This window comes from Bizionia sp., from assembly GCF_048259285.1.
In the GTDB taxonomy this organism is placed as follows: Bacteria; Bacteroidota; Bacteroidia; order Flavobacteriales; family Flavobacteriaceae; genus Algorimicrobium; species Algorimicrobium hallyeonense.
Window position 1 is genome coordinate 57672 of sequence record NZ_JBLXHU010000002.1, and the last position, 57671, is coordinate 115342.

Here is a 57671-nt window from a genome sequence, read left to right on the forward strand (position 1 = left end):
CATAGCTATTTACAGGTAAACCAGCAGCAAGTCTAACAAATACATCTGTACTCGCTATTGCTCCTGTACCATCAGGTGTAATAGAAACTGAAGAAGCAAAACCACTACCAGAAGTTAACGAAACTTCAAAGCTTGTTGGCGCAGTAACTACAATATCGTTTGTTAAAAACAAACCTTCAACTGAAAAGGAATCTTCGTTAGAAGGACCAGAACCTACTGAATAATTAAGTGCATTTACAAAGGCCGTTACCGTTACTAAAGGATTAGCAGCTGAAACAGTTCCTGATAAAGCTACAACACCGTCTGAAGCTCCTACTGCAGAAGCTGTAGCGTTTCCTGTATACGTAGCAGGGGTTAAACCACTAGCTAAACGTACATAAACAATTGTACTCGCAGCAACGCCAGTACCATCAGTTGGAACAGTTACAAACGTTGTAAAACCACTACCAGACGTTAATGACACTTCAAAGTTAGAAGGCGCAGTTACGGTAATATCCGTTGATAAGTTAACACCACCAACACTAAAAGAATCTTCAGCAGAAGGACCATTTCCTTCAAAATAGTCTAATCCAGCTACATCAGCACCTACAGTAATTAAAGGGCCTGTTGCAGTACCAATCCAGCTACCCGGATCGAAATTTACAGTATCTTGAGGTGTACCTACATGAGATGTACATCCAGAAACTGTACTATCAGCCCAAACATTCCATTCAGATTCATCCCAAGTTGGATTTCCTGAAGTTACAGATGCTTTTCTCTCTGCACGTCCATCTTCAAATTCGTGACATGTTCCAGTACCATCTTCACCAGGCACACCAAATTGGTCAACTAATGTTGCACCATCATATAATTCTAAATTATCATCACCATTACTTCCTGCAACATCGTTAGAGGCTGGGTCCCATTGGTTTGGGGCAAAGCCATATGTGTCTAGAAATACAGAGTCTTCCGGTCCTGTAGCAATAATGTAAAAACCACCAGCTGGAATTGTACCAGTTAAAGCTAATGTTTGAGATACCGTTGCACTAGCATTTGTATATTTGTCTATTCGCCAAGTGCTTAAATCAACAGCGGTTGCGCCCGCATTGTATAACTCAATATAGCGAGCATCCGCATTATCATTTGGATCTGCAAGTTCAGTAATAAAGACTTGACCAAAAGAAGTCATCGTCATTAAAACCGTTAATAATAAAAAGTAAATTTTTTTCATAATTGAATGTTTAATTGTTTTAAAAGAATTAAAAAACAAATATACGTAGAATTAGCCTTTTATCTAAAAATATTAATAGATAAGTTGCTTTTTTACAATAAGATAATATAGGTAATATTTATTTAACAATCAGCTTTCTAGTAGCGCTGATATTGTTTTCCGTAATCTTAATGATGTAGATACCTGGCTTTATTTTGGAGATGTTTAATTCTTTGCCAGAAAGTGTTTCGGATAGAATTTTTTTACCAAGAACATTATAAATTTCAACTTGTTTTGTTAAGTTGTTTTTAGTAACTACATATAATTTACCGTGACTAACAGGATTTGGATAAACGGATAAGTTCTCCATGTTTTCTTCCTGAATCATATCATTTTTATCTGATGATTGTGCAAAGCCAATACGGCTGAAAAGCATAAAAAAAAGAAAAAGTAAATAGGTAATCGTTTTCATAAGCAACAATACATGACATTAGTAAAGATACAAAAATAATATATCAAATAGTTTGCCAAAAAATGAAAACTAGCTCATGTTATTATTATCAACTTGTAAGCTTAAGGTTACCTTAATGTTATTTATAGTTGTTAGAGGTTTTTAGCAGCTTATAAATTTTATCTTTGCAAGAGTCAATGTTTAGAGCTTTATGAAAAAACGCAATATCAAAATTTTATTAGTAGATGACGAACCAGATATTTTAGAAATAGTTGGGTATAATTTATCTTCTGAAGGCTATGAAATTTTTACAGCAAAAAATGGATTGAAAGCCGTAAAACTTGCAAAAAAAGTAAGGCCGCATCTGATTATAATGGATGTTATGATGCCTGAAATGGACGGTATTGAAGCCTGTGAGCTTCTGCGCAAAGAACCCGATTTAAAAGAAACTATTATAACCTTTTTAACTGCTCGTGGTGAAGATTATTCGCAAGTTGCGGGATTTGACGCAGGAGCTGATGATTATATTACGAAACCTATAAAACCTAAAGTTTTAATCAGTAAAGTGAAATCGTTATTGCGTCGTTTCAAAGAAGATACACCAACGGAAGCCATTGTTGAAATTGGTAATTTGGTGATTAATAGGGAAGAGTATAAAATTGTTCTAAATGATGAGGAACTAATTTTGCCTAGAAAAGAATTTGAATTATTATCTTTATTGGCATCAAAACCAGGCAAAGTTTTTAAAAGAGAAGATATCCTTGATAAAGTCTGGGGAAATGAAGTGGTTGTTGGTGGTCGTACTATAGATGTTCATATTAGAAAATTACGTGAAAAAATTGGAGACGATTCATTTAAAACCGTTAAAGGTGTTGGTTATAAGTTTGTGGATTAATGCAAAAACTAAAAAAAACGTATAAGTTCGCGATTAAAACATCGCTATTTATTACCATATTGTTAACACTCCTTTTGAGTGTTTTTTTGTTTGCCCTTCAAGCATTTACATGGCTAATTATACCATTTGTTTTACTGTTTGGAGCAGTTTCCTTTGTTATTATTCAATATCGCGTAGAGCGCTTTATATATAGACGTGTAAAAAAAATATACGACGATTTAACCCTTCTAGAATCAGCTTCTTTAACCAAACAACCCATAACTACTGATATGGCAACGCTTACCAAGGAAATTGATAAGTATGCAAAAGACAAGAAATTGGAAATTGAAACGCTTAAAGTTCGTGAGGAATACCGAAAAGAATTTTTAGGAAACGTATCTCATGAATTAAAAACACCATTATTCACTGTTCAGGGCTATATTTTAACCTTATTAGATGGTGCTATTGATGATAAACGTATTCGAAAACGCTATTTACAGCGGGCTAGTAAAGGTGTAGAACGCCTTATTTATATTGTGAAAGATTTGGATATGATTACCAAATTAGAAGTGGGTGATTTAAGTTTAAAGAAAGAAGTTTTTGATGTGGTTGAACTCATTAAAAATGTTTTCGAATTGCTTGAAATGAAAGCCGCCAAAAAGAAAATCACTTTGACTTTTGATAGAGTTTACCCGGAAGCAATTCTAGTTTATGCAGATAAGGAACGGATTGAGCAAGTTATTACTAACCTTGTTGTAAACTCCATTAAATATGGAAGAGAAAAAGGCACCACAGAAATTGGCATTGAAAACTTAATTAAAAATAAAGTCATTGTTCGCGTTACTGATAATGGCGAAGGAATTACCGAAGAGAATTTATCACGAATTTTTGAACGCTTTTTCCGCGTTGATAAAAGTGGTTCGCGAAAAGAAGGTGGATCAGGTTTAGGCTTATCCATTGTAAAGCATATTATTGAAGCGCATAACGAGCGCATTTACATGGAAAGCGAATTGGAAGTGGGTAGCGAGTTTTCATTCAGTATGGAAAAGGCTAAATAAGTCGGTATAATCTATCTTATAATTATAAGCACTCAAACCTTTGTAATCGCATACAGACTTCAGTTTGTCCATGGTAAATTCATCCTGTTTGCAATAGGGAGCCAAATTGGTTTCTTGCAACCGTTCAGCTAAATAGTTTTGCTCAAATTGTCCTGGAGTGGGAATAAAGAAGGCTTTCTTCTCTAATTTTGCTAAATCCATGATGGTTGTGTAACCTGATCTTGAAACAATTAATTGACTTTGGTTGATAGCATCTTCCAACAAACTACTAGTTAAATAATTGTAAATCGTGATATTACCAACAACATTTTTTAGTATTTCGCTTTCTACAATGCCTTTTACCAAAATTACGTGGCCATTAAATGTAGCAAATTCATGCAAGAGCTTTGTTTCTAAATATTGACGTTGCGGCTCGGGGCCAGAAAGAATAACAAGAACGTCGTGTTTTATTGGACGCTTTTTTTTAACAAATCGGCTTAATGGACCTATATATTTTACTTTAGAATTGGGCTTTTTAGTATGTCCTAGTTTGCCGCTTAAATTAGTGCTTTCAGCAACGTCGGGAACCCAACATTGGGTGAATTTATTTATAATATGACTATGCATTTTAGTACTAAACCATGTGGTGCTTCCGCTTAAAACTCGCAGTTGATGCGTGATAAATACCGAAGGGATGTCACGTGAATACACACCAAAACGATTATCTGAAATAAGGCCTTTAATTTGATATTCGGCAATAATTTTATCGGTTGCTAATTTTTCTGCCTTTATATTTTTTAAAATTTTTGGAGAATCTTTAAGTAGTTTGTATTTAAAGTTTTTCCCATTTTTTGCATAGGTAATATTGTAAGCGGGTAACTCTAAACAAGTAAGTTCAGGGAATTCATACTTCAGTAAAGTCAATGCAGCACCATCACTAGCCAATATGGGTATAAAATTTTGCTGAAGGAGTGCCTTAATAATTGGAATGCATCTAGTAGCATGACCAAGTCCCCAATTTATAGGCGCAACCAAAATGTGTTTTTTTTCTTCCATGAAAAACAAAGGTAAGCATATATGCACTTCCACATATTTACGTAATTTTGTCAAAACTTTTTTAAACAATACAATAAAATTGGGTAGTAAAAATAAATTAAGACGTTTTAACGAAAACGAGACCTTTAAAAATGTTGTTCAACCAACACGTGAGGAGCTTGTGAATAAAGAATTTGCCTTAAAAGGACATTGGAATCGCGATTTTTTTAAAAATGAGCATCCTATCGTTTTAGAATTAGGTTGTGGTAAAGGTGAATATACCACGGCGATGGCAGAAAAATATCCCCATAAGAATTTTATTGGTGTGGATATAAAAGGTGCACGTTTTTGGCGAGGAGCTAAAACAGCACTTGAAAATAATATGCCTAATGTTGGTTTTTTGCGTACGCAGATTGAATTAATAGATCATGCTTTTGCCGCGCACGAGGTGGATGAAATTTGGATTACTTTTCCGGATCCACAAATAAAATATAAACGGACCAAGCACCGAATGACGAATGCTGAATTTCTAGCACGTTATAAAACCATTTTAAAACCAGATGGTGTCATGAATTTAAAAACCGATAGCGAATTTATGCATGGCTATACATTAGGTTTACTGCATGGAGCAGGTCATGAGGTGTTATACGCCAATCATAATGTTTATAAACAAGAAGGAAGTCCCGAGGAAGTAACGAGTATACAAACTTTTTACGAAAATCAATATTTAGAACAAAACAAACCAATTACGTATATTCGGTTTAAAATTAAAGGTTAGTGAATATATCGCTTGTTTTCTTTATTAGTTTTCTGACAACTTTCTTGGCAACATTGCCACCAGGATTGTTGAACATGACAGCTGCTAAAATCAGCTTAAAAGAAAACCTGACTCGAGGGATTATGTTCTCTTTAGGCGCTTGTTTAATCATTATATTTCAGGCGCTAATAGCAACTGTTTTTGCACGCTATTTAAGTAATCATCCAGACGTTATTGAAATTTTACGTATCGTGGCTTTAATTATTTTCGCCATAATAAGTGTGTACTTTCTGTTTATAGCCAAGAGTACTGAAAAAGAGAAAAAAGATGTTGATGTTCGGAGTAAAACAAGCCGATTTTTTCATGGTATGTTTTTGTCGTCTATAAATGTCTTTCCTATTCCATTCCAAGCTTATGTAGCTATTAGTTTAGCGTCATTTGGAGTATTAGAATTTCATAACATTGGAATTGCTTCGTATGTGTTAGGTGCCTCTTCTGGGGCTTTTGTGGCTTTGTATATTTACATGATCTTTTTTGATAAAATTAAAGATCGGAAAATAGCCTCTCAAAAAAGCATGAATTATCTTATTGGTATTATTACTGGACTGGTGGCAATTGTAACGCTCTTCAATATTTTAAAGGATTTATAATGAAATTAGAAACGCTTAATTTTTATGAGAAGGTTTATGAGGTGGCAAGGCTAATTCCTTATGGTCGTGTAACTAGTTACGGTGCTATTGCCAAATATTTGGGAGCAGCACGCAGCGCACGAATGGTTGGTTATGCTATGAATGGTTCGCACACCAAGGATGTTCCGGCACATCGCGTAGTAAATAGAAAAGGTTTGTTAACTGGTAAGCATCATTTTCATGGTACCAACCTCATGCAACAACTTTTAGAAAATGAAGGTGTTAAGGTGATTGAAAATCAAATTCAGGATTTTGATAGGCTTTTTTGGGAACCTATGAGGGAGCTATAAGCTTTCCCTGCTTTTTAATGAAGGTAAAAAATATATGTAAAGACCTCGATAACCAAACTAAATCCAAGCATCAATCATTTCAATTAAAGCATTTCAAATTCTAAACAATTCACTGTATATTTGTAGTTTAGAATTATTCTCAATAAACTATTAAGCAACTATTGTTACAAACACAAACAATAGCTGTTTTATCTTTACAAAATAGTATGGCTATGAAATTAGAAAAACAAGATATATTAAAGGCACTCGAAACCATAACAGTTCCTGGCGAAGGGCAAAATATGGTGGCAAGTGGTGCTGTAAAAAATGTGATGACCTTTGGTGATGAGGTTATTGTAGATATTACCATTACCAATCCAACCTTACAAGCCAAAAAGAAAACTGAAGTTGAAATACTAAAAGCTATTCATGAGCATGTTTATGAAAAAGCTAAAATCACTATTAATGTGAAGGTAGATGTGCCAGCTGCAAAACCTAAAAATGAAATTAAAGGAAAAGCCATTCCTGGTATTAAAAATATAATAGCTGTAGCTTCCGGAAAAGGAGGTGTAGGAAAATCTACTGTTACGGCAAATTTAGCCGTAACCTTATCTAAAATGGGTTTTAAAGTTGGGGTTTTGGATGCCGATATTTACGGACCATCCATGCCAATTATGTTCGATGTTGAAAATGAAAGACCTTTAGCAACCACAATTGATGGAAAATCTAAAATGAAACCCGTTGAAAATTACGGTGTTAAAATTTTATCCATTGGCTTTTTTACACAACCAAATCAAGCGGTTGTTTGGCGTGGTCCTATGGCAGCAAAAGCATTAAATCAAATGATTTTTGATGCTCATTGGGGCGAACTCGATTTCATGTTAATTGATTTACCACCTGGAACAGGAGATATTCACTTAAGCATTATGCAATCGCTTCCTATTACAGGAGCAGTAGTTGTTAGTACACCACAAAATGTGGCACTCGCCGATGCTAAAAAAGGTGTCGCCATGTTTCAACAAGAAAGCATTAATGTACCCGTTTTAGGGATTATAGAAAATATGGCTTATTTCACACCAGAGGAATTACCAAATAATAAATATTATATATTTGGTCAAGAAGGTGCTAAAAATTTAGCTTCGGATTTAAATGTGCGTTTTCTTGGTGAAATTCCATTAGTGCAAAGTATCCGTGAAGCAGGGGATTTAGGTCGTCCAGCAGCCATGCAAACAGCAACACCACTTGAAAAAGCTTTTGAAAAGTTGACCCAAAATGTTGTTGAAGAAGTAGTAAAGCGTAATGATGATTTACCACCAACTGAAGCAATTAAAATTACCACCATGGCTGGATGTTCAGCCGTTAAAAAATAGGTTATGACCACAGAAGAACTACGATTAAACATTGAAAAGGCACTGGATGAAATCCGTCCATTTTTACAAAGTGATGGAGGCGATATTTCGTTGTTATCTATTGAAGATGATAAACTTGTTAAGGTGCAATTGCAAGGTGCATGTGTAGGTTGTAGCGTAAACCAAATGACCTTAAAGTCAGGTGTAGAAATGACAATTAAAAAGTATGCACCACAAATACAAGAGGTTATAAATGTTGAAGCTTAAATGATCACTGCCGTTTAGGAGTTGGTCAGGCTTTTACTACGCGCACTCGTTTAAAAGCGCAAACAAATTACGCAATCGGTTAGGCAACCTGATAAATATCATACTATGTAGCATATATTTATTAGAAATTTGTATCCGAAATTAAAGTTGAATAAAAAGAATTTCCCAGGGAATTGGGTAAGACTATGATCAAAACAGATATACTTATTATTGGCGCTGGGCCAACCGGATTATTTACCGTTTTTGAAGCTGGATTATTAAAGTTAAAATGTCATCTTATTGATGCATTACCACAAGCAGGTGGGCAATGTACCGAACTATATCCTAAAAAACCCATTTATGATATTCCCGCTTACCCAGAAATTTTGGCAGGCGATTTAACACTTAAACTCTTGGAGCAATGCAAGCAATTTGAACCAGGATTTACACTGGGTGAACGAGCCGAAACCATAGAAAAACAAGAAGATGGCAGTTTTATTGTAACGACCAATAAAGGAACACAGCATCAAGCACCTGTTGTTGCTATTGCTGGTGGTTTGGGTAGTTTTGAACCACGAAAACCGTTAATTGATAATCTGGCACATTTTGAAGATAAAGGTGTGGAATACATGATTAAAGATCCTGAAATTTATCGTGATAAAAAAGTGGTAATTGCGGGAGGTGGCGATTCGGCATTGGACTGGAGTATATTTTTAAGCAATATAGCAAGCGAGGTAACCCTTATTCACCGTAGAAATGAATTCCGTGGCCATTTGGATTCTGTTGAAAAAGTTCAAGAACTAAAAAATCAAGGAAAAATAAATCTGATTACACCTGCTGAAGTCATTGGTCTGGTTGGGCATAATAAACTTCAAGCTGTGGTGGTGTCACAACCCACCCAAATTGAAACAGAATATGAAATCGAGTGCGACCATTTTATTCCGCTTTTCGGGCTATCGCCTAAATTGGGTCCTATTGCCGATTGGGGATTAGAAATTGAAAAAAATGCCATTAAAGTAGATAATTGCTTGGATTATCAAACTAATATTCCCGGAATTTTTGCCATTGGAGATGTTAACACATATCCAGGTAAATTAAAACTAATTTTATGTGGTTTCCATGAGGCAACACTTATGTGTCAATCAGCTTATAAAATTATAAATCCAGGAAAACGCTATGTGCTAAAGTATACAACCGTAGCTGGTGTAGATGGTTTTGATGGTAGTAGAAAAGAAGCGCCAAAGGCTGTAGTTAAAGCCTTCGATTAATATTACGTCCTTTAGATTGTCAAAAAAAAATACTTAAGATGGAACAAGATATTAATATAACAATTATAGACCGTGATGGGGTTTCTCATTCTATTGAAGCACCTACAGACATGGCTATGAATCTCATGGAAGTTGTTCGTAGTTATGAGCTAGCTCCAGAAGGAACTATAGGTATTTGTGGCGGTATGGCTATGTGTGCTAGTTGTCAATGTTATGTTTTAAGTGATACACCATTACCGGAAAAGCAAGATGATGAAGAAGCCATGTTGTCTGAAGCATTTAATGTAAAAGATAATTCGCGTTTAGGCTGTCAAATCCAAATGACACCGGAAATGGAAGGGTTAAAAGTAGAATTAGCGCCAGAAGAATAGATTTAACACCAATTTTCTGTATCATTGTTTGTGCCTTATTGACATTTTTTGTATTCTATATTTCCGAAATACTAATCCTTTAAAAGTCATTTATGGCATTATTTAAAATATTTGTAGATAAGAAAGGACTTTACCACTTTTTATTAAAATCCGATTCCAAACATATCGTTTTTATAAGTGCAGGCTTTTCTTCTAAAGCAAATTGCATTAAGAAAATTCAAACGGTTAAACATAATTCGAAAAATGATCGTGCATTTTCCCGTTTAAAATCAAAATATGGCAATCCCTATTTTAAATTTAGAAAAATTAAAACGGACGAAACAATTGGCATTAGTGAGTTGTTTTTAAATAAATCATTAATGGAGCGTAAAATTGAAGCCATTAAGCAATCGGCAGTTCATGCTCCTATTGATAAGTTAACCTATACTATTTAGCTTGGTAATCTGTTAATTTTCGTGGTCCTTCTAGTAGCACACGTACAACTCGTAATGTGCCATCATCCGTTGTTGCAATTTGCCATTTTATTAACGCTATTTCGCCATTTTCAATTTCAATACCAGTAATACTTCTAGGGAAAACACAAGAACCATCATTAAAAAAAGCTATGTCCTTTGGTTCTGGAAATCGAGGTCTGTGGGTATGCCCAACAATGGTAATCAGATTGTTATTTTGTGTAATCCAGTTTTTTATAAGTCGTTCAATTCGCATCAATTCCAAACGGTTTTTTGCAGGACTTGTGGGGTTTGATATTCCCATCACATTTAAGGGTTTCCATAGAACACGAACCAAAAATCGGCTCCATTTCCAAAACGTATAATTCCACCAATCAGCTTGATGACCGTGGGTTAAAAAAAGTTCTTGTTGCGTTTCTTCATGCTTTAAAACAATAGCTTCATTAATTTGAATATCAGGAAATAAAGGTTCCGCCTTTCCGGTTATGGGTTCAAAATAAGTGGATAAATGCTTTTTAACATAATTAGGGTCTTTGTAAACCATGTCATGATTTCCATATAGTAGATGCAATCGGTTGTTTTTGTAGAATTCCTTGAGCAATAAATACACATGCTTATGCGCTTCAAAAATGGTTTTGAAGGTTCTGTGTTCCCAAAGCTCATCACCATCACCTAGTTCAATATAAGTGAACCCTTCAGCATAATAGTGTTTTAAGGCATGGAAATAGGCGTTTTGATTGTTGGCGAAATCGTCGGCAAAACTATTGTCGCCTCTGTGACAATCACTAAATAGTACAAATTTAGAACGATTATCAAACTTGATGATTTTTGCCTCATGTAAAGCTCTATCTAAACGTTTTTTGCTGGATATCATAACGTAAATGTAAACAAAAATGCATAAAAAATGCTTCCCAACTATGAGAAGCATTTTCTTGAAATTTTAAATATTAATCACGCCCGATTAACATTCAGGCAGCGCAATATTAAATTATTTAAAAGCATTTAATCCTGTAACATCCATTCCTGTAATGAGTAAATGAATGTCATGCGTGCCTTCATAAGTAATAACACTTTCAAGGTTCATGGAATGGCGCATAATAGAATATTCACCCGTAATTCCCATGCCACCTAACATTTGGCGTGCTTCACGTGCAATTTTAATGGCCATCTCCACATTATTACGTTTTGCCATAGATATTTGTGCAGATGTTGCGGTTCCGTTTTCACGCATAACACCAAGTCTCCAAGCTAATAATTGTGCTTTGGTGATTTCGGTAATCATTTCTGCTAATTTTTTTTGTTGCAATTGAAATTGTCCAATGGGTTTGCCAAATTGAATACGTTCTTTACTGTAACGTAAAGCGGTATCATAACAATCCATAGCTGCTCCAATAGCTCCCCAAGCAATACCAAAACGTGCAGAGTCTAGACAGCCAAGTGGAGCGCCTAATCCAGATTTGTTTGGTAATAGGTTCTCTTTAGGAATTTTTACATTATCAAAAATAAGTTCGCCAGTTGCAGAGGCACGAAGCGACCATTTATTATGGGTTTCAGGTGTTGTAAAACCTTCCATACCGCGTTCTACAATTAATCCGTGAATACGGCCTTCTTCATTTTTAGCCCAAACCACAGCTATTTGACAAAATGGTGCGTTGGAAATCCACATTTTTGCACCATTTAAAAGATAGTGGTCACCCATATCTTTAAAGTTTGTTGTCATGCCGCCAGGATTAGATCCATGATCAGGTTCCGTTAATCCAAAAGAACCAATCCATTCACCAGATGCTAATTTTGGTAAATATTTGTTGCGTTGTGCCTCATTACCATATTTCCAAATTGGGTACATAACTAAAGACGATTGAACCGAAGCTGTACTTCTAACCCCAGAATCACCACGTTCAATTTCCTGCATGATTAAGCCATAAGATATTTGATCCAATCCTGCGCCACCATATTCTTCTGGAATATACGGGCCAAAAGCACCAATCTCTGCTAGTCCTCCAATAATAGATTTAGGAAATTCTGCATTTTGTGCAGCTTCTTCAATAATTGGAGATACATCGCGCTTCACCCATTCTCTAGCAGCATCACGTACTAATTTATGTTCTTCTGTTAAAAGCTCATCCAAGTTATAATAATCAGGAGCTTCAAATAAATCTGGCTTCATATTAATTGTTTTGTTATAAATGTCTAGCAAAGATAATGAAAACGTTTTCAGTCAACAATTTAATAATCTTTTTTTCAGCGTTAAAAATGGGCGTATTTATCTCCTATTCCATTGCAATATAAAACTAGAAAAAATCATTTTTCTTTCTTCAATAAATAGGCATAGGGCTCCATGCCTTTGGTGTGGTCAAAAACAACTTTCAATACAGCAATTAAAGGCAAAGAAATTACGGCACCAACAACACCCCAAAGGGTTGAGAATAAAATAATTCCAAATATGGTTATAAAAGGATTTAAATTAATTTCGTCTCCTATAACCCAAGGTGTCAACACGTAATTTTCAATTAATTGCGCTGCTGAAACCACACCAATAACTATAAGTGCTGGTGTGGATCCTGCATATAAATAGGAAAGAATAACCGCAACACCACCACCAATTACATTTCCAACATAAGGTACAATGGAAAATAATGCGGCAAAAAGCGCTAAAAATAAAGCGTAAGGAACAGATCCTATTAGAAACCCAATATAGTAGATGCCGAAAAGGAATAACATAATTTTACCCTTTCCAACAAAATAGTTTTTTGTGATTTTTGCTGAATTCACTAAAAGGGAACTCATAGCTTTATCATTAGAAGATAGCTTTTTGAAAAAATTTATAAATTGTTTCTTTTGCATTAGAAACAGAATGATATAAACAAAAATTATAAGAGATTGGGAGAGTAAACTCATTAAGGATGATAGGAATGCACTAGCCAAGCCTTCAGCTTTTTGAACCAATTTTTTATTGTTATCTATATAATCTTTATAATTCCAATTTAATTGCTCATTTGTCCATTGTGAGAAAACATTCAGTTTTTCTGTGGCTTTTTCCTTCATAGTTGGCCAATCTTCAGCCATATTATTTATTTGAGAGCTTATAAGCCAAAAGAGTAATGAAAATACGGCAAGCATTAGCAAAATGGCTATCGTTATAGCCAACCAATTTGGTAACCTCCAGCTTTTAAATTTTTTTACTGGAATATCAAGTAAAATAGCAATGATAGCAGCCACTAATAAGGGCATAATTAGACTTTGTCCAAAATACAACAAGGTCAAAGTGCCACCAAATAGTAAAAGTGTCTTTATTTGATTTAATGCTGAAATTTCTATTTTAGGTGTGCTCAAAATTGGAAGGAATTATAGTGTTTAACTCCATAAAACTACGGTAAAAATTGGCAAACATGGCAAAATATCCAAAATTTACATTTTCAGATAAAAATCTTTAGTAAGTGTTACATAAGCATCTGTGTACTGATGTCTTCCGGTTTCAATGATAAGATTGGTTTTTTCTATCGGTACTTCTGTCCGTGTAAAACTAATTAAACTGCGTTTAATTTCGGCGTCGGGATTTCCTTGAACCCGTGTTAACCGGTTTGGAAATAATTGAAAAGTTGCCGCCAAACTAATAAAACTAGCTTCCGCTTGAAAAGGAATAATAACAGAAAACACACCTGCTGCTGAAAGTAACTTGGCAACACTAGCTAAAAGATGATTAAATGGCATGGCATCTTGAAATCTGGCTGTATCACGCTGATGGTTATCTGTTTTAAAATCTTCGGAATAGAAAGGCGGATTAGAAATGATGAGGTCATATTGGTCGTCAATTTCTTCAACAAATTCCTCTAGAGAAGCGTGGTAACAAAAGAGTCTGTCTGCCCATACAGAGTGTTCAAAATTATCTACACATTGCTCATAAGCGTTATCATCAATTTCAAGTGCATCTATAACTTCTGCGGCACTCCTTTGCGCTAGCATTAATGCTAACACACCTGTTCCTGCTCCAATATCTAGAATAGAGAACGGATGGTGTTTAATAGAAGTCCAAGCGCCCAGTAACACCGCATCCGTACCGATTTTCATGGCGCAACGGTCTTGGTTTATGGTGAACTCTTTAAATTTAAAATTGGACATAAGAATGAATTATAGTTTCATTTGCTAAAATATTCTTAATTGGGAAAATAAGCAGATTTTAATGCTGTAAATTTACCCTTGAATATATTTACTTATGATAGCCCCAACTTTCCCAGATAATGAAAAGCAAAGACAACGTGCTGTAGAGCAGTATAATTTATTAGATACGCTACCTGAAGCAAGTTATGATGAAATTACCGCTTTAGCATCGTTTATAACGGATGCACCTATTTCTTTAATTACACTATTAGACAACGATCGAAATTTTTTCAAATCTGCTCATGGCTTTCCACTTACGGAATCGCCTAGAGATATTTCATTTTGTGGTCATGCAATTATTTCTGACCATCCAATTACAATCATAGAAGATGCGCGCAAGGATATTCGGTTTAAAGATAATCCTTTAGTTACAAATCAAAATGCCGTTTTTTATGCGGGTGTTCCTTTAGTCAATCAAGAAGGTTATAGATTAGGAACCCTTTGTGTTTTTGATACAGAGCCTAAAACACTAAATGAAAAACAAATAATGACCTTAAAGGTTTTGGCTAGTCAGGTCATGCGCTTGTTTGAACAGCAGTTAGTGAATTTAAAATTAGAAAAACTGAAGGAAGAGTTGCTGTTACGTAATGAAAACCTTAAGAAATTTGCTAATGTTGTTAGTCATGATTTAAAGTCGCCCTTGGCAAATATGACCTCTTTAATCGATTTGGTGGAGTCCGATTTTGAAAAGTACGCCTCTCCGGAATCTCTTGAGTATTTGCAGTTGCTAAAGGATTCTTCAAGCTCATTAAGAGATTATATTGATGGTTTATTAATGTTTTATAGTTATTCTGAATTAGGAAGGAGTGGTTCAGAACAATTAAATTTTGAGGCGTTTATGAAGCATATAAAAAACCTTTGTCAAATAGATTCTGAAGAGATTGTATTTAATTACACGAAAAATATTGGGGATATTATTGTAAATAAATCTGCTTTATCACAAATATTAATAAATTTAATTTCCAATGCTGTTAAGTATAATGATAAGCAGCAGACACGGATAGATGTTTCTTTTTCAAAAAATGAAACGAATTATATGTTTGAGGTTAAAGATAACGGACCTGGTATTCCATTAGGCGAGGAAATAGCTGTTTTCGATTTATTTTCAGTTTATGGTGTGGATAAATACAAAAATAAAGGTACCGGGATTGGTTTGGCTACTGTAAAGAAGCTTGTTGAGGGTTTAGGTGGCAATATAAAAGTAACATCGCCAAAAGATGGTGGTTGTATTTTTAGCTTTAATTTAAAACGATTGGATATTTAATCTAAATACAAATCAATTAAACCTTCTGGCGTATCTAATATAATTTCTTTATTAGCTTTATCTACCTTTACAATAAAAGCATCATTCATAGGAATTAAAATTTCAGTACCATCTTTATCAATTTCAAAAAGTGCTTGTGCAGTTGTGTCATTTACAGATGTTACAATTCCAACGGTTCCAAAATTTACATCTCTTACTTGAAATCCAATGATTTCATGGTAGTAAAATTTATCGCCTTCTAATTTTGGTAATAGATCTAATGGTAAATAAATATCGCATTTTATGAGGGAGTCGGCATCGGCTTCTGTGTCCACATCCTCAAAACGCACGCGCAGTAAATCAGATTTATGGAGTTGGGAAGATTCAATAAAAAAGGGCACCAAATTATTACGTAAATCCACAAACATCGCGTCTAGATTTTCATATAAATCAGGTTCATCCGTATCTAATTTTATAAGTAGTTCACCTTTAAAACTATATTTCGATACTATTTTTCCTAAATAAAAACAATCTTCTTTTTTCATATTTATGGTGTTGCCCTTGGATTCCGATGGTTGTCGGGAGGTAGTCTCACAAAACTCTAATAAAATGGATGTAATAAAAAACCCAGACTTATAAAGTCTGGGTTCAAAAGTATAAAAAATTTTGTTTTTTATTCTTCTTCTTTTGAAGCATCTGCTTCAGCAACAGGCGCATCTTCAGTTGCTTCTTCAGCAACCTCTTCTACTACTGGTGTGTTGGCAGCAATACGCGCTTCATTAGTTGCTTTTTCAGCCTCTAATGCTTTTGCTTTTGCTTCAGCTTGAGCAGCAGTTAAACCTTGCGATTTAGCTTCTACCTTACTAGCTTTTTCTTCTAACCAAGCCGTAAATTTAGCTTCAGCTTGCTCTTCTGTTAATGCGCCTTTTCTAACACCACCTGCAAGGTGATTTTTCAACATAGCACCTTTGTAAGATAAAATACCTTTAGCAGTTTCAGTTGGTTGTGCACCATTCTGTAACCATGTAACGGCACCATCAATGTTTAATTCAATAGTTGCTGGGTTGGTGTTTGGATTATAAAAACCTAATTTCTCTAGGTATTTACCATCTCTTTTTGCTCGTGCATCGGCTGCTACGATCCAGTAATAAGGCTTTCCTTTTTTACCGTGTCTTTGTAATCTAATTTTAACTGACATAAAAATTAATTAGTGAGGTTCGCGACCTCGATTATTAATAAGGGTGCAAATATACTATATTTTTTTGAAATTTAAATAGTTATGTAAAATTCTATTTCTTATAATTTTTATTCTATTTTTGAGTTCTCATTTTAGTACAATAAACATAAAATCATGAAAAAATTATTTGTTTTAGCCCTAGCATTTATAACGGTTTTTAGCTGTGGTGATGAAATTGAATTTAATACACCGGCGTTACAAGGTAAAAAAGATGGTGAGCGTTGGAAGGCCTTGTTTTACAACGCTAGCTTTAATGATGCCGGAAAACTCGTTATTACTGGTGGTGATAATTTTGAATCCATTACCCTAAATGTTGCAGACTTGGCTATTGGAAATTATCCGCTTGGCGTTGGTAATTCAAGCTATGCCGAATTCGTAGATGTAGAAGATGTAGCGTATTCCACAAATAATGAACCGGATCCAGATTTTAGTGTGTATCCTCCTGATGGGTTAATTACTATTTCACGTTATGATGCAGCAAATAATACCGTGTCAGGTGAGTTTTATTTTAATGCCTATTCCAATTCTGGATTAAAAACAGTTAATTTTAGTGAAGGGGTATTTTTCGATTTGCCGCTTCCAATAGGATCTGGCACTAGTATCATGTCTTGTGATGATGCGATTGCACAATCTGCAATTGCTAAAGAATTATATGTAAATACACCAACCACTTCAGATGATTATTCAGCAAATTGTAATGCCTATAAGCAAGCCTTAATCAATCAGCAAAATGCCTGTATAGATGCTGACGGTTTAATACAAGCAGAAATAGATACCTTAATTTGTAATGATGACGATGGTGATGGCATTCTGTCTGTAAATGAGGATGAAAATGGTGATGGAGATCTAACAAATGATAATACAGATGGTGATGCGCTTCCTAACTATTTGGATGATGATGACGATGGCGACTCCCTGTTAACCGTGAATGAAGATGTTAATGATAATGGCGATTTGCGAGATGATGATACCGATGGTGATATGATTCCAAATTTCCTAGATAATGATGACGATGGCGATTCTTTAAACACCATTCTTGAGGATGTTAATGGAAATGGCGATGTAAGAGATGATGATACGGATGGTGATACTATTCCAAATTATTTAGATAACGATGATGATGGAGACGGGATTCTTACCATAAATGAAGACGCCAACGGTGATGGCGATGTAACCAATGATGACACGGATGGCGATACTATTCCAGACTATTTAGATGATATGTAAGGTGATTCTCATAAAAAAATTAACAAACGCGGCTATTTAGTCGCGTTTTTTGTTAAAAAGAGCCAATGTTTTAAAGGTTTATGGCTATATACTTGACTTCAGCCCTTATATCCCTTATATTAAAATAGATGTGAAACAATACGCATCTTTAAAAAACCTATTGAAATTTAAATGAAAGCGATATTATGATGAAGTTCACAGAAGAAATTTCAAACAAATTAAACGAATTATTAGTAAAAAATTATGATGCCGAAAAGGGGTACATTAACGCCATGAACAACGTGGATAACCCCGAGATAAAAATGTTTTTCAAGCGAAGAGCTACCGAGCGTAGCCAATTTGCTAAAGAACTTCGAACGGAAATCCTTCAATATGGAGAAATTCCAGAAGATTCAGGAAGTTTTAAAGGTACCATGCACAGAAATTGGATGTCCTTGAAATCAACGTTTACAACCAATGATGCGGAAGCCATTTTAGAAGAGGCTATTCGTGGTGAAAAAGCAAGTTTAGAAGAATATAAAGAGATTCTGAAAGACCGAACCTTACCACCAAGCATAGACTCCTTGTTAATCAAGCATAAAAATGCGATTCAAAGTGCCATAAACACGGAAAAAGTTCATGAAGAATTAGTATCCTAATCGAAATCATAATTATAAGTAATCAACTACAACTTAATTAAATGTAAATTGTAATTGATTCGGAAAGCGCAATTGGAAACGGTTGCGCTTTTTGTTTAGGTTGAAGTCAGTATTTAATGAGTATTGATGTGTTTTGGAGTTCAAATAGGCGAAATATTTACAATTAACCGCAAGTGCACTTCGTTTTTATAATATCTGCAGGTTATAAATTTCAACACAAAATTGTTTATAACTTCATTTTAAAAAAGCATTAATTCTACGTAATTTTATGGTCTCATTTTTTCCAACAAAGTCATAATTTTTTTAGGTGTTTTGAACTGGTTTTAGTTCAGCTTATCTACAAACCATAAACCTTCCACACGGCAGGCAGGCAATTTAACAACAAAGAATAGATGTACTTAATTTTTGATACAGAAACAACAGGTTTACCAAAACGTTGGGATGCACCAATTACCGATACCGATAATTGGCCAAGATGTATTCAAATTGCTTGGCAGTTACATGACGATATGGGAAACTGTATTGATCATCAGGATTATTTAATAAAACCAGATGGTTTCAATATTCCTTATGATGCTGAAAAAATTCACGGAATTTCAACCGAATTAGCGCAAGAACAAGGATTACCTTTGCAGGCTGTTCTAGAGAAGTTTAATGCCGCCTTAAACAAAACAAAATTTGTAGTTGGACAGAACGTGAAATTCGACCTTAATATTATGGGCGCTGAATTTGTTCGGGGTAATCTTGAAAATAAACTACAAGAATTACCCGTTTTAGATACCTGTACAGAACATACGGCTAGTTTATGTCAGTTGCCTGGAGGTCGTTATGGGAAATTTAAATTACCAACATTAACAGAATTACATCAATATTTATTTAATAAACCATTTGCGGAAGCGCACAATGCCACAGCCGATGTGGAAGCAACTACCCGCTGTTTTTTAGAATTAATTAGACGTGAAGAATACACCAAGGAGCAGTTAGATGTTCAACCGGATTATTTTGAAAAATTTTCCAAAGCGAATCCGCAAGAAATTAAACTGATTGGTTTAAAACACATCAATTTAAAACAAGCCAGTGCCAAGATTCGAGAGCAGATTTTAAAAACCCAAGATGATGGTTTATCGGCTCAAGAAATAAAAGAAAATATTTCGGAGTTAAAAGCTGTTGATTTTGTGCATTTACATAATCATTCGCAGTTTTCAATTTTACAATCAACCATTAGTATCCCAAAATTAGTAGCGGCTGCAGCGGAGCATAATATGCCAGCGGTTGCGCTAACGGATCATGCAAACATGATGGGAGCTTTTCATTTTGTAAAAGCGGTTAGCAATCACAACAAAAACATCCAAGCAAAAAATAAAGAAGCTGAAGCGCTAGGTGAACCTGCAAATTTCCAAGAAATAAAACCCATTTTAGGGTGCGAATTTTTTGTGTGTGAAAATCATACCGATAAATCTAGAAAAGATAACGGTTATCAAATTGTATTACTTGCCAAAAATAAAAAAGGCTATCATAATTTAGCCAAGTTATCATCTCATGCTTTTGTTGATGGTTTTTACTATTTACCCCGAATTGATAAAAAGCTCATTCAACAATACAAAGAGGATTTAATTGTCCTTACCGGAAACTTATATGGTGAAGTGCCAAGTAAAGTTTTAAATATCGGTGAAAACCAAGCTGAAGAAGCACTTTTGTGGTGGAAACAAGAATTTGGGGACGATTTGTATATTGAAATTATGCGTCATAATCAGGAGGATGAAAATCGGGTAAATCCGGTTTTAATTGAGTTTTCCAGAAAGCATAATATTAAATTAGTGGCCAGTAATAATACCTATTACGCCAATAAAGAGGATGCGAATGCACATGATATTTTACTTTGTGTAAAAGATGGAGAAAAGCAAGCTACGCCAATAGGTCGCGGCCGTGGTTACCGTTATGGGATGCCTAATCAGGAGTATTATTTTAAGTCGTCCGAAGCTATGAAGGAACTCTTTAAAGATGTTCCCGAAGCCATCAGTAATATTCAGGAAGTCGTTGATAAAGTGGAAGCTTATGAATTAGCACGTGATGTATTATTACCTGCTTTTGATATTCCAGAGGAGTTTAAAGATGCTGCCGATTTAACAGATAACGGCAAGCGTGGAGAAAATGCGTTTCTACGTCATTTAACCTACCAAGGTGCTAAAAAACGCTATGGTGAAGCGCTTTCGGAAGAAGTCACTGAACGTTTAGATTTCGAATTAAGCGTTATTCAAAACACGGGGTATCCAGGGTATTTCTTAATTGTGGAAGATTTTATTCGCGAAGCTAGAAATATGGATGTCTCCGTTGGGCCAGGTCGTGGATCGGCAGCAGGATCGGTGGTTGCTTATTGTTTATGGATTACCAATATTGATCCGTTGAAGTACGACTTACTTTTTGAGCGTTTCTTAAATCCAGATCGTGTAAGTATGCCGGATATCGATATTGATTTTGATGATGAAGGTAGAAGTCGTGTTATGGATTATGTTATTGATAAGTATGGTAGCAGTCAGGTAGCGCAAATTATTACCTATGGCACCATGGCAGCCAAATCCTCTATTCGTGATACTGCACGTGTATTGGATTTGCCACTATTTGATGCCGATAGGATTTCAAAATTAATTCCTACCATGTCCAAGTTGAGTAAGATTTTTGGCATGAGTGAAAAGGAATTAAGCAGTAAATTCCGTGCCGAAGATTTAGAAAAAGTGAACGAGCTTTTAAATATTTCTGAAGGTTCGGACTTACAGGCTGAAACCGTTAATCTTGCGCGAATATTAGAAGGTTCGGTAAGAAATACCGGAATTCATGCCTGTGGTGTTATTATTACACCAGATGATATTACCAAATTCGTTCCCGTGTCCACGGCTAAAGACTCCGATTTATATGTCACCCAATTTGATAACTCGGTTGTTGAAGACGCTGGATTATTAAAAATGGATTTCTTGGGTTTAAAAACGCTAACTTTAATTAAGGATACCGTTAAAATTGTTAAAGCCAAACATGATATTGATTTGGATCCAGATACGTTTCCTTTGGATGATGAAAAAACGTATGAGTTATTTCAACGTGGCGAAACGGTAGGTGTTTTCCAATACGAATCGCCTGGCATGCAAAAACATTTAAAGGAATTAAAACCGACAGTTTTTGAGGATTTAATAGCCATGAATGCCTTGTACAGACCAGGTCCTATGGAATACATACCAAGTTTTACAAAACGTAAACATGGTAAAGAAGATATTGAGTACGATTTACCAGCTATGGAGGAGTACTTAAAAGAAACCTATGGAATTACCGTTTACCAAGAGCAGGTAATGTTATTGTCGCAAAAACTAGCAAATTTTACCAAGGGTGAAGCCGATGTTTTGCGTAAGGCCATGGGTAAAAAGCAAATTGCGGTTTTGGATAAAATGAAACCGAAATTTATTGCCCAAGCCGAAGCTAATGGGCACGATGCTAAAAAATTAGAGAAAATTTGGAAGGATTGGGAAGCCTTTGCAAGCTATGCCTTTAACAAGTCGCATTCCACTTGTTACGCATGGATTGCTTATCAAACTGCTTATTTAAAGGCGCATTATCCAGCTGAATATATGGCAGCTGTATTATCCAATAACATGAATGATATTAAGCAAGTATCGTTTTTTATGGAAGAATGCAAGCGCATGAAACTGGCTGTTTTAGGGCCTGATATTAATGAGAGCTATTATAAATTTTCCGTAAACCAAGATTATGCCGTTCGTTTTGGTATGGGAGCCATAAAAGGTGTGGGTCATGGAGCCGTAATGACCATTGTAGAAAACCGTAAAAAAGATGGTCCGTTTAAATCAATTTTCGATTTTGCCAAACGTATAGATTTACGAGCAGCCAATAAACGGGCTTTTGAAAATTTAGCACTTGCCGGAGGTTTTGATGGGTTTACAGACACGCATCGTGCGCAATATTTCCATGATGATGGTGATGGTATTACCTTTTTAGAAAAAGCGATTAAATATGGCGCCAAACATCAAGAAAATGAAAACTCGGCACAAGTAAGTCTGTTTGGAGAAGCTAGCGATGTGCAAATAGCAGAACCAGAAGTGCCACCTTGTGAGGAATGGGGAACCATGGAAAAATTAGCCCAAGAAAAAGAGGTAGTTGGTATTTATATTTCGGGCCATCCGTTGGATGATTTTAAAATTGAAATGAAAACATTCTGTAATGCGGAATTAGCCTTATTAGAAAATATAGAACCTTATGTAAATCGCGAATTGACTTTTGGTTGTGTGGTAACCGATGTGCAACATCGGGTGAGTAAGCAAGGAAAAGGTTGGGCTATGTTTACGGTTGATGATTACACCAATAGTTTTGAATTCCGAATTTTTGGCGAAGAATATTTAAAGTTCAGGCACTTTTTACTGAAGAACTCTTTTGTACATGTTAAGATTTTTATTCGGGAAGGTTGGATTAAAAAAGATACAGGCGTACGTGGTGAACCGCGAATTCAGTTTAATAGTTTTCAGTTGTTGCACGATGTGATGGACACCTATGCCAAGAAACTTTCCATCCAATTAAATATAACCGATTTAGAAGAGTCGAAAATAAGTCAATTACAGAATTTATTACGCAGTCATGTTGGTGATCATGCCTTAAATTTTATTGTTTACGACAATGAAGAACAGATAAAATTAAAAATGCCGAGTAGAAAACAAAAGGTGCAAATTTCGCAAGAGTTGTTATTAGAATTGGAGCGTAATGATGTGTTTTATAAGTTGAATTAATGTGTCATACGACACGCACTCGAAGAGCTTAAAAGACTTGATTTAAATTATTGAGGATTTCGAAAAGCATAAAGAGTAAAGAAAAAGAGACGAGAATAGTGTAAAGAAAAAAAATCAAGAAGAAAGAAAACAGATTAAGTTCAAAATTTAACAGATGTCTCAATCTTGTAAATTATTTCGCCAAGGAATTGTTTTTATAGCTAAATGTTAGATTTTTTGAACCATGAACCATGTACTTTCAACGTTCGGTTTCCGTGTAAAGGATAGAGTACTTGCTGGAGCTCTCCCGATTTTTTCTTCGGGAAGCGACGTACGAAAGCCTGACGCTTTGTAGTGACAACGGAAAAGGGGTACACCCAAATAGTTAGTATAACTGCAAGTAATGTAGCCATAAACAAAACAAATTGTCAGGTTGTAAGCTTTGGCAGAATTTTTGACTAATATTGCATAGATGTCTGTTTACAGGCAGTTAAAATTGAAGTATAACATATTAAATTTAAATATTATGGCATTAGAAATTACAGATGCAACGTTTGAGGAAACAGTATTAAAGAGTGACAAACCTGTAATGGTTGATTTTTGGGCAGCTTGGTGTGGACCATGTCGTATGGTTGGACCAATTATTGACGAAATTGGCAAGGAATACGAAGGTAAAGCCGTTGTTGGTAAGGTAGATGTTGACGCCAATCAGGAATTTGCTGCCAAATACGGTGTGCGTAACATTCCTACGGTATTAGTTTTTCAAAACGGTGAAGTAGTAGGTCGTCAGGTTGGTGTTGCACAAAAAAGTGCTTACACGGAGGCTATTGACGCGCTTTTATAGACGTATGTAGAAGCTAGAGAATAAAGGCTAGATTCGAGACTAAAAGATAAAATAGAAAAGGTTTGCTGTTATGGCAAACCTTTTTTAGTTTAGGGCTAACGTAGTTTGGGCGTTTCCAGATAATTTTTGGGTGTACAACCCAAATTCTAAATGATTTTTTAAATCTTCCTTTTGGGAAGCTGTCGTTAAAGCGACAATTGGGTTTATGGATTTACAAAACGAATTAAATAAAGCAGGCGGTTTTAAAAACCTAGAATTACTGGCCAAACAGGTGGTAGAAGGATTTGTTGCCGGTATGCATAAAAGTCCGTTTCATGGATTTTCGGCAGAATTTGCCGAGCATAAAATATATAATCAAGGTGAAAGTACGCGTCATATTGATTGGAAGTTGTTTGCTAAAACGGACAAGCTTTTTACCAAGCGCTATGATGATGAAACTAATTTACGCTGTCATTTAATTGTGGATAATAGTAGCTCTATGCATTATCCAGAGTTGAAGGAATACGGTATAGACGCCTTGAATAAAATAGCTTTTTCGGCATTGGCTTCGGCTAGTTTAATGCATATTTTAAAAAAGCAACGTGATGCCGTTGGCTTGAGCATTTATAGTGATAATTACGATTTTTACGCACCTGAAAAAGGAAGTGAGCGCCATCATCACATGTTGTTGCACCAACTCAATACCATGGTGGTAAAGAAGCCTGTGAGTAGAAAAACGGAAACTTTTACTTATTTGCACCAAATAGCAGAAAAGATTCATAGACGTTCATTGATTTTCTTTTTTACAGATATGTTCCAAACAGAAACCGATGACGCGCAATTATTTGACGCTTTACGGCATTTAAAACACAATAAGCATGAAGTCGTCCTGTTTCATGTGTTTGATAAGGAAAAGGAACTGCAATTTGATTTTGACAATGCGCCCAAGCGTTTTATAGATGTAGAAACGGGTGATCATGTTAATTTATACGCGGATCGTATTAAAGAGAACTATGAAACGGCTATTAAAGACTATTTTAAGGATATTCGCTTAAAATGTCAGCAATATCGTATTGCATATGTGGAAGCGGACATTAATAAAGATTTCAATAACATATTGACAACCTATATGATAGCACGGCAAAAGTTTTTATAAATAAAAAAACTTTAAAATTTATTGAAAAAACATTTGACATATTGAAAAAGCTGTTTATATTTGCACCCGCTTGAGAGGTTATTACGCAAGTAAAAAACGGTTAAGCATGCAATAAAGCAACGGTCTGGTAGTTCAGTTGGTTAGAATGTCGCCCTGTCACGGCGAAGGTCGCGGGTTCGAGTCCCGTCCAGACCGCTAATATTGCAGAAAGCTTCAAGAAATTGAAGCTTTTTTTTGCAATAAAACTGCCTAGGTAGTTAAAAATTTAGTTGTGTTGTTTTATCTCGGCAGTAATGTTGAGGTAAATGTAGGATGTTCCCAGTGTTGTTGGGAATACCGATGGAAAGCTTTCCTTTTTTCTTTACAGAAGATTGGGATGCTTTTTTGTTTTGGGATGGTTTGAGATTTTAATATGCTTAATTTTTATACAAACATTTATATCATCTTCAATAGCAAGTGTCTACAGAATTTTAAAGAATTCTTTTGCTTTATATTTTATAAACTCTATTAAATTTTGTAATTTCATAAAGGTATTCTCAAGTAATAGCAAAATATTTTAATAATATCACAAATGTACTGTTAAAATAGTATGGATGCCTACATGAAAAAAAACCCCAGTAGATTAAGTCAGAATGAACTCGCCCAATTATTTCATGACAATACATTGCTATGTTTTTTAAATAGGGAAGGTGAATTTCTGCAAGTAAGTCAACCCTTATGTAAATTTTTGGGCTACCAAGAAAACGAACTTCTATTCAAAAATATAAATTTACTACAGCCTTCATTGTTTAGCGATGACGTTAGAATGGGTTTTTGGGATAGTATTAAAAAGGAAGCGCATTGGAATGGGGTTGTTAATCTCCTTATGTCTGAAGGTAATCGGAAAAACGTTATGTGTAATTTTGTGCGTTTAAAGAATCCAGAAACTGAAAAAGCATATTTTTTTGGTGTTTTCGAACCCAATTCAATGCCTGTTAGTTTTGGAGAATTTACGGCAAATGATATCTGCTTTAATTGGTTTTTTAATAATAGCCCTATAGCAAAATCACTTTTTAGCTTGAAAACATTTCAGTTCGTAGATGTTAATGCGGCTTGGGAGAATTATACAGGATTTAAAAAAGCAGATGTTTTAAATAAAACGCCAAGCAAGCTTAAGATTCATGATATATTTGATTCCAGTTTTATAAAAAAGATACAAGCTAATAAAGACGATTGCATAACCATTGATGAGATAAAATTGAACGTCAGTTCTGGAACGCCTAAATATGCAACCATCACCTTTAAAAAAATTTATATACATAATGAAGTGTTCCTTTTGCAAATTATAACGGATATTACAGATCGGTTACGCTATCAAAAGGAATTAGAAGCCATGTCCCAAAAATCTGTACAAAAAAAGGACGTTATTTTAAAATTAGCAGGATTAGTTGGTGGTGATTTAAGCTATGTTTTTAAGGAAATAACTAGGCTAACTGCTAAAACCATGCGTATTGAGCGCGTTAGTATTTGGCAGTTTGAAGATGAAAATAACATCATTGCTTGCCAAAGTGCTTATAACCTAAAGGAACACGACTACTTTAAGCAAGCAGAATTCAAAGCGCATGACTATCCAAAATACTTCCAATATTTGTTTAAACATAAGACGCTGCGGGTTGATGATGCTATTCATGGTGAACAAACAGAAGAGTTTGCGGAAAGATACTTAAAGCCATTAAATATTACTGCTACTTTAGATGTGCTGATTCAAGGTCACCAAGCGCATTATGGTGTTTTATGTTTTGAGCAAATTGGTTCAAAAGAAGAATGGACCATTGAAGACGAGGAATTTGCAACGTCAATAGCCAATATTATTTCATTAGCAGTTGAATGTGATAAAAGAAATACAGCTGAAATAGAACTCATTAAGTCCAATCAAAAACTAGTGGGATTAAATTTGGAGTTAAAAAACCTACAAAAAAAACTAGAGCAGGAAAACATCTATTTGCGGGAAGAAATTGATTTAGTTTTCAATTATGAAGAAATGGTATATGGCAGTAATTCGTTTAGCCAAGTGCTAACGGATGTTGAACGTGTGGCAACCACTAAGGCAACCGTATTGCTTTTAGGGGAATCAGGAACTGGTAAGGAGCTGTTGGCAAGAGCAATCCATAATATTAGTGATAGAAAAAACAAGCCCTTGATTAAAGTTAATTGTGCGGCTATTCCTAAAGAACTTATTGAGAGTGAGTTGTTTGGTCATAAAAAAGGATCGTTTACAGGTGCTATTAATGATAAACTGGGGAAGTTTCAATTAGCAGATGGTGGTACTTTGTTTTTAGATGAAATAGGCGAATTGCCTATGGATATGCAACCAAAATTACTACGAGCTATTCAGGAGTCGGAGGTAGAACAAATAGGAAGTACTAAAACAGAAAAGGTAGATATTAGGATTATTACCGCTACGAATAGAGATTTAAAGCAGGAGGTAAAAGATAAAAATTTTCGTGAAGATTTATACTTCAGGATAAACGTGTTTCCAATTACTATTCCGCCTTTACGTGAACGCATTGAGGATATTCCAATACTATTGGAGCATTTTGTAAATAAGTATAGTAAACTTTATAATAAAAGTGTCAAATTTATATCTGAAGAAACCAAACGTAATATGCAATCGTATTCCTGGCCTGGAAATATTAGAGAGTTGGAAAATTTGGTGGAAAGAGCTATAATTTTATCTAATAATGAGAAACTAATAATACCCGATTTCAAGTCGTCCGAAAAGAAGGCCTTAATTTCTTCTACAAGTCTGTCTCTCGATGATGTTCAAAGAATTCACATAAAGAAAATATTAAAAGCAACAAATGGGAAAATTGAAGGTGCCGAAGGCGCAGCTGAATTACTTAAAATGAAGCCAAGTACGTTACGAGATAGAATGAAAAAGTTAGGGATTAAAAAATTGTAATAAATCACGATATACCGTGGAACTCCTGTTTATCGAACATTTATCTCGGTTAGCCGTGGCCTTCAAATAGAGTCCTTTTTGTTTCGTATTTTTCTACCAGCTCACTTTCAGTTGTTTAGCGGTTTATTGCAAGGCTATTATTTGTTTGGCATGCATATTGGCATACATAATTTGCATAATGCCCCAAATAATGCAAACCTATGAGTACGTCAATACTAAATCATTCCGAGAAAGTTAAATTTTGGATTGAAAACGAAATTTTGTTCTGTACGTTTAATCAATCAGATTGTTATCTGACCATTGAAGCATCAGAAGCCTATTTAATGAAAATCCAAAAATTAACGGATGGTAAAGCAATGCCTTTACTTATTGATATTCGTAATTTCATTGGTAATTTTTCTCCTAAAGCAGCCAAGTTTTTTGCCGAAAGTCCCATTTTAAAAAGGCATATTATCACACAAGCTTTTGTAGTGGACACATTGCATAGTAAACTGCTTATTGGGTCTTATAAAAGGCTATTTGCACAAGATGCACATGTTCAAATTTTTGGTGAAACGGAATCAGCGTTAGCGTTTTGTATGGAATCTAAAAATAAGTTTGATGTATAAAGCAATAACAAACTTAAATTCCATCATTCAGGTAGAGGCTTTGTTGGAGTCTCTAGATAGCCATCTAATAATTTCTGTTTCGGATGCTTGTGGGAAGTTGGTGTATTGTAATGACAATTTTTCTAAAGTGATGAATGTTTCCAAAAAAGCAGCTGTTGGTCAAATAAACCACTTATTAAAATTACCAATGCAATCTGAAGCCTTTTTGGCTGGTGAAATATGGCGAGGCGTTTTATCTCATAAAAGAGAAAATAATGAGGTTTTTTGGCTAGATACTACTATTGAACCTATAAAGAATGAAAGCGGTGCGATAATAAAATACGTAACAATAAGCAGTGATGTTAGCAATTACTATTGCAAGGGTATAAATAAAAACCCTGTTCATTGTAATGAACAAAAGCTTATTGAAAGTTTCACCCAAGATGTTTTATATATAGATAAGTTTGGAAAGATTATAAATACATCTAAAAGTGCTATGCATAATGCGTACGACAGTATTATTGGTTCAAATATTTATGATTTTGTAAACCCTGCCAATCATAATTATGTAAAGAAACAAGTAAATAAGGTGTTTAATCAAGGCAAGGTCTGTAAATACCAGTCCATGGGTTTGTCATTAAAAGGCAGACAAACTTTTTTTATTTCGAAGTTAAAACCTGTTTTTAATTTGGAGAATGAAATAATGTATGCCACTATAAAAACCAAAAAACATAAAAATAACAATAAGGCATCCATTCAACTAAAAGCTATTGAAACCAAGTACAGCAACATATTTCAATCCATAAATGTGGGTATTTTAGTTGTAGCCAATGGAGTAGGAAATATTATAGAATGGAATAAAGGCGCTGAATTGGCATTTGGATATACTAGCTCTGAAATTATAGGTAAACCATTAACCGTTTTAATTTCTAAAAAACAGGTGGATACAGGTGTTAAGGAATTGCTTAAAGCAAAAGATAAACTGGATAATGATTCCTATGGTGATAATATAGAAATGCTGGGCTTACGAAAAAATGGTGACGAGTTTCCGGTGGAGTTTGCTATGAGTAATTGGCAAAATGGCAAGGATAAATTTTATTGCGCAATCATGCTTGATATTTCTAAACGCAAAAAATTAGAGGAGAAATTAAAACAAACAACCAAAGATTTGGAGCTGTTTTTATACCGTTCTGCGCACGACTTAAAAGCGCCATTAACATCTGCGGAAGGATTACTTCACCTCTTAAAGGAGGAAGAGCTTAACAGCAGAACCAGATTGTTAATTGATATGTTGGACGAAACGTTAGAAAAAGGACGCTTTTTGTTGGACGATTTGGCTTTTGCGTCTATTATTTCAGAAAAACGAAGAGACAATACAATTATAGATTTTGAAAAGAAAATTAATACTGCACTTGTGGCCTTAAAAGGGATAAAGAATTTTGATAATATCACTTTTCATGTGGATATTCAGCAGGAAACTGACTTTTATTTCAATCAGGAATTAATAGATTCTATACTTCAAAACCTAATCCACAATACCATTTGTTTTGCCAAATCTAAAACGAATAAACTGACGCCTACCACGCATATAAATATTATAAGTAGTGATGATGATATAAGTATTTTAGTTTCTGACAATGGTATAGGAATTCGTGAAGATGATATTGATAAAGTATTTGATCTTTATTTTAAAGCAAATAGTGATAATTCTGAAGGAACAGGCCTGGGGCTTTACATTGTTAAGCGTATTGTAGAAGATTTTAATGGCAGTGTAGAGGTTAAAAGTATAATAAATAAAGGCACCACATTTAGGGTGCAATTACCAAATTTAAAAGAAGGGAGCAAAAACAATGATTGAAAATGTAATGTTGATCGATGATAACAAGATAGATCTATTTGTTAATCAAAGAATTATTGAAAAATACAACCCAAATATAAAAACGCGGGTTTTTAATAATGCTATTTCAGCAATTAGTTTTTTTAAGCTGTTGGAATTAAATACCAATATTAAATCTGTAGCTATTCCAGATGTCATTTTGTTAGATATAAATATGCCGGAAATGAATGGGTTTAATTTTTTTAATGAGTTTAAACTTTTAAACTTTATCAATACACGAGCAATAAAAGTATATATGGTGTCATCTTCCATGTGTTCTATGGACATTAATAAAGCGCGAAATGAACCTTATTGTGCTGGTTATATTACCAAGCCGCTGACGGTCAATAAACTAAAAAACGTATTAAATAAATCAGAAAATATAGAACAAAATGAACCTTTTAAAAAAATAATTTAGTATTTTATCTAACCCAAATCTAAACTATAAACAATGAACTTAAAACCTACAATTATGTTCTGTGTTTTACTTTGTGCTTGCTTTTTTGCAAATGCACAAATAGTAAATACAGGAGTGCTTAAAATAAGCACGAATAGCAATGTGTATTTTGAAGAGGAATACACCAATACGGTTGCCGGAAATCATGTTTCCAATGGTAATTTGTATTTGAATAATAGCTTCATTAATCATGGAGCAACCAGTGCCACAGCTGGAACAACCTATTTTAAAAGCGCATCCAACAATTTTTTAAATTTATCCGGAAACGCAGCGAATGCCCATTTTTATAATCTGGAAATTGACATCACACCCGAAGGATTAAAGGGGGTTACCGTTGCAGACGACTTCTTATTGCAAGTAACCAATGCTTTGAATTTAAAAAGTGGCGACTTAAGACTAAAAGGTGAGGCACAACTTGTTCAAGAGCACTCCGGAGTAGATGCTAATACCATTAACTCGGGTAAACTTATTTTAGATCAACAAGGAACCGTTTCACCCTTTCAATATGACTATTGGTCTTCTCCAGTAAACAATAGCGGTATTTTTAGTTTTTTGGGTGGAAAATTTGATGGTGTAGATTCAAGCGTCAATCCTTTTAAGCCTACACAAATATTATTTAATTCTGGTAACCCGTACAATGGGCTTCCTTCCGTAACAGACGGTGGGGGTAATGTTACAACGGCATTAACTATTAATACTAGGTGGCTGTATAAATATGCGCGGGGATCGGGTTCGTATGCAAATTGGATTGCATTAAACAGTACAAGCGTTTTAAATCCGGGAGAAGGTTATACCATGAAAGGTCCAAACTCTATTGGAACGGATCAGAACTATGTATTTTACGGAGCACCAAACAATGGTGACTATCAATTTCCAATTAGCAGTGGTGAAAGCATTTTATTAGGTAATCCCTATCCTTCAGCTTTAGATGCTGACGATTTTATTAATGATAATAGTACCGTTTTAGAATCGCTTCACTTTTGGGTTGATGGTGGATCAACATCACATGTATTATCTGATTATTTAGGGGGTTATGCTACTAGAAATTTAACCGGTGGAACACCACCTTCTATTGCGTCACCGCTTATTGCAGGAATTGGTACTTCTGGAACCGTTACAGAACCTTCGCAATATGTGCCAATTGGAAAAGGATTTTTCATAGATGCCATAGGCTCTGGGACTATTGTTTTTAAAAATTCGCAACGTTTTTTTAAACTAGAATCTTCCAGCAGGCTTTCAAATTCAACACATAATGTAAGTGCCGAAAATCAATACATTCGTCTTGGTTATGAGGATCCAGAAGGATTTCACAGACAATTACTATTAGGGTTTCTTCCTAATTCTCCTGCAGACGAAAATTATAACCCGGGTTATGATGCGCTGCAATACATGTCTCGCGACGATGATATGTTTTTTATTATAGAAAATAATGCAAACAGACGATATGGTATTCAGGGTACAAATAGTTTTGCAGACCACTTGGAGTTTCCAATTGGTTTAATAATTTCTGAAGCAGGATCCCACCGATTGATGTTGGATGCGGCTGAAAATTTCAGCCATACTATTTATTTAAAAGATAATTTGTTGGATACGACCTATAATTTAACGGAAGCCGATTTTGAAATTAATTTGCCAATCGGCGAATATTTAACACGGTATTCTATTGTTTTCCAACCGGCAGAAACCTTAAGTACAAATCATATAGAGTTGGACAAAATAACAGTTTTTTATAATGGCCTTGACCAAATAGTGGTTTCAAACCCGAACAATTTAGAAATTTCAGGTATTGAGGTCTATAATATAATGGGTCAGCATCTTTTATCACTTACAGAAAATCTTGACAATCAACATAAAGTACTAATTCCATTTCATCATAGTACCGGTGTTTACATGGTTGTACTCAAAACAAATAATGCCCAAAAATCTACTAAAATCTTAAAATACTAATTATGAAAACGAAAAAACTACTTTTAAACGCATTTAGCCTAATGGCTCTTTTTTTATTATCAACCACAGGTTTCTCTCAAGTCGGAATCGGAACACTCATGCCAAATGAATCCGCTATGTTGGATGTGGTTTCTACCACTAAAGGTATGCTAACACCACGAATGACATCTGTCGAGCGGCTAGCTATTGCAAACCCAGTAAATGGCTTGTTAGTTTATGATACTTCAGAAAATGCTTTCTATTTCTATAAAGGCAGCACTTGGACAAAATTAGATTCATCCGTTCGGAACAATTATAAGCTCGTGAAATCTGCCGCAGATTTAAGCAGTGAACTTGCAGCAGGAGGTGGTTCTACTTATTTATTAAATTCAAATACATTGTATGAAATTAATGGTACTATAACCTTAACGGCTCCTATTAATTTAAATAGCGCCTATATTTCTGGGTTGGATGCTAATGAGGACGTTTTATTATATGCTGGTGGCACTGTTTTTAAGGGCAGTACTGGTGGTAGTGTTAGAAATCTTACGTTAAAAGGAACTAAAGCTTTTGAGATTACCGGTCCAGGAAGTACAAGCACGGCATCACTTTTGGTTCAAAACACCATAATAGATGGCATGACAAATGTTGGAAGTATTGATGGTTTAGGGTTGTTCTTTGGAAATATTATTCAATTTCTAAACAACGCAAATGGAATTACCTATTCAAACATTGGTAACCTATTACTAAATAATCAAGGGTGGTTTGGAAATAATTCAGGAACGTTTGAAAAATTTACAGGAACCTTTGGTTTAATAGAAAAAGTTAGTGGTTTTAGCACGGTAAGTGGTTCAGCTGTGGCTTTAGATGTCAGTACTACAGGACTTGCAGTAGGAACAGGTGTTTTGCAAGCTACCGTTTTCACAGGTACAACAAGCGCGCCATCTGGATATGTTAAAGGGTATGCTCCTGCACAAACCTATCTTGGATATAATTTCTCTAATGTTTGGACGGTTAGTGCATCAGGTATACCTAGAGAAAGTGATGATGTAGCCACAGGGAATTTATACTATGGCAGTTCTAACGTGGTAAATATTACTAATACAACTGCATTTAAATTACCTGTTAATACCAATTCTATCAGGTTGTTCCGAACGGCTGAAGGTGCGGGTGTGAATAGTGAAAATAGGTTGATATATAAAGGTGAAAGTAGAAGAGCAATTAACGTTTTAGGTGCATTATCTTTTACGGCAACAGGCGGCAGCCGATATGCTTTTTCAGTATTTAAAAATGGGACTAAAGTTGTTGGAAGTGAAGTGGAGGCGGATGTACTGCAAACTAACGCAAGACAATCGGTCTCGATAATTGCTACTGTAGACGTAGTTAAAAATGATTATATTGAAATATATGTTCAAAAATTAACAGGAGGGAATGAACAGTTTTTAACTACAACCTATAACTTAATTGTTAATTAATTTTTTTTAAGGTACTTCTGAAAAATCAATGGGATAAATTATTTATGTATGATCGATTTTATTTCTATTAAAAGTTTGGAATAAATTAGTACTCGGTCCAATTTGGTTTTTAGTTTTTTTTGATAAAAAAGCATTCCTTTTTTCTGAATACGAAGAATGGAATGCTTTTAATTTTTGGTGGTTTGTAGCTTTTTAAAATAAAATTTCCATTTAGGCTGTTAAGTCTTGATATAAAGCTTCAATCCGTCTTAAGTCTGTGGAATTTGTAATGCTTTTCTGTGTATCTTGATACAGTAGTTTTGCTTCTGCTACAAGGGCATCATGATATTCTGGCAAATGAGCTTCTTGCAGTAATAAATATTTAAACATGATAAATAGCTTCTGAATACATGTCATATCATGCTTGCAATAGGTACGATAAGACACCATAACTTGATAAATTAACTCTTTAAAATTAGTGGTTGTTACGTCAATAAGTGGTTCGTTATCAGATGTAATGATGGTCTTGTCATTTTTTTTAAGGCGTAAAGCAAATAATTCTGTTAGATAATCAATGGTGCTAATGGCTGTCCCTGGATCGTTAATGCCTGGAGACATTGCTTTCATGCCAATTTCTGTAATTTGCTTAAAAGCCAGTGCATAATTATCTTCTACAAATTCACCTTTCGCAAAATTGAAATTTGATAATATGTCTTTTACTAATGCGTCATCTATATCTTTACTTACTTGTATAATTGGAACGCCTTTCAAAACAAAAACGCCTTGGATTGGCAAGATTTTTAATTGAATAGATTCTTCTTGACAAATATCTACCAAATTTGGAATAGCAATATTTTGAAAATAACCCGTTTCGGAACTAAAATAAGAGGTCCATTCCGATGCGTCAGGAAATGACGGTGCTGTTTCAGACTCTTTTTCTAATAGGTATTCTAATCGGGATTTAGCTTTTTTGTAAATGCCATCTAAAATATTATTAACCTGAATAGATTGAGATATAGAATGTATAAAATATAGAAAACTACCTAAACACACTACCGTTAGAATAATACCAATAAGCACGGAAAATCCTGGCAATTGATATTTGTCATTTTCCAAAGGATTAATACCAACCAACGTGAAGGTGTTGTATAAAATGGTGGCTAAATAGATACCTAATACATATTGGTGGTTTCTATTGGATATTAAGCCGGGTAAAACACGAGGTGAGAAATTACTAGAAGCTTGGTTCAATAAAACCATTACCATGGAAAAACTAAAAACCATGATAGATATAATGCCGCCTGTTAAAAAACTTAAAAGTGTTTTAGCGGTATCCGCATTATTTATAACTAATTGTGGTATGTGCTCAATTATATAAGCTGAAATACCTTCCTTTTCTAAAAAGAGCATCAGCATAGCGAAGCTAAAACCAAATATGCTAAATAACGTTGGGTAAAAGGCAATTTTACCTTGAATGGTGTTTATAAAACTAATAAACCTATTGTAAAGTGATTTCATATGCTAATTTGACGCTACAAGTTAGTTACAATTTAGTTTATAATAAAATAAAGAATTGCAAACGTTTTTTCTTACAAATTGAAGAAGTTTTACCATATTTATTAACAATTTATTGTAAGAAAAAGACTCGAAATGTGGTTTTAGTCGATAAAATATTACGTTTAATCGTGTTTTTACTTTATTTTTAATATATTGTATTACTTTTACAGTCCTTAAATAAGTCCCTAAATCGGTTTTTTCAGCTTATTAAGGTTAATTATTCCATTTTTGAGACACGATGTGTCTTTTCCCTCATGTTTACATTTTATAGTTTGTAGCATTTTTATGTTGCAACATAATTTAAGGTTATTAATCCATCATCCCTCGACAGTGATTTTTAAACTAACTAAAATTTAATAGTAAATAATTTAACCCTAAATACCCTAACATGAAAACCCTTAAAATTACTTTAGTAGCAGCTATTTTTTGTATGACACTTACAGGTCTAACAATTCAAAAAGAAACAACCAATCCAACCAATGAGGAGCAAGTTTCTCAAAAAGAAGATTTCACCTATGCTTTTCAAACGAAAAGACATGTGAAAAAAGGAAAGGAACTTCCAAGCAACGGATAAAAAAAACTACATTATATTGATAAAACCCTCTAAAATAGAGGGTTTTCTTTGTTTTCCATATTCATTACAGACTTATATGGGTTACGAGGCTATTGGTGTCAGAAAAAATTATAAATTTGAGTAGACTTGAAGCGCTATTATGTTTTTAAAAAAAACACCTTTCTTTTTTGCCATCTTTTTTTGCTCATTTTTATATGCGCAACAAGTTTCTGAAAATAAACTTTTAGACAGTGTTAACCACTATCGCGTATTATCCAATAATGATGCTTATGACTTGGATCAGCGTGTCAGCTTTATAAAAAAAGCCATAGTATTTTCAGAGAAAGTAGGTCGAGATACAACCATTTTAAAATCTAAACGCCAATTAGCCACTTTATATTTGCGTCAGTTTGAGTTGGATTCGCTATACCACATAAACCATGAAAACCTCAAGCTTGCCAATAAAGTTAAAGATACATTGGCATTAGCCTATATTAATAATGTGTTTGGTTGGTACCATTCAGAAAAATTTCAAACAGATAGTTCGTATACCTATTACTACAATGCCTCTAAATATTTTGATGCACTGAATATGGTTAAAGATCAAGCTAGCGCTGTAACTTCTATGGCAAATATTCAGTTTGAAGAGCGCGATTATGTAGGGTGTGAAAGCAATGCCTTTAAAGCTATTCGTTTATATCAAACTATGCCTAAAAATGAGTATGTTTTAGGGAATTTATGGGGCTTATATAATCTAGTTGCCATTGCCTCTGATGAACTAAAGCAATTTGATAAAGCCATTGAATACCACAACAAAGCTTTATCCTTTAGTGATAAAATTAAAGATAATTTTCTCTATACATTATACTCTAAAAGTAATATAGCCCTTATATATAAAGAGCTCAATCAGTTTGATAAAAGTTTGGCTATTTATGAAGAGTTGTTTGAAAATGAAAATGTCTTACAGCAAGAGCCTGCAAATTATGCGCTTATTTTGGGGGATTATGCACTCTTAAAACATAAAAATGGTGCTTCTAATTCTTCAGAGATTAAAAGAATGTTGCATGAAGCGTACCGCATTAGTGATAGTCTGAATAGCGAGTTAAGTCGTATGTCGGTTGCTTTAAATACTTCTGAATTTTATTTAGATGAAGGCATTCTGGACACCGCTTTAAATTATGCAAATATTGCCTATACTCGAGGAAAAGAATCATTAATAAACGATGTTACTTTAAATGCCTTATTGCTCAAATCAAAAATTGAAAGCCCGGAACAAGCTGTAAACTATTTAAATGAATACATTCATCTAAATGATAGTTTAGTAAACAAAGAACGGGCTATTCGTAATAAATTTGCGCGCATAGAATTTGAAACCGAGCAAGTAGAACTTGAAAATCAACAAATTTCTCGAGAACGCTTATGGCTCATGATATTGTCTGCGGGTTTATTAATTACATTTGTGTTAGTATATATAATTGTTACCCAACGCGCTAAAAACAAGGAGTTAAGGCTTGTGCAGCAGCAACAGGAAGCCAATGAGGAAATTTATAACCTCATGCTTTCACAACAGGATAAAGTGGATGAAGCACGAACCAATGAGAAAAAGCGTATCTCTCAAGATTTACATGATGGTATTCTAGGACGCCTTTTTGGAACCCGATTAAGCCTAGATAGTTTGAATATGATTTCTACAGAGGAGGCTATTCAAACGCGGGAAAACTATATCCTAGAATTAAAAACAATTGAACAAGATATCCGTGACGTTTCACATGAATTAAATACCGATTTTATATCCAAATCTGGTTATCCTGATATTATTGAAACCCTAATAGCGGCACAGACCAAAGCACATAAATTAACCTATTCACTATTTAGTGATACGGACATTTCTTGGGAAGATATTTCCAATAAAACCAAAATTCATATTTATCGAATGTTACAGGAGTCACTTCAAAATATCTTTAAACATGCCAATGCCAATCGTGTAGATATTAGTTTTAATATGAAAAAAAATGTAATTTGGTTGCAAATTGCTGATGATGGGTCTGGCTTTGATTCGCAAAAAGCGAAGAAAGGTATTGGTTTAAAAAATATGAATTCACGCGTTTCAGAATTTAATGGTGAATTGGATATTGTTTCTGAAAAAGATAATGGCACAACAATTACAATTAAAATCCCAATCTAACCTAACCTAAACTTATAACTAAAATGGAAGAGACTATTCGTATTTTAATGACAGACGATCACCCAATTATTATTGAAGGCTATCAAAACACATTACTTGCGACTAAGAAAGAAAATCAAACGCTAAAAATTGATATTGCTAATAACTGCGACGAATCTGTCAATTTTATGCAGCAAGCAATAGATAAGGAAATGCCTTATCATATTTTATTTATGGATATAAGTTTGCCACCATCTAAAGATGGCGAGTTTACATCTGGTGAAGATTTAGCAAAATATGCTAGACGTATGATGCCGAACAGCAAAATCATTATGCTTACCATGTTTAATGAACCTTACCGAATACATAATATTATAAAGGATATTGATCCCGAAGGCTTTTTAATAAAAAGCGATTTAACTTCACGAGAGCTAGCCAGTGCATTTCAGAAAGTACTTTATAAACCTCCTTTTTACAGTTCTACAGTTAGTACCACCATCCGAAAAACAATTACAAACGATATTAAATTGGATGATATAGACAGAAAAATACTGTATCTACTCTCGCAAGGCACTCGAACAAAAAGCTTAAAAGATCATTTTGATATATCCTTAAGTGCGATAGAAAAGCGTAAAAAAAACCTGAAAATTATTTTTGATGTCACTGATGGTAGTGATGAAAACTTATTATCTGTGGCTAAAAACGCAGGTTTTATTTAGTGTTTAGTTCCGGGTTGTGTTAAAAAAGCACATTTTTTCATTTATTTTTCATCTTACAGCTCTTACTATAGCTAACAATTACGGTTTTCCCGTAAAGGGGTTGTGGTTTTCCCGCAACAAGAAGTTAATTGTTATAGTTACATTTGAATATCAACGACAAATTAATCCCTCATAAAATAAATTTGTTGAATTAATAGCATTTACACTAACCTCGTGGTTTTTCATTTTTTAAATTGGAAGCCATGAGGTTTCTTCATTTTAAAATGAAAAGATTATAGCTTTATAATCCCAAACCGTCCACAGAAAGAAGCCTAAATAAACTATAGCTACAATAAATTTGATAAAGGTTCCTGCTAAAAATCCTAAAAAGGAACCAAATGCGGCTTTTACGGCTATTTTGGAATCTGCTTTATTAATCATTTCGCCTATAAATGCGCCTAGAAAAGGCCAAATAATAATACCAAATGGCCCAAAAACTGGAAAAACAATAGCAACAACAAGTCCTAAAGTAGTGCCAATAACTCCCTTTTTACTACCACCAAAACGCTTGGTTCCCATGGCTGGAATAATATAATCTAAGGCAAAAACAATTAATGCTACGGCTAATGTAACTCCTAAAAACCACCAATCATTTGGGATGGCCTTGGTTAAATAAAGGAGGAGTAGGCCAATCCAACTTAATGGCGGTCCCGGCAAAATGGGTAAAAAACTTCCTGCTATGCCTACCAGCATAAAAATAAAGCCTAATACAACTAATAATATGTCCATATATTTTTCTTGTTAGACGAAGATAGCTAAAGAATGTTACAATTTATTAACTATAAAATTAGTTTAAACTAAATATTTAGTTATATTTGTAAAACTAAAAGATTAGTTAAACCAATTGTGCGAGTTGAATACGCTTGCCGGTTCAAGTGAGTTTTACCATTATAAATGTGTAAAATTTGTACCATAACTTGAATTTCAGTACATGTTTAGATTCAAAATTTATAAGCGGTTTAATAAATAATATTTTACAATAAAAATCATGATCCAAAAAAAGCAATTAACCAAAGCCGAAGAAGAAATAATGCACGTATTGTGGGAACTAGAAAAAGCCGCAGTAAAACAAATTATTGCCGAATTGCCTATGCCAAAACCAGCATATAATACAGTTTCAACCATTGTGCGCATTTTGGAAAGTAAAGGTTTTGTAGATTATGAAAAGCAGGGAAAAGGGCATGTATATTACCCTTTAGTGAAAAAGCAGGATTATAGTAATCAAAGCATAAACTCTTTAGTAGATAACTATTTTCAAGGCTCTTTTAAAAGTATGGTGTCCTTTTTTATGAAAAAAAATGATATCAGTTTACAGGAATTAGAATCTGTTTTAAAGGAGATTCATAAAGACGAAAAATCATGATACATTACATCATTCAAGTCATTGCGTTTCAGTTATTTTTCTTGCTCATTTATGATGTGTTTTTAAAGAAAGAAACATTTTTTAATTGGAATCGAGCCTATTTATTGCTTACAGCTGTTCTCTCCATTTTGTTGCCATTTGTAAAAGTGGCTGGTTTTAAAGAAGCTGTTCCAAACGATTTTGTGGTTAGTTTACCGTACATATTATCTCAAACCACCAATACTATTTTTTTAGAAGAAGTTGTCATTAGTGGTAGTAATACGTCGCACTCTTTTTTATGGTATTTCTCATTGGTTTTAGTAATTGGAAGTGCGCTAGCCGTTTCATTTTTCAGTATGCGCTTGTTTAAAATAGTAAAACTTATTTATCAAAACCCGAAGCAACGGGAAGGCGCTATTTGTTTTGTGCGCATGTTGAAGAGTACGTTAGCATTTTCGTTTTTTAATTATGTGTTTTTAGGTGAAAACATTAAAGACACCGATCGTCAGCAAATAGTAAAGCATGAGTTGGTTCACGTTAAACAAAAACACACTTGGGATTTGCTTTTTTTTGAGATGCTACGCATTGTGTTTTGGTTCAATCCTTTTGTGTACATGTACCAAAATCGCATGGCAGATTTACATGAATTTATTGCGGATTCACAAGCCGTGAAACACAACAAAAAACAATATTATGAAAACCTATTAGCGCAAATTTTCGATACGAATCAGGTATCATTCATCAATCCATTTTTCAAACAATCATTAATCAAAAAACGAATTATTATGTTACAAAAAACGAAATCAAAACAAGTACAATTAATCAAGTACGCTTTATTAATTCCTATGGTTTTAGGAATGTTGGTATATTCATCATGTTCTGAAGAAGCCACCCAACCAAAAGTTGTTGAGGTAGTGGAACAAGAGTTATCCATTCAAAACCAAATAGACATGCTGAAAAATTCTATTGAAGCGAAAGGGGATTTATCAGAATCTGAAAAGGAAGCCTTACGTGTTCTTATGGTTAAATCCTTTCAAAATGATGGTGCTAACCCAAATACTGATATTATTGAGGTGACAGAAATAACGTCCTATAAAGATAGTTCCGAAGTTCCTTTCACTATTATAGACCAGGTTCCTGTTTTTCCAGGTTGTGAAAACGGTACCTCAAATGAAGAAAACAAGCTATGCATGAGTAAAAAGCTGAATACGTTTGTTGCCAAAAATTTTAATAAGGAATTAGCCAAAAGCTTAAATTTAACTGGTGTTGTTCAAATTAGAGCCTTCTTTAAAATTAATGAGTTGGGTGAAATTGTAAACATTAAAGCCAGAGCGCCTCATCCAGAATTAGAAGTGGAAGTCAAACGTGTTTTAAATATGTTGCCAGATTTAATTCCAGGTGAGCATCAAGGTAAAAAAGTAACGGTTCCGTACTACCTACCTATAAAGTTTAAAATAAATGATTAGATTTTTTGCGCTAATTAGTATTCTAGTATGTTTTAAAACCGAAGCTCAAACTTCGGTTTTAAACATTGCAGATAGTTTGTACATTCATGGTTATTATTCTGAAGCTATTAAAGCTTATAAATCTTATAACACGTTAGATGAAGTAGCTTATAAGTTGGCCAAATCCTATCAAGCAATCGGGAATTACGATAAAGCTTTACAGCATTTAGAAAGCAGTATTAACGCTTTTCCAAACGATGCCTTGGTAAAATATGATTATGCCAAATTACTTTCTAAAACTAAAAATTATCAAACGGCCGCAGCTACTTTTAAACAACTAATTGCAACAGATTCCCTCAATCCAAATTACCATTATGAGTTGGGTTTGGTTTACGAACAATTACGAGATTCATCAGCACATAACGAATTTAAAACAAGTTTTCTTTTAGATAATGGTCACCAAAAAGCCATCTTTAAATTAGCAAAACGACACTTGCAAAAACGTGAGTTCGATTCCGTAGATTACTATACAGGTATCGGTTTAAAATCATACGCCAATAACGCAGAACTCATGAGTCTAAAAGCCCAAAATTACTATTGGCAAAAAGACTATAAAACGGCCTCGTTATGGTTTGAAAAACTACTAAATTTAGGTGAAGACTCCCAATTTGTTCATGAAAAATTAAGCTATTGTTATTCTCAATTTTCAGAAGTTGAAAAGGCCATCCAACAGCAAAAATTAGCGGTTGCTAAAGAGCCTAGAAATTCTGAAAACCTGTTCATTCTAGGTCAATTATTTACACGGATGAGCAATTATGAACAGGCGGAATTCTATATCAGTAAAGCTATAGAATTGGTAGATGTGCCAATGGATAAGGAGTTCATGACATTAGGAACCATTCAAAATCACCGGAAGAATCATCAGGCAGCCATTCAATCTTTTAAGCGTGCATTAAAAGAAAACCCGAACAATATATATGCCGCTTTTTATCTGGTTTATACCAAGGATGATTATTATAAAGATGTCGATACCAAAATTAAGTTATATGAAGATTTCATGGCAAAATATCCTGAAAATCCATTTTTATTTAAAGCAAAAAGTAGATTAAGTGAATTGAGACAAGAAAAATTTATGAAAACCGATTAATATCATTCCAAATAAGATATGGTATAAAATCTAAAAATATTGTATTTTTCGGGCTCATAACAGCCTATGAAACAGCTATATTTTATTCTATTGTGTTTGGTGGTTACTTCCTGTAATTATTTCGATGCTAAAAAAACATCGTCAGACGTTATTTTGGAAAATGAACTGTTAACTTTTAATTGGAATGAGGTGGACGAATATCCCATGTTTGAGAGTTGTGATGAAAACGGCACCCAAGAAGACAAGAAAAATTGCTTCCAAAATACCTTAACCGAAATTATCACTCAAAAACTACAACAGGACACGCTTATTGTTAAGCAAGATATTAATGATACGGTTTTCATGAATTTTGAAATTTCGAAAGATGGAATGCTATCACTTATTACCATTAAAGCCGATTCAATTACGCTTCAGGAAATACCAAATATTAAAGAATTACTGCATAAAAGTGTAGATTCATTACCAAAAATATATCCAGCAATCAGACGCAGTCAGCAAGTTAAAACGGCGTTTACCTTGCCTGTGATTATTCAAGTTAATTAGGTTTGAAATTTGGTAAGAGTCTTTAAATGTTCAAATTTTAATTTTTATAAACAATGATAGGTTTGGTTCTGTGTCTAGGCAGGAAGGCAGGCGAAACGGTATTTTATCTTTCAAATTCAAAAAAATAAAAGTGATTGATTATCACTGTTTAAATTCCGAATTAAACAGCACTAAAATCGAATTGCGAGTTTTCGCATGAGTCGTAATATTTCTGCATACAGCCAAATTAACGTCACCAATAATCCCCAAGTTGCTAGCCATTCTTTTTCTTTTGGCGCTTTATTTTTATGGCGTTCTATATAATCGAAATCCAATAGCAACGCTAATGATGCAAAAACGGCAGCTACTGCGTTAAACCCAATAGCAAGCCATGATGTTCCCCAAAGAAAACTTTTTATTCCAAAGAAACTCAATATCCATGAAATAAGATAGGTTACAAAAATGGCAGAACAAGCGGTAATAATAACACTTCGCAGTTTTTTAGTGACCACAATAATGCGTGTTTGATAGAGTATTAACACCACGAAAAACGTGATAACAGTTACACCAATTGCTTGGAATGGTAAATTAGGGAATTGCGCTTGTGCATAACTGGTAATACCTCCTAGGAAAAAGCCTTTGGCAATCGCATAAAGTGGTACTAAAAATTTAGCCCAATGTTGCCTATAAGAAATTATTAAACTGATAATAATAGCGGCAATCATGCCACCTGTGGTAAACCATTTTATGTTGTTTCCGTTGCTGTAGTAATACCAAATAGCCACGGTGATTCCAGCAACAATAGCAATACAGAAAAAGGATTTAATAAGGATGCCAGAAACCGTCATTTTTTTAGAAGATGTATAATCATCATCCCAAAAATAGTTGGAGAAAGCCGGATTGGATGTTTGATCTAAACGCACTATAAATTCATCTTAAAGCCCAAGGCAAAATCAATAGGGAAGTTATCGCTATTATCACTAAAAAGCGCATAAATATCATGATATGCAAAGGTGATATATCCATTTTCCGTAACCCGAAAATCGGCGCCAAGGCCAAGAATAAAAGGCACATCAATATTGGAAAACGATTCATCATAATCGCCAACTCCAGGGAGACTGGACGTGTATGTCGCGTTTCCAAAATCATAAGTCACTAGTTTTAAGTTTCCATACACATTAAATCGATCCTTGTTAATTACGCGATAGCGATATCCAATGGCAATTTGTGTAGAGGTGTATTCAAAGTCATCAGCTTCCAAAACATGTCTGAAATGAAAAAAGAGTGCATGTCTTGGTAACTTGGTAGCTTCAAAAAATTCGAATTCCAATCCAAAAAGCGGCACACTAGCATTGTTTGGATTTTCTACTAATGGCTGATTGGTAATCCCTCCAAAAAGACCTAAACGTGTTTGAAGTTTAGCACGAGGCTCAAAATTATAGCTTAAATCGGTTGTGGCATTATAGGTGTTGAAAAAATCTTCCAAGCTATAAAGGGTTAAATTCACCTGGTCTGTTGGAACGCCATAACCTTCTGTAAGCGCATTTAAAACCGATTTGTATTCCTCTTGATATTTTCGAGTATCTGTATTTTTGGTATTTACTAATTCTTGAATGTTGCCATTTTTTTCTTTCACAAAATACCGGTAAGTGCCATCATCAATAGTCCAAAGTAAATCTAGATTGCCTTCAACAGCTGTCTCCAATTCTAATGTTTCATTATTAATGGTATAGGATTGTTGAGAGAAACCTAAAAAGCCAAGCGCTAAAAACCCCAATAAAAGGAAATGCTTTTTCATGTTTTATTACAAATTTGGTTACTTGTAAAGCTAAAAAAATTAAATGATAACTGGGATATTATCTTTTTTATTTCTTGAAGGTTCGGCCTTTCCACGTATAACCTTTATAAAATGATATGGAAATAATATACATGGTGAAAAATGGATAAAAGAGACTGGATACCAAAAAGGATGGCAAAACAGACTCTTGATTTAAAAAGCGGCTGGTTTTAAAGATAAGTAGAAAATCGACACAGAATTTAATGAGTATGATGTATATAAAATCATTCAAACTTAAAATGCCAAAAGAAACTATCGGAATTAAAATAATAATGAGCAAATTCATGAGCAAAACAATAATACCAGTTAGAATAGCAAAAAAGCTTTTATAACTTGTAGATTTGGCAGCCCATCTTAATCGTTGGGACACTAATTGGTTCCAGTTTCTTTGCGGTTTTGTTTCTACTGTGGCATCAATGGATTTTAAATAAAAAACATCATCCGAATTATATTTAACTGCTTTTTGTAGTAAAAAAACGTCGTCACCACTGGCTATTTCTGTAGAACCTTCAAAACCTGACAACTCGGAAAATAGCGCTTTTTGGTATGCTAAATTGGCACCATTGGCTAGAAAAGGTTCTTTAATTCCAAAACCGCCAATGGTGGTGCCCATTAAACTTAACAAGTCCAGTGTTTGAAAACGGTCTAAAAACGACGCAATATCATAGTAATTTACAGGCGCGGCAATTAAGCGCAAATTGCTTTTTTGAATAATACCATCAAAGCTTTTTAACCAGAGTTTTGGAACCCGGCAATCCGCATCCGTGGTAATAACCCAATCATATTTGGCTTTTTTTATGGCTTTGGATATAGCATCTTTTTTAGGTGATGTACTTTTCACTTTATTCTTTAAAATCGTTACATGCTTTAAACCGTTTTCAATAAAGGTTTTAATGATTCTAACAGAATGATCTTCCGAGCTATCATCAATTAAAATAATCTCATACAAATCTGCAGGATAGTCTAAATCTTTAATCGATTTTAAAAGTTGCGGTAAATTATTTTCTTCATTTCTAAAAGGAACGATAATGGAAAATGCTGTTTTTGGAGGTGCATCATCCAATTTAAATTTAGGAACCTTTACAAACCCATAAACCAACACACCTATTAAAAATAGGTATGCCAATGTGATTGATATGGCAATAATAAATACCATAATTAGGATTTAGGAAGTTTAAATTTTAAAACAAATATACTACCAAAAAGACTAGGAATCACCACATTTAAAATCCACATAATCGTTACAGTGCTTAAAATAGTAAAAGCGTTTACACCAGCAATTGTAAATAAATAAACGGCTACGCTTCCTTTTATAATTACGTCAAAAATAAAAATGGTAGGGATTACAGACGCTAAAAAATACATGCTGGTAATGACGGTTAGTGCATTTAAATAGGATGCGGACACACCAAATAATGTTAATATGTAGTAAAATTGAAAAGAAAAAATGGCATAGCGAATGACGGCTAATAAAAATCCGAAGCTATAAATATTATAAGGTAATTGTTTGAAGTATGTCGCAATTTTTTGAAGCGAAAACCCTTTAAATAAGACCTTACTTTTTGAAAGCGCTATAAAGCCAACTGCCACAATAACGAGAATGATTGCTCCAAAACGTGCAATTTTATAATAGTCAATGGCCGTTTCGTATTGATTTAAAAATACGTATAAACCGATGCTTCCTAGCAAAACGGTTACCAGCATTTGTAAACTATTGCCGAGTAAATTTAATGCTACAATTTGTTTGCGTTCCGATGAATTGTAGTATAGGGCTTTAACACCATATTCGCCAATCCGGTTGGGAGTTAGCAACGATGCTGTTAAGGAGCTTAAACTTTCTTCCATGGCTTTATAAAATGCTATTTTTTTGAATGACGACACAAGCACCTGCCATTTCAGAATCTCAAAAAACCAATTAAAAAAGCTTAAAATGATTAAAAAACTAATTGTTTTAATGGTAAACTGATTGTTTTCTGATAAAAAGTTGACAAAATCTTGAAAATTTAAATCGGGATTAGCAGTCAATTTGTTGTAAATAAAATAAAAAGCACCAACAACTATGCTCAATTTAATAAGTACAAAAAAGAATTGTTTAGTTTTGTGCGGAATACTTCCAAACATATTTTGCTATGGTTCGTTATCTAGGTAATAATACAAATTAAAACTTTAAATTTTTATGCACATAGTTTTTAAACAAATTAAGTTGGCAGGTTTGGCAACGGTTTTATTTTTTATGACTGCAAGCAGTTTTGCTCAAAGTGAAGCGAGCCGATGGAAAGCGCAATTTTCTGTGGGACTAAACAGTCCAAACTCCGGAGGTTTTGTTTCGGGTTTTGAGGGAAAGACAATTAATTTTCCCACCATTCAATTAGGCGTTCAGCGCATGTTTAAACCGCAATATGGTGTAAAGTTGGATTACGGATTTAATCGTTTGGATTATGATTCAGGTTCGCCGTATTTTAAAATTAATTATTCTAGAATCAATGCTCAGTTTGTTTGCGATTTAACGCCAACAGCTAATTTCTTGCCAGCACAATTAGGTGTTGTAGCGCATGCAGGTCCTGGGTTTTCTATGGTAAAACCCTTGAGTGGTTATTCTGAAAACAACACCTCATTTTTAAATGCTATGGCTGGTTTGGAATTTCATTATACTGTTTCGCGAACGCTTTCTGTGTTTCTAGATACGTCATATATTTACGGATTTAGCTCGGAATTTTCACCAGTTTCTGATGGATTTGGCTCCTTCAACGGCAACCTATTTACAGCAACAGTAGGTGTTTCCGTGTCATTAAGTGGTTGCTATTATTGTGATTAATGGGGAAAGAAAAAATTATATTAGGCATTGATCCAGGCACAACCATCATGGGTTTTGGGCTAATAAAAGTGGTGGGAAAAACCATGACTTTTATGCAGTTAAATGAATTAGATTTAAAAAAATACAGCGACCATTACCTAAAACTAAAACTTATTTTTGAGCGCACCATCGAGCTAATTGATAAGCATCATCCCGACGAAATTGCTATTGAAGCACCTTTCTTCGGGAAGAATGTGCAGAGTATGTTAAAGCTAGGCCGTGCGCAAGGTGTAGCTATGGCCGCTGGCTTAAGTAGAGAGATTCCCATTACGGAGTATGCCCCAAAAAAAATAAAAATGGCTATTACGGGGAATGGAAGTGCTAGTAAAGAACAAGTAGCCAAAATGCTTCAGAGTTTATTAGGACTAAAAACGCTACCTAAAAATTTAGATTCTATGGATGGTTTGGCAGCAGCTGTTTGTCATTTTTATAATGAAGGTCGCATAGAAATTGGAAAAAGTTATTCTGGTTGGGATAGTTTTGTCAAACAAAATGGAGATCGGGTTAAGAAGAAATGATGCGTGTTTAGTTTGCAGTTTCAATATTCAATTCTTTCTGTAAAAAATTATTTTTTAGGCATTTCAAGGTTAATTATATTATGAAAACATTTCAATTTAGCACAAACAACTGTTCACTGAATACTGAAAACTAAACATGGCCGGAATTTACATCCACATCCCGTTTTGCAAACAAGCGTGTCATTATTGTGACTTTCATTTTTCTACCTCGCTTAAAAAGAAAGATGAATTGCTTCAGGCTTTAGTAACTGAACTTCAGTTGCGAAAGGACGAATTCAAAAATAGTCAAGTTGAAACCATTTATTTTGGAGGTGGTACACCAAGTCTTTTAAATAAAGATGAATTGAAAGTGCTCATTGATGCCGTTTATGAAAATTATGAAGTATCTGATAATCCTGAAATCACGTTGGAAGCCAATCCAGACGATTTAATGGCTGCAAAAGATGCATCAACAACGGTTTTTCAAGATTATAAAAGCATTGGCATAAACCGATTATCCATAGGCATTCAATCCTTTTTTGAAAGCGATTTAAAACTGATGAATCGCGCGCACAATTCCGCAGAAGCTAAAATTGCTATGGAAGAGGCAACTCAATATTTCGATAATATTTCTGTCGATTTAATTTATGGCATTCCAGGTTCTACAACCGAACAATGGCAAGAAAATATTGAAACCGCATTAGCCTTTAATATGCCACATATTTCCAGTTACGCCTTAACGGTTGAACCCAAAACGGCTTTGGCTAGTTTTATTAAAAAAGGAATTATTGATAATGTAGATGATGCCTTGGCAGAACAGCAATTTCATATTTTGGTTGATACGCTCACCCAACATGGCTATGTGCATTATGAACTTTCTAATTTTGGAAAGCCTGATTATTTTAGCCGAAACAATTCAGCCTATTGGCAAGGGAAACCGTATCTAGGAATTGGACCTTCAGCACATTCGTTTAATGGAAAGGAACGTGGTTGGAATGTTAGAAATAATTCAAAATACATTAATGCTTTAGCAGAAAAAAATTTACCAATAGAAATTGAGAAACTATCAAAAACCGATCAATACAACGAGTATATCATGACAGGTTTACGCACCATTTGGGGCGTTTCATTAGAAAAAATAGAACAGGATTTTGGATTGCGTTTTAAAGAATTACTACTTAAAGAATCTGAAAAACATATCAGCAATCAGTTGCTGTATATTAAAGATAATACCTTGCGTGTTACTAAAAAAGGATTGTTTTTAAGTGATGGGATTGCGTCCGATTTATTTCTACTAAATTAAAGTCTCTAGAGTTGCATTTATGCCGACTTTTACGTTTATTATCACCACATTGAATTTTGAAAAATTACACACATGATTGCAACTATAGAAACCAATTCTAAAAAATATAAAATAGACTTATCTAAACCGTTAGACATCTCTATTCCTTTGCGTGCTTCGGCAAATAATGTGAACGCCTGGTATCAAGATCCACCTAAAATTGAACCGGTTCAAGATGGCGATTGGATAGCTAGTGTTGCAGAAGGTGCCGATATTAATTTCAATAATATTAGTTTTAATCCGCATGCGCACGGCACACACACGGAATGTGTTGGTCACTTAACAAAAAAAACACATTCTGTAAATCAGAATTTAAAGCAGTTTTTCTTTTTAGCAGAAGTGATAACGGTTGCTCCAGAAAAACGGAAAACAGATTTTTTTATTTCCAAAAAACAAATCCAATTTGCTTTGGGAAATAAAAAGCGTGATGCCGTTATTTTAAGGACTATTCCAAATACAATTGAAAAATTAAATCATCAATACTCTAATACCAATCCGCCATTTTTATTAGAAGAAGCAGCTATATATTTACGCGAAAAAGGCGTGAAACATTTGCTGATTGATTTACCAAGTGTGGATAAAGAAAAAGATGATGGCGAACTGCTGGCACATCATGCCTTTTGGAATACAGCCGGAAGAAAACGGATGGATGCAACGATTACCGAATTGATTTTTGTACCAAATACCGTTGCAGATGGCACGTATTTTTTAAATCTTCAAATTGCACCTTTTGAAAATGATGCCACACCAAGCAAACCAATTTTGTTCGAAATTGAGTAAATTAGAACCGGACAACTAATGCGTACATAATTATGGATATACTTTTTGGTTTAATAGTTGGTATCATCATAGCACTTATTGCCGTCTTTTATTTTAGAAGTCAGCAGGTCAAGCAGCAGACAAATACCCAATCTGTTATTCTTCTAGATAAAATAAAAATGGTTTGTAAATTCATTTCTGTTGAAGGGGATTTTGCCGAAATATACCATTATGAAAATGTTAAAGAACGTTTTTTAAGTCTCGTTAGTGGCAGAAAAAAAGCCTTAGTAGTTATCAATGCTAAAGCACATGTAGGTTTCGATTTTTCCAAAGTCAAACTAGAAGCCAATACAGCCACAAAAACCATTATTTTAAAACACTTTCCCAAACCAGAAATATTGAGTATTGAAACCAATTTGGACTACTACGATAAAAAAGAAGGTATGTTTAATAGGTTTCAAGCATCGGATTTAACTGGACTCCAAGCTGAAGCTAAAAAGCATATTTTAGATAAAGTTCCTGAAAGTGGTTTGTATAAATTGGCACAACGGGAAGCGGTTGAAGCTATTTCGCTTATTGAAAATTTAGTCATGACAATTGGTTGGAAAATAGATTATTCAGCTATAGAATTACCCGATATTGAAGACTCAAAAGAAACCAAAGAACTTAAAAATTAGCGTGTGAATATAGAACAACTTCGTGATTATTGCATAACCAAAAAAGGGGTTACGGAGCATTTTCCGTTTGATGAAGATGTTCTAGTCTTTAAAGTAGGTAATAAAATGTTCCTACTAACCTCTTTAAAAAACTGGGAGAAAAATGAAGCCACAATTAACCTTAAATGCGACCCCGAATATGCTTTGGAATTACGCGCAAACTATGAAAGTGTAGAACCTGGTTATCACATGAGTAAAAAACATTGGAATACCATTAGTTTGTATAAAGGTGAATTAGCAATCCCGCTTGTAAAGCAGTTGATAGACGATTCCTATGATTTAATTGTAAAATCCTTATCCAAAAAAATCCGCGAAACACTTCAGTAAAAAGCAGTATGTTTGCAGTATGAAAAAGACCTGTGTTAAACTTCAATAAAAACCACCATGAGCGTATTACAAATAATTCAAGAACGCAGTAATAATACTTGCGAATTATGTACATCCACTAACGACTTAAAACAATATACCATTCCGCCATCTTTAAATGAAAACGTGGCCAATGATGTTTTGGTTTGTAAAACCTGTTTGGATCAAATTGAAGAAAACACAGACATGGACCCCAATCATTGGCGTTGTTTAAATGATAGTATGTGGAGTGAGCATGTTGCAGTTCAAATTATGGCATGGCGTATGCTCCAACGTTTAAGAAGTGAAGGTTGGCCAAAAGATTTATTGGATATGATGTATTTGGATAATGACGCATTAGCATTAGCTCGCGCGACAGGCGAACATGAAGATGAAGCCAATAAAATCATTCATCGTGATGTAAATGGTGTAATTCTGGATAATGGCGATTCCGTTGTATTGATAAAAGATTTAAAAGTGAAGGGTTCTAGTATGGTTGCTAAACAAGGTACAGCTGTAAGAAACATTCGTTTAGATCATGAAAATGCCGAATTTATTGAGGGTAAAGTTGATGGTCAGCACATAGTGATTATTACCAAATATGTCAAGAAAACATAATATGTAATTAAGGCATTTTCTCTTTTTTTCGAAACCTATGAATTCGGATTTTTCCGATAGTTGTTGGGTGATTTTCCCTTTATCATTTTAAATTGCCGATTAAAATTCGAAATATTATTAAAACCAGATTGATAGGCAATTTCAGAAATGGAACTATCCGTTTGTGTTTGCATAAGCTTACACGAGTTTTCAATACGCAATTCATTTAAAAATTGAAAATAGGTTTTGTTGGTACGTTTTTTAAAATATTTGCAAAAGGCGTTTTTCGTCATGTTAGATACTTCTGCAACAGCATCAAGCGTAATGTTGGTTGTATATTGATTCATAGTAAATGCCAAAACATCACGCATGCGTTTTCCTTCATTATCGGAATATTTTTTATCATATATAAAGGATGATAAACTCTCGTAGTTAGCTTGTGACGCTATCTTCATTAATTGTAGTAAAACTATAAAACGTTCTAATTTACTAGATGCTTCAAGCTTTAAGAATAATTTTTTTAAAACCTTTTTATGAGATGTTACTTTAAATCCATGTTTGGAACGCTTAAAAAATTTCTGTAATTCCAGCAATTCTTCCAAGTCAAAAAAATCAGAACCAAACGACTCCTTCGTAAAAAACAATGATAACATTCGTGAGTGTTCGGAAGCTTTTACATCACTTTTAAATACATGTGGCATATTACTATCTAAAATAAGGATGTCGTTTTTAGAATAGAAATTAACCGTGTCACCAACAATCAGCGTGCCTTCGCCTTCCAAAATAATACTGAATTGTATTTCTTCATGTTGATGCAGTTTATCATAAAAGCTCGTTTCAAAATCCTCTTGATAAATTAGAGTATCTTGTTCTGGTTTTGGAATTTTAAATGGAAGTACTTTCATGGTGTATTTAAATCATCTGAAAAGTAAAATTAAGCAAATACTATTCGTAAGTTTAATAAATTATTTTTTTTAGATAATATAATACCAATCTATCCTAATAAAAATAACAATTACAAATTAGAGATAATTCTTAAATTAGCTTAACGAACTAAATATATTCTTAAAACGTCAGAATTTATGATAACTAAAAATTTAAATTGGGAAGATTTTTTAAAAGTTGACATGCGGATTGGAACAATTCTATCCGCAGAAATTTTTAAGGAAGCTAAAAATCCCGCCTATAAATTGATAGTAGATTTTGGTGCGTTGGGCAAGTTGAAAACGTCAGCTCAAATAACAAACCTATATGAAATTGATGAACTTATAGGAAGGCAGGTGGTGGCTATTGTAAATTTTCCAGCAAAACAAATAGCCAACATCATGAGTGAATGCTTAATTTTAGGAGGATTAGGAGAAGATAAAGATGTGGTCTTATTGCAGCCTGAACGTCAAATGCCAAACGGTTCAAAAATATCGTGAATATGTAAAAAGTAACGTTTAAACTAATGGTAATTAATGTAACCTCTTAAAAAGCAGTTGTTTGTCCGTAATTTCTGCAATTTAATAGCATTAGTCTGAAAGTTCTGCCGTATATCGAAAACTATACGAGTAATTGGTTAAAGATGTTATATTTACGGTATCCCTCATATGATTAGTAGCACTTTATGTATTGTTTAATATTTAAAAATCATATGTCATGAGTTTAGTAATTTCAAACTATAACAACTTTTTTAACGTAAAAGGTATCCTTGATAAAAAGTCTGTTGGTATGTTTCAAGAGGAATTTGAAAACGTATTCGAAAAGTTGCAATCCGTAACCATTAGTATCGAAGAGTTAGATAGCATAGATAAATTTGGTGTTATGGCACTGGCAAAATTGCACAACGAATCCCTATTAAAAAAGAAGCAATTATCTATTATAGGTTTTGGATGTAAAGATTTGTACGATCATTTTAAAACCAATGATGCGGCCTAATTAGCTAGACATATCTGCTATTATTTTCCATTCACCGTTTATTTTCTTTAAGATAATAAGAAATTCACCTTGGGCATTACCAACCGCGCGTTTTAAATGGTATTCACCCATAACATAATAAGAATGGTCTTCAATTGGCGAAATAGAATTAAATGTAAATTGTAATTCACCCGTATATTCTTTACTAGGATAGCCTTTTTTATAATTGCTTAACGTTTTATGCCATCCTTTGGTAACACCATTGCTTCCATAAAATTTTAACGAATCGCTTTTCCAATAACCTTGCATAAACCCTTCTAAATCAAATTTATTCCAAGCGTCCTGTTGTGTTCTTAAAACCTCACGAATGGCTTGCATATCTTCAAGATAGGTTTTAGATGTTTCAGATTGTGCAAATGTGCCAACTGAAAATAGGAGGCTTAAAATGAGATAAATAGATTTCATAAGGTTTGGTGTTAGTTCATTAAAAGTACAAACAAAAATTTAAAGCGCCTTTTTCTGATGCTGAAAAAATGCATCCGCTTGCAACTGCATAAGTTCCCGTGCTTTTTTACGCTTATAATTGTAAAGTTCGTCTTCTTCTGAAATATCTTTATAAATTTTATTATTCAAAACCATATCTGTTTTCAAAATCTCGTTGCGCGCATTCATTTTTTGCGTAGCCCAAGTTTTTACGGTGCTCTCCGCATCTTCTAATTTGTAATCATAAGGCCCTTTAAGCGATAATAATTTGGCAATAATTGGTGATGTTTCAATAGCCAAAAACAATAGAAAAATAAAGAATGATGGGAGCCAAGGCAATTTTTGAAGCGCATTTACGCGTGCCATCAATCCATCAAAACCATCAATAATGGGTTGTGTACTTTGAATTTGTGTTTGTTGGTTGTTTCGTAAATCTATAATCTGATTTTCTAGTACGGCTATTTTAGCCTGATTGCTTACTTTCAAATTTTGAAGTTCGGCTAAACCCATATCATGTTTATCGCGTTTTTCTTGGTAAACGGGTCCTTTGCCTAATAGTTTGGTGCCAGCCCTTCCTTCCGCTTCTTGAATATACGTGTCGTATAAGGCATTAACCTCGGTTTCTTTTACCGTAATTTGGTTTTTAAGAGCTGAAATATCTGTTTCTAAATTGCGGATGTTTGGTAAGAATTGTTTTGAAATCTCTTCCTGATTTTCAAGAGTCATTTGGTTCTTTTCAGTTAAAAGCAATTGATTGATTTCCTTTTCAAAAATTTTAAGTTCTAATGGTTTCGAAATAACAATAGCAATAATGACTGCCAAAAGGAGTCGTGGTGTGGCTTGAAGTAGTTCGTTTATTTTATGATCACGTTTCTTAATAGTAGAAACAATAAAACGGTCTAAATTAAAAATGACTAAACCCCAAATAACACCGAAACCCATAGCTATAAAATAGTTGTCAAATACGGTGTAAAGCGCATAACTAGCTGCTATAAATGCCATAACAGCCGTAAAGAAAACGGTGGCGCCAATACCGGCATATTTGTTTTGCTCACCATTGGAGCAGGTGTTTAAAATGTCTTGGTCAGACCCAGAACAGAGGATGAAGAATTGTTTTAACATGATTGATTGATGTTTTGACTTGTCCTTAAGTTAGACAGGTTGATTGACTATTAGAACGTTAGATGGTGGTTTTTGTTACAGTTTTGTTCTGTTTATTTATAAAAAAACCTCACGTGGTCAGAAACCAGTGAGGTGAATTGTATTAAATTATATTTTATTTTACAGTGCTAAAATGTGCTGTTCCTTTACCATCGGTAATTTTTGTTGAAATATTTATATTTGGTTCTTTTTTAGTGATTTCTAATATTTCACTGTAGGAAACCAGTTTGTCATTGTAATAATATTTAATATCATTTTCCTTTAAACTTTTTACAAGTTCATGTGCGGATTGGGCCACAGAAGGAGGTGCAGGCGGTTGTGGAATCTCTTGACGGTCGTTAGTTTCCGAAACCCAATCCGTATTGAACTCACTTACCACCTGATTATTTTGGTAATCCTTACTAATTTTTTGCCCAGCTATAACATCCGCGCCATTGGTTTGAGTCGTTGATAAAGTTTTTCCGTTAATATCAACCTCATAACCTAAACGATTATAGTATTTAGTTTCATCTTCATTTGTGGTGTAAAAATGCGTTTTATTATTTATAGTTATAAAGCCTGTTTTTGCATTTTTATCTGGGTTTAATGTGCTTAGTGAATCATAATAGTCTTGATCTATTTTTTTGCCAACAGCCATGGTTTTTGGAGCAGGCGGTGGAGGTGGTGGCATTTTACTTTTTTGCACTTTCTTCACTTTATGATTCCGGTTGTAATCATGCTGTGCTTTTATATATTCTTTTTTTTGTTCTGGCGTCGCATTTGCAGGAATAGATGGTGGAGGTGGTGGTGGTAATTTGTGTTCTACCTTGCCATTTGTCACTTTGTATTTGCTGTAATATTCGTTGCTAAGTGTTTCATATTTCGCTATCTGTTCGGGCGTGGCGTTTGCTGGAACGGGTGGAGGTGGTGGTGGTGGCTGTAAACGTTCACTCACTTTTCCGTTTTCTATCTTATATTTTTTATAATATTCGTTGCTAACATTTTTGTATTTCGTTTTTTGTTCAGGTGTTGCGTTTGCTGGAACTGGAGGAGGAGGAGGTGGAATTAGATTGTCTACCAACTCAATTAGAATAGGCGTTTTAATACTGTTTTTAGTAGCTTTTATATCGTATATTGTAATATAATCGCCAATTTTGGCAGAATTCAAATTAGTTAGGGCTTCTTCGCTCAATGCGTTTCCTACAACATTAACGGTCGGTTTTCCCGGAACTTTAAACTTAAAG

At 34.2% G+C, this 57671-nt stretch carries 57 protein-coding genes and 1 tRNA gene (2 of these 58 cut by a window edge); 39 read left to right on the forward strand and 19 right to left on the reverse strand.

Annotated features, from left to right (window positions below; genetic code table 11):
* Both ACN0QX_RS01230 and ACN0QX_RS01235 read right to left on the reverse strand, forming a co-directional pair.
* Positions 1-1210 carry the 5' portion of a lamin tail domain-containing protein gene (locus tag ACN0QX_RS01230; RefSeq protein ID WP_248396255.1) on the reverse strand. Its footprint begins 854 nt before the window's first position, so the window shows 1210 of its 2064 coding nt (coding positions 1-1210); it begins with the start codon at positions 1208-1210; its stop codon lies off the left edge, out of view.
* 118 nt (positions 1211-1328) lie between these two features.
* Entirely contained in the window at positions 1329-1661 is a 333-nt protein-coding gene (locus ACN0QX_RS01235) for a T9SS type A sorting domain-containing protein (RefSeq protein WP_248396253.1), read from the reverse strand.
* Positions 1662-1851: 190 nt separating this feature from the next.
* Here ACN0QX_RS01235 and ACN0QX_RS01240 point away from each other — a divergent pair, with 190 nt between their 5' ends.
* A complete protein-coding gene (locus ACN0QX_RS01240) occupies positions 1852-2535 on the forward strand; it encodes a response regulator transcription factor (RefSeq protein ID WP_248396251.1) in 684 nt (227 codons plus the stop codon).
* Positions 2535-3572: a sensor histidine kinase gene (locus ACN0QX_RS01245; RefSeq protein ID WP_248396249.1), complete on the forward strand. Its 1038-nt coding sequence runs from the start codon at positions 2535-2537 to the stop codon at positions 3570-3572. Before ACN0QX_RS01240 ends, ACN0QX_RS01245 begins: the two co-directional genes overlap by 1 nt.
* Here the strand turns inward: ACN0QX_RS01245 and ACN0QX_RS01250 are convergent.
* Positions 3546-4607 carry a glycosyltransferase gene (locus ACN0QX_RS01250; protein ID WP_417195117.1) on the reverse strand — a complete coding sequence of 354 codons (1062 nt, stop codon included), beginning with the start codon at positions 4605-4607 and terminating at the stop codon, positions 3546-3548. The two genes, ACN0QX_RS01245 and ACN0QX_RS01250, sit on opposite strands and share 27 nt — an antisense overlap.
* A 79-nt stretch (positions 4608-4686) precedes the next feature.
* Here ACN0QX_RS01250 and trmB point away from each other — a divergent pair, with 79 nt between their 5' ends.
* The 8 genes from trmB to ACN0QX_RS01290 all read left to right on the forward strand — a co-directional run bounded on the left by trmB (position 4687) and on the right by ACN0QX_RS01290 (position 9969).
* On the forward strand, positions 4687-5364 hold the full coding sequence (gene trmB, locus ACN0QX_RS01255; protein WP_248396245.1) for a tRNA (guanosine(46)-N7)-methyltransferase TrmB: 678 nt from the start codon (positions 4687-4689) through the stop codon (positions 5362-5364).
* A 44-nt stretch (positions 5365-5408) separates the two neighbouring features.
* Positions 5409-5993 carry a LysE family transporter gene (locus ACN0QX_RS01260; RefSeq protein WP_417195118.1) on the forward strand — a complete coding sequence of 195 codons (585 nt, stop codon included), beginning with the start codon at positions 5409-5411 and terminating at the stop codon, positions 5991-5993.
* Positions 5993-6322, forward strand: coding sequence for an MGMT family protein (locus ACN0QX_RS01265; RefSeq protein WP_417195119.1), 330 nt, complete (start codon positions 5993-5995; stop codon positions 6320-6322). The genes ACN0QX_RS01260 and ACN0QX_RS01265 overlap by 1 nt, the downstream gene beginning before the upstream one ends.
* Before the next feature lie 212 nt (positions 6323-6534).
* Positions 6535-7671, forward strand: a complete 1137-nt coding sequence (locus ACN0QX_RS01270; protein ID WP_248396236.1) for an Mrp/NBP35 family ATP-binding protein — start codon at positions 6535-6537, stop codon at positions 7669-7671.
* A gap of 3 nt (positions 7672-7674) precedes the next feature.
* Entirely contained in the window at positions 7675-7917 is a 243-nt protein-coding gene (locus ACN0QX_RS01275; RefSeq protein ID WP_248396232.1) for a NifU family protein, read from the forward strand.
* Between the two features lie 185 nt (positions 7918-8102).
* A complete protein-coding gene (locus tag ACN0QX_RS01280) occupies positions 8103-9164 on the forward strand; it encodes an NAD(P)/FAD-dependent oxidoreductase (RefSeq protein WP_248396229.1) in 1062 nt (353 codons plus the stop codon).
* A 38-nt stretch (positions 9165-9202) separates the two neighbouring features.
* Positions 9203-9535, forward strand: coding sequence for a 2Fe-2S iron-sulfur cluster-binding protein (locus ACN0QX_RS01285; protein WP_248396225.1), 333 nt, complete (start codon positions 9203-9205; stop codon positions 9533-9535).
* 92 nt (positions 9536-9627) lie between these two features.
* Positions 9628-9969 carry a YegP family protein gene (locus ACN0QX_RS01290; RefSeq protein WP_248396221.1) on the forward strand — a complete coding sequence of 114 codons (342 nt, stop codon included), beginning with the start codon at positions 9628-9630 and terminating at the stop codon, positions 9967-9969.
* On the opposite strand, the gene ACN0QX_RS01295 is transcribed toward ACN0QX_RS01290, so the two are convergent.
* The 4 genes from ACN0QX_RS01295 to ACN0QX_RS01310 form a co-directional block, all read right to left on the reverse strand.
* Positions 9962-10861, reverse strand: a complete 900-nt coding sequence (locus ACN0QX_RS01295; RefSeq protein WP_248396215.1) for a metallophosphoesterase — start codon at positions 10859-10861, stop codon at positions 9962-9964. The two genes, ACN0QX_RS01290 and ACN0QX_RS01295, sit on opposite strands and share 8 nt — an antisense overlap.
* A 114-nt stretch (positions 10862-10975) precedes the next feature.
* Positions 10976-12154, reverse strand: a complete 1179-nt coding sequence (locus ACN0QX_RS01300) for an acyl-CoA dehydrogenase family protein (protein WP_248396212.1) — start codon at positions 12152-12154, stop codon at positions 10976-10978.
* Between the two features lie 134 nt (positions 12155-12288).
* Positions 12289-13320, reverse strand: a complete 1032-nt coding sequence (locus ACN0QX_RS01305; RefSeq protein ID WP_417195120.1) for an AI-2E family transporter — start codon at positions 13318-13320, stop codon at positions 12289-12291.
* Positions 13321-13395: 75 nt separating this feature from the next.
* Positions 13396-14106, reverse strand: coding sequence for a tRNA1(Val) (adenine(37)-N6)-methyltransferase (locus ACN0QX_RS01310; protein ID WP_417195121.1), 711 nt, complete (start codon positions 14104-14106; stop codon positions 13396-13398).
* A 94-nt stretch (positions 14107-14200) separates the two neighbouring features.
* Between ACN0QX_RS01310 and ACN0QX_RS01315 the strand changes: the two genes are divergently transcribed.
* Positions 14201-15409 carry an ATP-binding protein gene (locus ACN0QX_RS01315; protein ID WP_417195122.1) on the forward strand — a complete coding sequence of 403 codons (1209 nt, stop codon included), beginning with the start codon at positions 14201-14203 and terminating at the stop codon, positions 15407-15409.
* Here the strand turns inward: ACN0QX_RS01315 and rimM are convergent.
* Positions 15406-15933 (reverse strand): ribosome maturation factor RimM, encoded by a 528-nt coding sequence (gene rimM / locus ACN0QX_RS01320; RefSeq protein WP_248396197.1) that lies wholly within the window; start codon positions 15931-15933, stop codon positions 15406-15408. The genes ACN0QX_RS01315 and rimM overlap by 4 nt on opposite strands.
* Before the next feature lie 128 nt (positions 15934-16061).
* Positions 16062-16586, reverse strand: a complete 525-nt coding sequence (locus tag ACN0QX_RS01325) for a 30S ribosomal protein S16 (protein ID WP_248396194.1) — start codon at positions 16584-16586, stop codon at positions 16062-16064.
* Positions 16587-16739: 153 nt separating this feature from the next.
* Here ACN0QX_RS01325 and ACN0QX_RS01330 point away from each other — a divergent pair, with 153 nt between their 5' ends.
* The 12 genes from ACN0QX_RS01330 (at position 16740) to ACN0QX_RS01385 (ending at position 34491) form a co-directional block, all read left to right on the forward strand.
* Positions 16740-17852 carry a DUF6252 family protein gene (locus tag ACN0QX_RS01330; RefSeq protein WP_417195123.1) on the forward strand — a complete coding sequence of 371 codons (1113 nt, stop codon included), beginning with the start codon at positions 16740-16742 and terminating at the stop codon, positions 17850-17852.
* A 188-nt stretch (positions 17853-18040) separates the two neighbouring features.
* Positions 18041-18490, forward strand: a complete 450-nt coding sequence (locus ACN0QX_RS01335; protein ID WP_248400654.1) for a ferritin-like domain-containing protein — start codon at positions 18041-18043, stop codon at positions 18488-18490.
* Between the two features lie 392 nt (positions 18491-18882).
* Positions 18883-23271 carry a DNA polymerase III subunit alpha gene (gene dnaE, locus ACN0QX_RS01340; RefSeq protein ID WP_417195124.1) on the forward strand — a complete coding sequence of 1463 codons (4389 nt, stop codon included), beginning with the start codon at positions 18883-18885 and terminating at the stop codon, positions 23269-23271.
* Positions 23272-23776: 505 nt separating this feature from the next.
* Positions 23777-24094 (forward strand): thioredoxin, encoded by a 318-nt coding sequence (gene trxA / locus ACN0QX_RS01345; protein ID WP_066250841.1) that lies wholly within the window; start codon positions 23777-23779, stop codon positions 24092-24094.
* A 205-nt stretch (positions 24095-24299) separates the two neighbouring features.
* Positions 24300-25229 carry a DUF58 domain-containing protein gene (locus ACN0QX_RS01350; RefSeq protein WP_248396186.1) on the forward strand — a complete coding sequence of 310 codons (930 nt, stop codon included), beginning with the start codon at positions 24300-24302 and terminating at the stop codon, positions 25227-25229.
* Positions 25230-25350: 121 nt separating this feature from the next.
* Positions 25351-25424: transfer RNA gene (locus tag ACN0QX_RS01355), tRNA-Asp, on the forward strand.
* A 406-nt stretch (positions 25425-25830) separates the two neighbouring features.
* The gene (locus tag ACN0QX_RS01360) at positions 25831-28170 is read left to right on the forward strand and encodes a sigma 54-interacting transcriptional regulator (protein WP_417195125.1); all 2340 of its coding nucleotides are present in this window, start codon (positions 25831-25833) and stop codon (positions 28168-28170) included.
* 200 nt (positions 28171-28370) lie between these two features.
* On the forward strand, positions 28371-28778 hold the full coding sequence (locus ACN0QX_RS01365; protein WP_248396181.1) for a hypothetical protein: 408 nt from the start codon (positions 28371-28373) through the stop codon (positions 28776-28778).
* A complete protein-coding gene (locus tag ACN0QX_RS01370) occupies positions 28771-30615 on the forward strand; it encodes a PAS domain-containing protein (protein WP_417195126.1) in 1845 nt (614 codons plus the stop codon). Before ACN0QX_RS01365 ends, ACN0QX_RS01370 begins: the two co-directional genes overlap by 8 nt.
* Entirely contained in the window at positions 30608-31051 is a 444-nt protein-coding gene (locus ACN0QX_RS01375; RefSeq protein ID WP_248396177.1) for a response regulator, read from the forward strand. The genes ACN0QX_RS01370 and ACN0QX_RS01375 overlap by 8 nt, the downstream gene beginning before the upstream one ends.
* 54 nt (positions 31052-31105) lie before the next feature.
* The gene (locus ACN0QX_RS01380; RefSeq protein ID WP_417195127.1) at positions 31106-33037 is read left to right on the forward strand and encodes a T9SS type A sorting domain-containing protein; all 1932 of its coding nucleotides are present in this window, start codon (positions 31106-31108) and stop codon (positions 33035-33037) included.
* Positions 33038-33039: 2 nt separating this feature from the next.
* The gene (locus ACN0QX_RS01385) at positions 33040-34491 is read left to right on the forward strand and encodes a hypothetical protein (protein WP_417195128.1); all 1452 of its coding nucleotides are present in this window, start codon (positions 33040-33042) and stop codon (positions 34489-34491) included.
* A 210-nt stretch (positions 34492-34701) separates the two neighbouring features.
* On the opposite strand, the gene ACN0QX_RS01390 is transcribed toward ACN0QX_RS01385, so the two are convergent.
* A complete protein-coding gene (locus tag ACN0QX_RS01390; protein ID WP_417195129.1) occupies positions 34702-35988 on the reverse strand; it encodes a DUF2254 domain-containing protein in 1287 nt (428 codons plus the stop codon).
* Positions 35989-36415: 427 nt separating this feature from the next.
* Between ACN0QX_RS01390 and ACN0QX_RS01395 the strand changes: the two genes are divergently transcribed.
* The 3 genes from ACN0QX_RS01395 to ACN0QX_RS01405 all read left to right on the forward strand — a co-directional run bounded on the left by ACN0QX_RS01395 (position 36416) and on the right by ACN0QX_RS01405 (position 39463).
* Entirely contained in the window at positions 36416-36601 is a 186-nt protein-coding gene (locus ACN0QX_RS01395; protein ID WP_248396166.1) for a hypothetical protein, read from the forward strand.
* 139 nt (positions 36602-36740) lie between these two features.
* Entirely contained in the window at positions 36741-38765 is a 2025-nt protein-coding gene (locus tag ACN0QX_RS01400; protein ID WP_417195130.1) for an ATP-binding protein, read from the forward strand.
* Positions 38766-38788: 23 nt separating this feature from the next.
* The gene (locus ACN0QX_RS01405) at positions 38789-39463 is read left to right on the forward strand and encodes a DNA-binding response regulator (protein ID WP_376858096.1); all 675 of its coding nucleotides are present in this window, start codon (positions 38789-38791) and stop codon (positions 39461-39463) included.
* A 258-nt stretch (positions 39464-39721) separates the two neighbouring features.
* Here ACN0QX_RS01405 and ACN0QX_RS01410 read toward each other — a convergent pair whose 3' ends face one another.
* Complete coding sequence (locus tag ACN0QX_RS01410; protein WP_417195131.1) at positions 39722-40231, reverse strand: DUF456 domain-containing protein; 510 nt, start codon at positions 40229-40231, stop codon at positions 39722-39724.
* A 259-nt stretch (positions 40232-40490) separates the two neighbouring features.
* On the opposite strand from ACN0QX_RS01410, the gene ACN0QX_RS01415 reads away from it, so the two are divergent.
* The 4 genes from ACN0QX_RS01415 to ACN0QX_RS01430 all read left to right on the forward strand — a co-directional run bounded on the left by ACN0QX_RS01415 (position 40491) and on the right by ACN0QX_RS01430 (position 43979).
* Positions 40491-40865 carry a BlaI/MecI/CopY family transcriptional regulator gene (locus tag ACN0QX_RS01415; RefSeq protein WP_376858094.1) on the forward strand — a complete coding sequence of 125 codons (375 nt, stop codon included), beginning with the start codon at positions 40491-40493 and terminating at the stop codon, positions 40863-40865.
* On the forward strand, positions 40862-42310 hold the full coding sequence (locus tag ACN0QX_RS01420) for a M56 family metallopeptidase (RefSeq protein WP_417195132.1): 1449 nt from the start codon (positions 40862-40864) through the stop codon (positions 42308-42310). Before ACN0QX_RS01415 ends, ACN0QX_RS01420 begins: the two co-directional genes overlap by 4 nt.
* Positions 42303-43436, forward strand: coding sequence for a tetratricopeptide repeat protein (locus ACN0QX_RS01425; protein ID WP_417195133.1), 1134 nt, complete (start codon positions 42303-42305; stop codon positions 43434-43436). Before ACN0QX_RS01420 ends, ACN0QX_RS01425 begins: the two co-directional genes overlap by 8 nt.
* Positions 43437-43502: 66 nt before the next feature.
* The gene (locus ACN0QX_RS01430; RefSeq protein ID WP_417195134.1) at positions 43503-43979 is read left to right on the forward strand and encodes a hypothetical protein; all 477 of its coding nucleotides are present in this window, start codon (positions 43503-43505) and stop codon (positions 43977-43979) included.
* Positions 43980-44149: 170 nt separating this feature from the next.
* Here the strand turns inward: ACN0QX_RS01430 and ACN0QX_RS01435 are convergent, their stop codons facing one another.
* The 4 genes from ACN0QX_RS01435 to ACN0QX_RS01450 all read right to left on the reverse strand — a co-directional run bounded on the left by ACN0QX_RS01435 (position 44150) and on the right by ACN0QX_RS01450 (position 47916).
* Entirely contained in the window at positions 44150-44881 is a 732-nt protein-coding gene (locus ACN0QX_RS01435) for a Bax inhibitor-1/YccA family membrane protein (RefSeq protein WP_417195135.1), read from the reverse strand.
* On the reverse strand, positions 44881-45756 hold the full coding sequence (locus ACN0QX_RS01440) for a hypothetical protein (protein WP_417195136.1): 876 nt from the start codon (positions 45754-45756) through the stop codon (positions 44881-44883). The genes ACN0QX_RS01435 and ACN0QX_RS01440 overlap by 1 nt, the downstream gene beginning before the upstream one ends.
* 67 nt (positions 45757-45823) lie before the next feature.
* Complete coding sequence (locus tag ACN0QX_RS01445; protein WP_417195137.1) at positions 45824-46951, reverse strand: glycosyltransferase; 1128 nt, start codon at positions 46949-46951, stop codon at positions 45824-45826.
* A gap of 2 nt (positions 46952-46953) precedes the next feature.
* Positions 46954-47916 carry a lysylphosphatidylglycerol synthase domain-containing protein gene (locus ACN0QX_RS01450; protein ID WP_417195138.1) on the reverse strand — a complete coding sequence of 321 codons (963 nt, stop codon included), beginning with the start codon at positions 47914-47916 and terminating at the stop codon, positions 46954-46956.
* 55 nt (positions 47917-47971) lie between these two features.
* Here ACN0QX_RS01450 and ACN0QX_RS01455 point away from each other — a divergent pair, with 55 nt between their 5' ends.
* The 7 genes from ACN0QX_RS01455 (at position 47972) to ACN0QX_RS01485 (ending at position 52926) form a co-directional block, all read left to right on the forward strand.
* Positions 47972-48610, forward strand: a complete 639-nt coding sequence (locus tag ACN0QX_RS01455) for an outer membrane beta-barrel protein (RefSeq protein ID WP_417195139.1) — start codon at positions 47972-47974, stop codon at positions 48608-48610.
* Positions 48610-49167, forward strand: a complete 558-nt coding sequence (ruvC, locus tag ACN0QX_RS01460) for a crossover junction endodeoxyribonuclease RuvC (RefSeq protein ID WP_417195140.1) — start codon at positions 48610-48612, stop codon at positions 49165-49167. Before ACN0QX_RS01455 ends, ruvC begins: the two co-directional genes overlap by 1 nt.
* Positions 49168-49303: 136 nt before the next feature.
* On the forward strand, positions 49304-50449 hold the full coding sequence (gene hemW, locus ACN0QX_RS01465) for a radical SAM family heme chaperone HemW (protein WP_417195141.1): 1146 nt from the start codon (positions 49304-49306) through the stop codon (positions 50447-50449).
* Positions 50450-50521: 72 nt separating this feature from the next.
* On the forward strand, positions 50522-51268 hold the full coding sequence (locus ACN0QX_RS01470) for a cyclase family protein (protein ID WP_248396121.1): 747 nt from the start codon (positions 50522-50524) through the stop codon (positions 51266-51268).
* A gap of 32 nt (positions 51269-51300) precedes the next feature.
* The gene (locus ACN0QX_RS01475) at positions 51301-51924 is read left to right on the forward strand and encodes a DUF4230 domain-containing protein (protein WP_417195142.1); all 624 of its coding nucleotides are present in this window, start codon (positions 51301-51303) and stop codon (positions 51922-51924) included.
* Positions 51925-51927: 3 nt separating this feature from the next.
* Positions 51928-52290, forward strand: a complete 363-nt coding sequence (locus ACN0QX_RS01480) for an MmcQ/YjbR family DNA-binding protein (protein WP_417195143.1) — start codon at positions 51928-51930, stop codon at positions 52288-52290.
* Between the two features lie 57 nt (positions 52291-52347).
* Positions 52348-52926, forward strand: a complete 579-nt coding sequence (locus tag ACN0QX_RS01485; protein ID WP_417195144.1) for a PhnA domain-containing protein — start codon at positions 52348-52350, stop codon at positions 52924-52926.
* A gap of 35 nt (positions 52927-52961) precedes the next feature.
* Here ACN0QX_RS01485 and ACN0QX_RS01490 read toward each other — a convergent pair whose 3' ends face one another.
* A complete protein-coding gene (locus ACN0QX_RS01490; protein ID WP_417195145.1) occupies positions 52962-53810 on the reverse strand; it encodes an AraC family transcriptional regulator in 849 nt (282 codons plus the stop codon).
* A gap of 177 nt (positions 53811-53987) precedes the next feature.
* Here ACN0QX_RS01490 and ACN0QX_RS01495 point away from each other — a divergent pair, with 177 nt between their 5' ends.
* Both ACN0QX_RS01495 and ACN0QX_RS01500 read left to right on the forward strand, forming a co-directional pair.
* Entirely contained in the window at positions 53988-54329 is a 342-nt protein-coding gene (locus tag ACN0QX_RS01495) for a tRNA-binding protein (RefSeq protein WP_248396109.1), read from the forward strand.
* Between the two features lie 217 nt (positions 54330-54546).
* Complete coding sequence (locus ACN0QX_RS01500; protein ID WP_376858076.1) at positions 54547-54825, forward strand: STAS domain-containing protein; 279 nt, start codon at positions 54547-54549, stop codon at positions 54823-54825.
* Here the strand turns inward: ACN0QX_RS01500 and ACN0QX_RS01505 are convergent, their stop codons facing one another.
* From ACN0QX_RS01505 to ACN0QX_RS01515, 3 genes are all read right to left on the reverse strand, one after another.
* The gene (locus ACN0QX_RS01505) at positions 54826-55269 is read right to left on the reverse strand and encodes a YybH family protein (RefSeq protein WP_248396104.1); all 444 of its coding nucleotides are present in this window, start codon (positions 55267-55269) and stop codon (positions 54826-54828) included.
* Between the two features lie 39 nt (positions 55270-55308).
* Positions 55309-56409, reverse strand: coding sequence for a DUF4407 domain-containing protein (locus ACN0QX_RS01510; RefSeq protein WP_417195146.1), 1101 nt, complete (start codon positions 56407-56409; stop codon positions 55309-55311).
* Between the two features lie 154 nt (positions 56410-56563).
* A protein-coding gene (locus ACN0QX_RS01515) for a M56 family metallopeptidase (protein WP_417195147.1) crosses the window boundary here: on the reverse strand, positions 56564-57671 show its 3' portion. It continues 1055 nt past the right edge of the window; the window shows 1108 of its 2163 coding nt (coding positions 1056-2163); its start codon lies off the right edge, out of view — the gene reads right to left on this strand; its stop codon occupies positions 56564-56566.

Excerpts from the sequence above, each read along its gene's own strand:
- ACN0QX_RS01235 (WP_248396253.1), bottom strand. The coding sequence starts at position 1,661 with ATGAAAACGATTACCTATTTACTTTTTCTTTTTTTTATGCTTTTCAGC.
- ACN0QX_RS01240 (WP_248396251.1), top strand. The coding sequence starts at position 1,852 with ATGAAAAAACGCAATATCAAAATTTTATTAGTAGATGACGAACCAGAT.
- ACN0QX_RS01245 (WP_248396249.1), top strand. The coding sequence starts at position 2,535 with ATGCAAAAACTAAAAAAAACGTATAAGTTCGCGATTAAAACATCGCTA.
- ACN0QX_RS01250 (WP_417195117.1), bottom strand. The coding sequence starts at position 4,607 with ATGGAAGAAAAAAAACACATTTTGGTTGCGCCTATAAATTGGGGACTT.
- ACN0QX_RS01265 (WP_417195119.1), top strand. The coding sequence starts at position 5,993 with ATGAAATTAGAAACGCTTAATTTTTATGAGAAGGTTTATGAGGTGGCA.
- ACN0QX_RS01270 (WP_248396236.1), top strand. The coding sequence starts at position 6,535 with ATGAAATTAGAAAAACAAGATATATTAAAGGCACTCGAAACCATAACA.
- ACN0QX_RS01275 (WP_248396232.1), top strand. The coding sequence starts at position 7,675 with ATGACCACAGAAGAACTACGATTAAACATTGAAAAGGCACTGGATGAA.
- ACN0QX_RS01280 (WP_248396229.1), top strand. The coding sequence starts at position 8,103 with ATGATCAAAACAGATATACTTATTATTGGCGCTGGGCCAACCGGATTA.
- ACN0QX_RS01285 (WP_248396225.1), top strand. The coding sequence starts at position 9,203 with ATGGAACAAGATATTAATATAACAATTATAGACCGTGATGGGGTTTCT.
- ACN0QX_RS01290 (WP_248396221.1), top strand. The coding sequence starts at position 9,628 with ATGGCATTATTTAAAATATTTGTAGATAAGAAAGGACTTTACCACTTT.
- ACN0QX_RS01295 (WP_248396215.1), bottom strand. The coding sequence starts at position 10,861 with ATGATATCCAGCAAAAAACGTTTAGATAGAGCTTTACATGAGGCAAAA.
- ACN0QX_RS01300 (WP_248396212.1), bottom strand. The coding sequence starts at position 12,154 with ATGAAGCCAGATTTATTTGAAGCTCCTGATTATTATAACTTGGATGAG.
- ACN0QX_RS01310 (WP_417195121.1), bottom strand. The coding sequence starts at position 14,106 with ATGTCCAATTTTAAATTTAAAGAGTTCACCATAAACCAAGACCGTTGC.
- ACN0QX_RS01315 (WP_417195122.1), top strand. The coding sequence starts at position 14,201 with ATGATAGCCCCAACTTTCCCAGATAATGAAAAGCAAAGACAACGTGCT.
- rimM (WP_248396197.1), bottom strand. The coding sequence starts at position 15,933 with ATGAAAAAAGAAGATTGTTTTTATTTAGGAAAAATAGTATCGAAATAT.
- ACN0QX_RS01325 (WP_248396194.1), bottom strand. The coding sequence starts at position 16,586 with ATGTCAGTTAAAATTAGATTACAAAGACACGGTAAAAAAGGAAAGCCT.
- ACN0QX_RS01330 (WP_417195123.1), top strand. The coding sequence starts at position 16,740 with ATGAAAAAATTATTTGTTTTAGCCCTAGCATTTATAACGGTTTTTAGC.
- ACN0QX_RS01335 (WP_248400654.1), top strand. The coding sequence starts at position 18,041 with ATGAAGTTCACAGAAGAAATTTCAAACAAATTAAACGAATTATTAGTA.
- dnaE (WP_417195124.1), top strand. The coding sequence starts at position 18,883 with ATGTACTTAATTTTTGATACAGAAACAACAGGTTTACCAAAACGTTGG.
- trxA (WP_066250841.1), top strand. The coding sequence starts at position 23,777 with ATGGCATTAGAAATTACAGATGCAACGTTTGAGGAAACAGTATTAAAG.
- ACN0QX_RS01350 (WP_248396186.1), top strand. The coding sequence starts at position 24,300 with ATGGATTTACAAAACGAATTAAATAAAGCAGGCGGTTTTAAAAACCTA.
- ACN0QX_RS01360 (WP_417195125.1), top strand. The coding sequence starts at position 25,831 with ATGAAAAAAAACCCCAGTAGATTAAGTCAGAATGAACTCGCCCAATTA.
- ACN0QX_RS01365 (WP_248396181.1), top strand. The coding sequence starts at position 28,371 with ATGAGTACGTCAATACTAAATCATTCCGAGAAAGTTAAATTTTGGATT.
- ACN0QX_RS01370 (WP_417195126.1), top strand. The coding sequence starts at position 28,771 with ATGTATAAAGCAATAACAAACTTAAATTCCATCATTCAGGTAGAGGCT.
- ACN0QX_RS01375 (WP_248396177.1), top strand. The coding sequence starts at position 30,608 with ATGATTGAAAATGTAATGTTGATCGATGATAACAAGATAGATCTATTT.
- ACN0QX_RS01380 (WP_417195127.1), top strand. The coding sequence starts at position 31,106 with ATGTTCTGTGTTTTACTTTGTGCTTGCTTTTTTGCAAATGCACAAATA.
- ACN0QX_RS01385 (WP_417195128.1), top strand. The coding sequence starts at position 33,040 with ATGAAAACGAAAAAACTACTTTTAAACGCATTTAGCCTAATGGCTCTT.
- ACN0QX_RS01390 (WP_417195129.1), bottom strand. The coding sequence starts at position 35,988 with ATGAAATCACTTTACAATAGGTTTATTAGTTTTATAAACACCATTCAA.
- ACN0QX_RS01395 (WP_248396166.1), top strand. The coding sequence starts at position 36,416 with ATGAAAACCCTTAAAATTACTTTAGTAGCAGCTATTTTTTGTATGACA.
- ACN0QX_RS01400 (WP_417195130.1), top strand. The coding sequence starts at position 36,741 with ATGTTTTTAAAAAAAACACCTTTCTTTTTTGCCATCTTTTTTTGCTCA.
- ACN0QX_RS01405 (WP_376858096.1), top strand. The coding sequence starts at position 38,789 with ATGGAAGAGACTATTCGTATTTTAATGACAGACGATCACCCAATTATT.
- ACN0QX_RS01410 (WP_417195131.1), bottom strand. The coding sequence starts at position 40,231 with ATGGACATATTATTAGTTGTATTAGGCTTTATTTTTATGCTGGTAGGC.
- ACN0QX_RS01415 (WP_376858094.1), top strand. The coding sequence starts at position 40,491 with ATGATCCAAAAAAAGCAATTAACCAAAGCCGAAGAAGAAATAATGCAC.
- ACN0QX_RS01420 (WP_417195132.1), top strand. The coding sequence starts at position 40,862 with ATGATACATTACATCATTCAAGTCATTGCGTTTCAGTTATTTTTCTTG.
- ACN0QX_RS01425 (WP_417195133.1), top strand. The coding sequence starts at position 42,303 with ATGATTAGATTTTTTGCGCTAATTAGTATTCTAGTATGTTTTAAAACC.
- ACN0QX_RS01430 (WP_417195134.1), top strand. The coding sequence starts at position 43,503 with ATGAAACAGCTATATTTTATTCTATTGTGTTTGGTGGTTACTTCCTGT.
- ACN0QX_RS01440 (WP_417195136.1), bottom strand. The coding sequence starts at position 45,756 with ATGAAAAAGCATTTCCTTTTATTGGGGTTTTTAGCGCTTGGCTTTTTA.
- ACN0QX_RS01445 (WP_417195137.1), bottom strand. The coding sequence starts at position 46,951 with ATGGTATTTATTATTGCCATATCAATCACATTGGCATACCTATTTTTA.
- ACN0QX_RS01450 (WP_417195138.1), bottom strand. The coding sequence starts at position 47,916 with ATGTTTGGAAGTATTCCGCACAAAACTAAACAATTCTTTTTTGTACTT.
- ACN0QX_RS01455 (WP_417195139.1), top strand. The coding sequence starts at position 47,972 with ATGCACATAGTTTTTAAACAAATTAAGTTGGCAGGTTTGGCAACGGTT.
- ruvC (WP_417195140.1), top strand. The coding sequence starts at position 48,610 with ATGGGGAAAGAAAAAATTATATTAGGCATTGATCCAGGCACAACCATC.
- hemW (WP_417195141.1), top strand. The coding sequence starts at position 49,304 with ATGGCCGGAATTTACATCCACATCCCGTTTTGCAAACAAGCGTGTCAT.
- ACN0QX_RS01470 (WP_248396121.1), top strand. The coding sequence starts at position 50,522 with ATGATTGCAACTATAGAAACCAATTCTAAAAAATATAAAATAGACTTA.
- ACN0QX_RS01475 (WP_417195142.1), top strand. The coding sequence starts at position 51,301 with ATGGATATACTTTTTGGTTTAATAGTTGGTATCATCATAGCACTTATT.
- ACN0QX_RS01485 (WP_417195144.1), top strand. The coding sequence starts at position 52,348 with ATGAGCGTATTACAAATAATTCAAGAACGCAGTAATAATACTTGCGAA.
- ACN0QX_RS01490 (WP_417195145.1), bottom strand. The coding sequence starts at position 53,810 with ATGAAAGTACTTCCATTTAAAATTCCAAAACCAGAACAAGATACTCTA.
- ACN0QX_RS01495 (WP_248396109.1), top strand. The coding sequence starts at position 53,988 with ATGATAACTAAAAATTTAAATTGGGAAGATTTTTTAAAAGTTGACATG.
- ACN0QX_RS01500 (WP_376858076.1), top strand. The coding sequence starts at position 54,547 with ATGAGTTTAGTAATTTCAAACTATAACAACTTTTTTAACGTAAAAGGT.
- ACN0QX_RS01505 (WP_248396104.1), bottom strand. The coding sequence starts at position 55,269 with ATGAAATCTATTTATCTCATTTTAAGCCTCCTATTTTCAGTTGGCACA.
- ACN0QX_RS01510 (WP_417195146.1), bottom strand. The coding sequence starts at position 56,409 with ATGTTAAAACAATTCTTCATCCTCTGTTCTGGGTCTGACCAAGACATT.